Annotated in this window: 49 protein-coding genes and 1 tRNA gene (2 of these 50 cut by a window edge); 23 read left to right on the top strand and 27 right to left on the bottom strand. The window is 64.1% G+C overall.

Features of this window, described 5'->3' with window-relative positions:
- The 5 genes from AC56LN_RS12010 to AC56LN_RS11990 form a co-directional block, all read right to left on the bottom strand.
- Positions 1–648 carry the start of a trifunctional serine/threonine-protein kinase/ATP-binding protein/sensor histidine kinase gene (locus AC56LN_RS12010; protein ID WP_499571948.1) on the bottom strand. 4,008 nt of this gene lie to the left of the window's left edge, so 648 of the gene's 4,656 nt are visible here — the first part of the coding sequence; its start codon is at positions 646–648; its stop codon lies beyond the left edge, outside the window.
- Positions 645–1,049, bottom strand: a complete 405-nt coding sequence (locus AC56LN_RS12005) for a response regulator transcription factor (protein WP_499571946.1) — start codon at positions 1,047–1,049, stop codon at positions 645–647. The genes AC56LN_RS12010 and AC56LN_RS12005 overlap by 4 nt, the downstream gene beginning before the upstream one ends.
- Before the next feature lie 18 nt (positions 1,050–1,067).
- Complete coding sequence (locus tag AC56LN_RS12000; protein ID WP_499571945.1) at positions 1,068–1,364, bottom strand: XapX domain-containing protein; 297 nt, start codon at positions 1,362–1,364, stop codon at positions 1,068–1,070.
- 75 nt (positions 1,365–1,439) lie between these two features.
- On the bottom strand, positions 1,440–2,126 hold the full coding sequence (locus tag AC56LN_RS11995) for a hydrolase (RefSeq protein WP_499571943.1): 687 nt from the start codon (positions 2,124–2,126) through the stop codon (positions 1,440–1,442).
- A gap of 108 nt (positions 2,127–2,234) precedes the next feature.
- On the bottom strand, positions 2,235–2,939 hold the full coding sequence (locus AC56LN_RS11990; protein WP_499571942.1) for a YoaK family protein: 705 nt from the start codon (positions 2,937–2,939) through the stop codon (positions 2,235–2,237).
- 208 nt (positions 2,940–3,147) lie between these two features.
- Between AC56LN_RS11990 and AC56LN_RS11985 the strand changes: the two genes are divergently transcribed.
- The 5 genes from AC56LN_RS11985 (at position 3,148) to AC56LN_RS11965 (ending at position 10,855) form a co-directional block, all read left to right on the top strand.
- Positions 3,148–3,774: a response regulator gene (locus AC56LN_RS11985; protein ID WP_499571940.1), complete on the top strand. Its 627-nt coding sequence runs from the start codon at positions 3,148–3,150 to the stop codon at positions 3,772–3,774.
- Positions 3,775–3,801: 27 nt separating this feature from the next.
- On the top strand, positions 3,802–5,673 hold the full coding sequence (locus AC56LN_RS11980; protein ID WP_499571938.1) for an amidohydrolase: 1,872 nt from the start codon (positions 3,802–3,804) through the stop codon (positions 5,671–5,673).
- Positions 5,674–5,733: 60 nt separating this feature from the next.
- Entirely contained in the window at positions 5,734–6,567 is an 834-nt protein-coding gene (locus AC56LN_RS11975; protein WP_499571936.1) for an alpha/beta fold hydrolase, read from the top strand.
- Between the two features lie 223 nt (positions 6,568–6,790).
- Complete coding sequence (locus tag AC56LN_RS11970) at positions 6,791–9,745, top strand: sensor histidine kinase (RefSeq protein ID WP_499571935.1); 2,955 nt, start codon at positions 6,791–6,793, stop codon at positions 9,743–9,745.
- Between the two features lie 147 nt (positions 9,746–9,892).
- Complete coding sequence (locus tag AC56LN_RS11965) at positions 9,893–10,855, top strand: alpha/beta fold hydrolase (RefSeq protein ID WP_499571934.1); 963 nt, start codon at positions 9,893–9,895, stop codon at positions 10,853–10,855.
- Between the two features lie 103 nt (positions 10,856–10,958).
- On the opposite strand, the gene AC56LN_RS11960 is transcribed toward AC56LN_RS11965, so the two are convergent.
- Entirely contained in the window at positions 10,959–11,546 is a 588-nt protein-coding gene (locus AC56LN_RS11960) for a TMEM175 family protein (protein ID WP_499571932.1), read from the bottom strand.
- A gap of 871 nt (positions 11,547–12,417) precedes the next feature.
- Here AC56LN_RS11960 and AC56LN_RS11955 point away from each other — a divergent pair.
- Complete coding sequence (locus tag AC56LN_RS11955) at positions 12,418–13,428, top strand: tyrosine-type recombinase/integrase (RefSeq protein ID WP_499571931.1); 1,011 nt, start codon at positions 12,418–12,420, stop codon at positions 13,426–13,428.
- A gap of 10 nt (positions 13,429–13,438) precedes the next feature.
- Here AC56LN_RS11955 and AC56LN_RS11950 read toward each other — a convergent pair whose 3' ends face one another.
- Positions 13,439–14,689, bottom strand: a complete 1,251-nt coding sequence (locus tag AC56LN_RS11950; protein ID WP_499571929.1) for an SGNH/GDSL hydrolase family protein — start codon at positions 14,687–14,689, stop codon at positions 13,439–13,441.
- A 97-nt stretch (positions 14,690–14,786) separates the two neighbouring features.
- Between AC56LN_RS11950 and AC56LN_RS11945 the strand changes: the two genes are divergently transcribed.
- On the top strand, positions 14,787–15,731 hold the full coding sequence (locus AC56LN_RS11945; RefSeq protein WP_499571928.1) for a LysR family transcriptional regulator: 945 nt from the start codon (positions 14,787–14,789) through the stop codon (positions 15,729–15,731).
- A 33-nt stretch (positions 15,732–15,764) separates the two neighbouring features.
- Here the strand turns inward: AC56LN_RS11945 and AC56LN_RS11940 are convergent, their stop codons facing one another.
- Positions 15,765–16,178 carry an Rrf2 family transcriptional regulator gene (locus AC56LN_RS11940; RefSeq protein ID WP_499571927.1) on the bottom strand — a complete coding sequence of 138 codons (414 nt, stop codon included), beginning with the start codon at positions 16,176–16,178 and terminating at the stop codon, positions 15,765–15,767.
- Between the two features lie 180 nt (positions 16,179–16,358).
- On the opposite strand from AC56LN_RS11940, the gene AC56LN_RS11935 reads away from it, so the two are divergent.
- Entirely contained in the window at positions 16,359–16,739 is a 381-nt protein-coding gene (locus AC56LN_RS11935) for a translational machinery protein (RefSeq protein ID WP_482898766.1), read from the top strand.
- 112 nt (positions 16,740–16,851) lie between these two features.
- Here AC56LN_RS11935 and AC56LN_RS11930 read toward each other — a convergent pair whose 3' ends face one another.
- Positions 16,852–17,421: a CGNR zinc finger domain-containing protein gene (locus AC56LN_RS11930; protein ID WP_499571925.1), complete on the bottom strand. Its 570-nt coding sequence runs from the start codon at positions 17,419–17,421 to the stop codon at positions 16,852–16,854.
- Between the two features lie 146 nt (positions 17,422–17,567).
- On the opposite strand from AC56LN_RS11930, the gene AC56LN_RS11925 reads away from it, so the two are divergent.
- Entirely contained in the window at positions 17,568–18,473 is a 906-nt protein-coding gene (locus AC56LN_RS11925) for an alpha/beta fold hydrolase (protein ID WP_499571924.1), read from the top strand.
- A gap of 3 nt (positions 18,474–18,476) precedes the next feature.
- Here the strand turns inward: AC56LN_RS11925 and AC56LN_RS11920 are convergent, their stop codons facing one another.
- Positions 18,477–18,935: a DUF2721 domain-containing protein gene (locus AC56LN_RS11920; protein ID WP_499571923.1), complete on the bottom strand. Its 459-nt coding sequence runs from the start codon at positions 18,933–18,935 to the stop codon at positions 18,477–18,479.
- Between the two features lie 185 nt (positions 18,936–19,120).
- Between AC56LN_RS11920 and AC56LN_RS11915 the strand changes: the two genes are divergently transcribed.
- Genes AC56LN_RS11915 through AC56LN_RS11900 form a run of 4 tightly spaced genes read left to right on the top strand, consistent with a single transcriptional unit; the run spans position 19,121 to position 22,215 of the window.
- Positions 19,121–20,146, top strand: coding sequence for an acyl-CoA dehydrogenase family protein (locus AC56LN_RS11915; RefSeq protein ID WP_499571921.1), 1,026 nt, complete (start codon positions 19,121–19,123; stop codon positions 20,144–20,146).
- Entirely contained in the window at positions 20,134–20,907 is a 774-nt protein-coding gene (locus tag AC56LN_RS11910; protein ID WP_499571920.1) for a PIG-L deacetylase family protein, read from the top strand. Before AC56LN_RS11915 ends, AC56LN_RS11910 begins: the two co-directional genes overlap by 13 nt.
- Complete coding sequence (locus tag AC56LN_RS11905) at positions 20,900–21,505, top strand: class I SAM-dependent methyltransferase (RefSeq protein ID WP_499571918.1); 606 nt, start codon at positions 20,900–20,902, stop codon at positions 21,503–21,505. Before AC56LN_RS11910 ends, AC56LN_RS11905 begins: the two co-directional genes overlap by 8 nt.
- Positions 21,502–22,215: a glycosyltransferase family 2 protein gene (locus AC56LN_RS11900; protein ID WP_499571917.1), complete on the top strand. Its 714-nt coding sequence runs from the start codon at positions 21,502–21,504 to the stop codon at positions 22,213–22,215. The genes AC56LN_RS11905 and AC56LN_RS11900 overlap by 4 nt, the downstream gene beginning before the upstream one ends.
- A 35-nt stretch (positions 22,216–22,250) precedes the next feature.
- Here AC56LN_RS11900 and AC56LN_RS11895 read toward each other — a convergent pair whose 3' ends face one another.
- The 3 genes from AC56LN_RS11895 to AC56LN_RS11885 form a co-directional block, all read right to left on the bottom strand.
- Positions 22,251–23,807 carry an alpha,alpha-trehalose-phosphate synthase (UDP-forming) gene (locus tag AC56LN_RS11895; RefSeq protein WP_499571915.1) on the bottom strand — a complete coding sequence of 519 codons (1,557 nt, stop codon included), beginning with the start codon at positions 23,805–23,807 and terminating at the stop codon, positions 22,251–22,253.
- A 95-nt stretch (positions 23,808–23,902) separates the two neighbouring features.
- Positions 23,903–24,865, bottom strand: a complete 963-nt coding sequence (cyoE, locus tag AC56LN_RS11890) for a heme o synthase (protein WP_499571914.1) — start codon at positions 24,863–24,865, stop codon at positions 23,903–23,905.
- A gap of 132 nt (positions 24,866–24,997) precedes the next feature.
- Positions 24,998–25,687, bottom strand: coding sequence for a hypothetical protein (locus tag AC56LN_RS11885; protein ID WP_499571912.1), 690 nt, complete (start codon positions 25,685–25,687; stop codon positions 24,998–25,000).
- A gap of 305 nt (positions 25,688–25,992) precedes the next feature.
- Here AC56LN_RS11885 and AC56LN_RS11880 point away from each other — a divergent pair, with 305 nt between their 5' ends.
- Positions 25,993–29,223 (top strand): di-heme oxidoredictase family protein, encoded by a 3,231-nt coding sequence (locus AC56LN_RS11880; RefSeq protein WP_499571911.1) that lies wholly within the window; start codon positions 25,993–25,995, stop codon positions 29,221–29,223.
- 280 nt (positions 29,224–29,503) lie between these two features.
- Here the strand turns inward: AC56LN_RS11880 and AC56LN_RS11875 are convergent, their stop codons facing one another.
- On the bottom strand, positions 29,504–30,094 hold the full coding sequence (locus AC56LN_RS11875; protein ID WP_499571910.1) for a TetR/AcrR family transcriptional regulator: 591 nt from the start codon (positions 30,092–30,094) through the stop codon (positions 29,504–29,506).
- Between the two features lie 79 nt (positions 30,095–30,173).
- On the opposite strand from AC56LN_RS11875, the gene bdcA reads away from it, so the two are divergent.
- The 3 genes from bdcA (at position 30,174) to map (ending at position 31,995) form a co-directional block, all read left to right on the top strand.
- Complete coding sequence (bdcA, locus tag AC56LN_RS11870) at positions 30,174–30,887, top strand: SDR family oxidoreductase (RefSeq protein ID WP_499571908.1); 714 nt, start codon at positions 30,174–30,176, stop codon at positions 30,885–30,887.
- 119 nt (positions 30,888–31,006) lie between these two features.
- Complete coding sequence (locus AC56LN_RS11865; protein WP_183552352.1) at positions 31,007–31,225, top strand: ParD-like family protein; 219 nt, start codon at positions 31,007–31,009, stop codon at positions 31,223–31,225.
- On the top strand, positions 31,222–31,995 hold the full coding sequence (gene map / locus AC56LN_RS11860; RefSeq protein ID WP_499571906.1) for a type I methionyl aminopeptidase: 774 nt from the start codon (positions 31,222–31,224) through the stop codon (positions 31,993–31,995). Before AC56LN_RS11865 ends, map begins: the two co-directional genes overlap by 4 nt.
- 10 nt (positions 31,996–32,005) lie before the next feature.
- Here the strand turns inward: map and AC56LN_RS11855 are convergent, their stop codons facing one another.
- The 3 genes from AC56LN_RS11855 to AC56LN_RS11845 all read right to left on the bottom strand — a co-directional run bounded on the left by AC56LN_RS11855 (position 32,006) and on the right by AC56LN_RS11845 (position 32,954).
- Positions 32,006–32,392 carry a DsrE family protein gene (locus AC56LN_RS11855; RefSeq protein ID WP_499571904.1) on the bottom strand — a complete coding sequence of 129 codons (387 nt, stop codon included), beginning with the start codon at positions 32,390–32,392 and terminating at the stop codon, positions 32,006–32,008.
- Positions 32,389–32,835: a glycine cleavage system protein H gene (locus AC56LN_RS11850; RefSeq protein WP_499571903.1), complete on the bottom strand. Its 447-nt coding sequence runs from the start codon at positions 32,833–32,835 to the stop codon at positions 32,389–32,391. Before AC56LN_RS11850 ends, AC56LN_RS11855 begins: the two co-directional genes overlap by 4 nt.
- Positions 32,836–32,858: 23 nt before the next feature.
- Positions 32,859–32,954: transfer RNA gene (locus AC56LN_RS11845), tRNA-Sec, on the bottom strand.
- A 454-nt stretch (positions 32,955–33,408) separates the two neighbouring features.
- On the opposite strand from AC56LN_RS11845, the gene AC56LN_RS11840 reads away from it, so the two are divergent.
- On the top strand, positions 33,409–34,980 hold the full coding sequence (locus AC56LN_RS11840) for a nucleotidyltransferase family protein (protein WP_499571901.1): 1,572 nt from the start codon (positions 33,409–33,411) through the stop codon (positions 34,978–34,980).
- A gap of 62 nt (positions 34,981–35,042) precedes the next feature.
- On the opposite strand, the gene selB is transcribed toward AC56LN_RS11840, so the two are convergent.
- The 7 genes from selB to AC56LN_RS11805 all read right to left on the bottom strand — a co-directional run bounded on the left by selB (position 35,043) and on the right by AC56LN_RS11805 (position 44,777).
- The gene (selB, locus tag AC56LN_RS11835) at positions 35,043–36,965 is read right to left on the bottom strand and encodes a selenocysteine-specific translation elongation factor (protein WP_499571900.1); all 1,923 of its coding nucleotides are present in this window, start codon (positions 36,963–36,965) and stop codon (positions 35,043–35,045) included.
- Positions 36,962–38,419, bottom strand: a complete 1,458-nt coding sequence (selA, locus tag AC56LN_RS11830; RefSeq protein ID WP_499571899.1) for an L-seryl-tRNA(Sec) selenium transferase — start codon at positions 38,417–38,419, stop codon at positions 36,962–36,964. The genes selB and selA overlap by 4 nt, the downstream gene beginning before the upstream one ends.
- A gap of 2 nt (positions 38,420–38,421) precedes the next feature.
- On the bottom strand, positions 38,422–39,453 hold the full coding sequence (gene fdhE / locus AC56LN_RS11825) for a formate dehydrogenase accessory protein FdhE (protein ID WP_482898747.1): 1,032 nt from the start codon (positions 39,451–39,453) through the stop codon (positions 38,422–38,424).
- A 181-nt stretch (positions 39,454–39,634) separates the two neighbouring features.
- A complete protein-coding gene (locus tag AC56LN_RS11820) occupies positions 39,635–40,264 on the bottom strand; it encodes a formate dehydrogenase subunit gamma (protein ID WP_499571897.1) in 630 nt (209 codons plus the stop codon).
- Between the two features lie 10 nt (positions 40,265–40,274).
- The gene (gene fdxH / locus AC56LN_RS11815; RefSeq protein WP_499571895.1) at positions 40,275–41,204 is read right to left on the bottom strand and encodes a formate dehydrogenase subunit beta; all 930 of its coding nucleotides are present in this window, start codon (positions 41,202–41,204) and stop codon (positions 40,275–40,277) included.
- Between the two features lie 3 nt (positions 41,205–41,207).
- Positions 41,208–44,282 carry a formate dehydrogenase-N subunit alpha gene (gene fdnG / locus AC56LN_RS11810; RefSeq protein ID WP_499571893.1) on the bottom strand — a complete coding sequence of 1,025 codons (3,075 nt, stop codon included), beginning with the start codon at positions 44,280–44,282 and terminating at the stop codon, positions 41,208–41,210.
- 141 nt (positions 44,283–44,423) lie between these two features.
- Entirely contained in the window at positions 44,424–44,777 is a 354-nt protein-coding gene (locus AC56LN_RS11805; protein WP_499571891.1) for a hypothetical protein, read from the bottom strand.
- Positions 44,778–45,283: 506 nt separating this feature from the next.
- Between AC56LN_RS11805 and AC56LN_RS11800 the strand changes: the two genes are divergently transcribed.
- The 5 genes from AC56LN_RS11800 (at position 45,284) to AC56LN_RS11780 (ending at position 54,323) form a co-directional block, all read left to right on the top strand.
- Entirely contained in the window at positions 45,284–48,280 is a 2,997-nt protein-coding gene (locus AC56LN_RS11800) for a TonB-dependent receptor (protein ID WP_499571889.1), read from the top strand.
- 89 nt (positions 48,281–48,369) lie between these two features.
- Positions 48,370–50,049: a sodium:solute symporter family transporter gene (locus tag AC56LN_RS11795; RefSeq protein ID WP_499571888.1), complete on the top strand. Its 1,680-nt coding sequence runs from the start codon at positions 48,370–48,372 to the stop codon at positions 50,047–50,049.
- Positions 50,050–50,098: 49 nt separating this feature from the next.
- Positions 50,099–52,315 carry a beta-glucosidase family protein gene (locus AC56LN_RS11790; protein ID WP_499571886.1) on the top strand — a complete coding sequence of 739 codons (2,217 nt, stop codon included), beginning with the start codon at positions 50,099–50,101 and terminating at the stop codon, positions 52,313–52,315.
- Positions 52,316–52,356: 41 nt separating this feature from the next.
- Positions 52,357–52,761: a helix-turn-helix domain-containing protein gene (locus AC56LN_RS11785; protein ID WP_499571884.1), complete on the top strand. Its 405-nt coding sequence runs from the start codon at positions 52,357–52,359 to the stop codon at positions 52,759–52,761.
- On the top strand, positions 52,758–54,323 hold the full coding sequence (locus AC56LN_RS11780) for a GH39 family glycosyl hydrolase (protein WP_499571883.1): 1,566 nt from the start codon (positions 52,758–52,760) through the stop codon (positions 54,321–54,323). Before AC56LN_RS11785 ends, AC56LN_RS11780 begins: the two co-directional genes overlap by 4 nt.
- Here AC56LN_RS11780 and AC56LN_RS11775 read toward each other — a convergent pair.
- The 3 genes from AC56LN_RS11775 to AC56LN_RS11765 all read right to left on the bottom strand — a co-directional run.
- Positions 54,320–56,254, bottom strand: coding sequence for an ATP-binding protein (locus AC56LN_RS11775; protein WP_499571882.1), 1,935 nt, complete (start codon positions 56,252–56,254; stop codon positions 54,320–54,322). The two genes, AC56LN_RS11780 and AC56LN_RS11775, sit on opposite strands and share 4 nt — an antisense overlap.
- Positions 56,166–57,200, bottom strand: coding sequence for a PAS domain-containing protein (locus tag AC56LN_RS11770; RefSeq protein ID WP_499571881.1), 1,035 nt, complete (start codon positions 57,198–57,200; stop codon positions 56,166–56,168). Before AC56LN_RS11770 ends, AC56LN_RS11775 begins: the two co-directional genes overlap by 89 nt.
- 358 nt (positions 57,201–57,558) lie before the next feature.
- Positions 57,559–57,671: the final stretch of a 2-hydroxychromene-2-carboxylate isomerase gene (locus AC56LN_RS11765; protein WP_499571880.1), read on the bottom strand. It continues 475 nt past the right edge of the window; only the last 113 of its 588 coding nucleotides appear in the window; the start codon falls outside the window, past its right edge; the stop codon is at positions 57,559–57,561.

Here is a 57,671-nt window from a genome sequence, read left to right as displayed (position 1 = left end):
CTCTCCAGGGGTACTGCCGGCACGCGAGCGGGTCCCGATCAGGAGCATCACCGGCACCCCGGCGGCCAACCCGACCACCTGCTCGAGCAGCGTGGCCGCGGCGGGGTCGAGCCAATGGGCGTTATCGACCACGATGACAAGCGGGCGCTCTGCGCTGGCGAAGGCACGCAACAGCTGGAGGACTGCCGCCGCCAACCGGCCGCCTCCATCCAGGGACGCCTGGGGCGGTTGCCGCGTCGCCGCTTCCAGCAACAGGGCGAGTTCCGGCACCAGCGCAAGCGTCAGCTCGGGATCCGTCACAGCGGCGCCGATGCGGCCACGCCAGTGCGCCACCGCGGCCTCGCTCTGCCCGAGGATGTCCGTTACCAGCGCGCGCATCCCGTCCACCAGTGCCGCATAGGGTGCGTCTCCGCCGTATTGGTCGGCCCGGGCGCTGATCACCGTCGCATCGCACAGGGAGGGGTCGGCCAGGAAACGCGCCAGCAGCGCCGACTTGCCGATGCCCGAGGGGCCGTGCACGACCGACACCCCGAAGGTGCGCTCGCTGCGCACCCGGCGGAAGTCCGCTGCCAGCTGCGCAAGCTGCCACTCCCGGCCATACAATCCGGCCAGGTCGTGCGCGGCAGGCGGATCGGGCGACGCCGTCATCCGGGCCGCTTGCGGGTGCTGAGGGCACATTCGATGTGCTCGAACAGCAGGTCGGGATCGACCGGTTTGCGCAGCAGCGCGATGGCACCAGCGCGGGCCGCGCGCAGTTCCATGTCAAGGTCGCTGTGACCGCTCAGGAACAGCAAGGGAATGGCCAGGCCCAGGGCGGCGAAGCGCTCCTGGGTCGTGAAGCCGTTGATGCCGCGCAGCTTGACGTCGAGCAGGACAAGGTCGATGTCAGGCAAGTGTGGCGATGCGAGGAAGCTTTCGCCGGACTCGAACAGGAGTGTCGCGTAGCCGTCCGCCTGCAGCAGGTTGGCCATGGCCTGGCGTACTGCGGCGTCGTCGTCGACCACGCAGATGCGCGCCGGTGCTGCATCGTCACTCGCTTGCTGGTTCATGCCGTTGCCCGTCCCGCCTCACGCACGTGGCTCGCCTGTCGTCGGCGCATCAGCGCGGCCCGTGGGCGTTCCAGCGTCGGTGGCGCTGGCGGGAATGCCGGTGATCTGGGCCACGCAATGCGTGCGCAGCCAGCTCGCCGTGATCGGTTCCCTGGCGAGCATGCGCTTGACCAGCGGGACCGACTGTTCGCCAACCAGCATGCCGAGCAGGCCGACCAGGGCAACAACCGGCGGCGCTGGTGAGCGCACCTGCAGCAACGCATAAATCAGGCCGACCAGCAGGCCGGCCGCCAACGCCACGACATAGATTTTCATGGGATGCTCCATAAAAGAACGGCAAGGCTGCACGGCGCCGCCGTGCCGGCCCTGCCGGATTGCCGTGCTGACGGATTATTTGGCTGGCACCGGTGCCAGCGTTTCGTGGCTGCCGGTGATGCGCTGCGGCGCCTTGTGCACCATCGTGTAGGCGTAATCCACGCCCATGCCGTAGGCACCGGAATGCTCACGCACGATCGCCATCACGTCATTGTAGGTGTCGCGGTGCGCCCAGTCGCGCTGCCACTCGAGCAGCACCTGCTGCCAGGTGACCGGCACGGCGCCGGCCTGCACCATGCGCAGCATCGCGAAGTCGTGGGCGTCCTTCGAGGTGCCACCCGACGCGTCGGCCACCATGTAGATTTCATACTCGCCTTCCAGCATGGCGCACAGGGCGAACGTGGTGTTGCAGACTTCAGTCCACAAGCCGGCGACGATCACCTTTTTCCGGCCGTTGCTGGCCAGGGCGTCGCGCACCTTCTGGTCGTCCCACGAGTTCATCGATGAGCGTTCGAGGATGTCCTTGCCCGGGAAGATGTCCAGCAGCTCCGGGTAGGTATGGCCGGAGAAGCTCTCGGTCTCCACCGTGGTGATGATGGTCGGGATATTGAAGGCCCTGGCGGCCTTGGCCAGCCCGACCACGTTGTTCTTCAGGACCTGGCGGTCGATCGACTGCACGCCGAAGGCCATCTGCGGCTGGTGATCGATGAAGATCAGCTGGGAGTTTTGCGGGGTCAGGACTTCGAGTTTCGGGTTGGGCATGATGTTCTCCATGTCGTTGCTGGGGCGGCTCATCGTGGTGTGGGCCGCAATGGTGGTAATCGTAAGACGCGGCTTCCCCTGGAACCAGTATCCAAAGGTATACCTGCCTTACGGTGGGGGCGCCCGCTCCCGCACCGGCATTGCCGACGTTTCGGTCGCCATCAGGCCGAGCAGGATCAGGACGGGGAGTACCAGCGCGGCAAAGCCGAACCGGTGGAACGCGAAGGCCGCGACGACGCAGCCGATGGCGAACGCCGCCAGGGGCCAGATAAACTTGGCGCACCTGCCTTTCAAGCCTGGATCGTTGGCCCCGCGGGCGGCGTCTGTCAGGTCGATGACGATCTGGGTAACGTTCCCGGTCATCATGGAAGTCGGTGCCAGATGCGTCAGCAGCAGACGGCTGGTGGCGCTGTGCGCCCCCATCCCTGCGGTGCCCAGCAGGCCCGCCGCCATCGCCAGCCACCCGGCGTGCCCGCCAATCGGGGTGGCCGCGATGCCGCAGGCCATGAAGCTCGACAGCAGCACAACCTGCAGCAGCAAGGCCGGCCGCAGCGCGGCCCCGCCGCGCCGCTCGACCGCGACGATCAGCAGGCGCGCCATGACGACGCCGACGATGAAGGCGGGGAACGCCAGGAACTTCAACAGCACCATCTCGCGGCCAGGGTCGGCCAGCGCGGCGCCGATCATGATGAAATTGCCGGTCACGTGAGCGGTGAACAGGCCAAACAGGGCGAGAAAGCCCAGCGTGTCGACATAGCCGGCCAGGAAGCCGAGCGCCAAACCCTGCGTGCGGTGGTGTGTTGGTTCGCTCATGCGACTCTCCAGGTTGGGTGGTGGATGGACGGCAATCGATCCTTCACCGGCCACCGCTGCCCGACATCGTAGGCAGCCGGGGGACGTCGCGCCCATCCCATTTGGCCAGTTTTACGACCTGCCCCTCCTATCCATTGGTATAGCTAGACCGTCATGCCGGCCACGCCGACAATGCGGCCATCAGACTACGGACAGCGGAGCATCCAGCATGGACAAGTCCCCAATTTCACTGGTCATCGCCGACGACCACCCCCTCATCCTGGCCGGTCTTGCCAGCCTGATCGAATCCGAGCCGGACCTGGCGCTGCTTGGCCAGGGCACCAGCGCGGCCGAGGCGGTTGCGCTGTATGAGCGCCTGCGCCCGGACGTGATGCTGGTCGACCTGAACATGCCGGGCGGCGGCCTCGAGGCCATCATCGCGACCCGCAGGATGCATCCGGACGCGAAGATCGTGATGCTCACCAGTTACGAAGGCGATGAGAACGTGCACCGCGCACTGCAGGCGGGGGCGGCGGGTTACCTGCTCAAGCAGGCCGGCTTCGAGGAAATCGTGCGCTGCGTGCGCCAGGTCGTGGAACAGCGCCGCTACCTGCCAGCCCTGCTGGCGGACAAGCTGGCGCTGCGCATCCACACCAGCCCGCTGTCGCGGCGCGAGCTGGACATCCTGGCTCACTTGAGCGCGGGCAAGAGCAACAAACTGATCGCACGCGACGCGGGGATTGGCGTGGGCACCGTGAAATACCACGTCAACAACATCCTGTCGAAGCTGAACGTCTCGTGCCGCACCGAGGCTGCATCCGTGGCGCAGCAACGCGGCCTGCTGCAAGCCTTCTAGACTATCCAGGAACAGGGACCACCCATCATGAACCAATCCACCAGCACCGCCGCCCAGAGCGCCCCACTGATCCTGTTCAACGGCTGCTTCCACACGGTCGACCGCCAGAATCCCCAGGCCAGCGCAGTGGCGATTCAGGACGGCAGATTCCTGGCCGTCGGCGATACCGACGAGGTGATGCGTCATCGCCAGCCGGACAGCCAGGTGATCGACCTCAATGGCCGCACCGTGATTCCCGGCCTGAACGACTCGCACATCCACCTGATCCGCGGTGGACTGAACTACAACCTGGAGCTGCGCTGGGAAGGCGTGCCCTCGCTTGCCGACGCGCTGCGCATGCTCAAGGCGCAGGCCGAGCGTACCCCGCATCCCCAGTGGGTACGCGTGGTGGGCGGCTGGAACGAGTTCCAGTTTTCCGAGAAGCGCATGCCGACCATCGAAGAGATCAACCGCGCCGCGCCGGACACGCCGGTGTTTGTGTTGCACCTGTACGACCGCGCCCTGCTCAACCGCGCCGCCCTGCGCGCGGTAGGCTACGACAAGGACACGCCGAATCCGCCTGGCGGCGAAATCGTGCGCGACGCGGCCGGCAACCCGACCGGCATGCTGATCGCGCGCCCGAACGCGATGATTCTGTACGCCACCCTGGCCAAGGGCCCGACCCTGCCGCTTGATCAGCAGGTCAATTCGACCCGCCAGTTCATGCGCGAACTGAACCGCCTGGGCGTGACCAGCGTGATCGATGCCGGCGGCGGCTTCCAGAACTACCCCGAAGATTATGCGGTCGTCGATGCGCTGGCCAAAGATGAGCAGCTGACGGTGCGCATCGCCTACAACCTGTTCACCCAGAACAAGGGCCAGGAGCTGGGCGACTTCGAACGCTGGACCACGCTGGTCAAGCCGGGCGACGGCAGCGATTTCTACCGCCACAACGGCGCCGGCGAGATGCTGGTATTTTCGGCCGCGGACTTCGAAGATTTTCTGCAGCCGCGCCCGGACCTGGCCGAAGGCATGGAGGCCGAACTCGAGAAGGTGGTGCGCCACCTGGTGCAGCAGCGCTGGCCGTTCCGCCTGCACGCCACCTACGACGAATCGATCTCGCGCATGCTGGACGTGTTCGAGAAAGTCGACCGCGACATCCCCTTCGCCGGCTTGCCCTGGTTCTTCGACCATGCCGAGACCATCACCCCGCGCAACATCGACCGCGTCAAGGCCCTGGGCGGCGGCATTGCGATCCAACACCGCATGGCCTTCCAGGGAGAATTCTTCGTCGAGCGCTACGGCGCTGACGCGGCCAAGGCCACGCCGCCCATCACCCGCATGCTGGAGGCCGGCGTGCCGGTCGGCGCCGGTACCGACGCCACCCGCGTGGCCAGCTACAACCCGTGGACCGCGCTGTACTGGCTGGTATCAGGCCGCACTGTCGGAGGCCTGCGCCTCTACGACGCGGCGCAGCGCCTGCCGCGCGAGACCGCGCTCGCGCTGTGGACCAGCGGCAGCGCATGGTTCTCGAGCGAGACCGGCAAGAAAGGCTGCCTCCGCGAGGGCATGCTGGCCGACCTCGCGGTACTCTCCAGCGATTTTTTCCGCGTGGAGGAAGAATCGATCAAGGACATCGAGTCGGTGCTGACTGTGGTCGGCGGCAAGATCGTCTACGGCCAGGCTGAATTCAGTTCAATTGCGCCGCCGCCGATTCCCGTGCTGCCCGACTGGTCGCCCGTGAACACCGTGCCGGGCCACCACCGGAAAGCGCAGCCGGTGGCCGGCCTGCCCCACCAGTGCCGCGGTGCCTGCGGCGTGCATGCTCACGCCCACGACCGGGCGCGCAGATCAAACGTGCCGGTGTCGGACTTCGCCGGATTCTGGGGCGCCTTCGGCTGCAGCTGCTTCGCCTTCTGAGTGTTTTTACCGCCAACCCGGCGCCGCCGGCATCGCGCCATCCTCCTGAAAGGAAACATCATGAGCCACACCATCAACACCGTGACCACCCACGACGGCACCATCATCTACTTCACGGACTGGGGCCACGGCACCCCGGTGGTCTTCAGCCACGGCTGGCCGCTGAACGGCGACGCCTGGGAAAACCAGATGATGTTCCTGGCCGAGCACGGCTACCGCGTGATCGCCCACGACCGCCGCGGCCATGGGCGCTCGAGCAAGGCCTGGCACGGCAACGACATGAACACGTACGCCGACGACCTGGCGGCACTGCTCGAAACGCTCGACATCACGGGCGCCACCCTGGTCGGCCACTCCACCGGCGGCGGCGAAGTGGCGCGCTACATCGGACGCCATGGCACCAGCCGTGTCGCCAAGGCGGTGCTGGTGGGCGCGGTCACGCCCCAGATGATCGTCTCGGCTGCCAATCCGGACGGCGTGCCGATGTCGGTGTTCGACGGCATCCGCGACGGCGTCAAGACCGACCGTGCCCAGTACTTCCTTGATCTGGCGGTGCCGTTCTTCGGCTTCAACCGTCCCGGCGCCAAGACCTCCGACGGCCAGCTGCAGACCTTCCTGATCCAGGGACTGCAGTGCAGCCTGAAAAGCGCCTACGCCTGCATCAAGCAGTTCTCCGAGACCGATTTCACGGAAGACCTGAAGAAAATGACGGTGCCGACCCTGGTGGTGCACGGTGACGACGACCAGATCGTGCCGCTGGCCAGCACCGCGCGCCGCGCCGTCGAGCTGCTGCCGCAGGGCCGCCTGTCGGTGTATGAGGGCGCAGGTCATGCGCTGCCGGTGACCCACAAGGACCAGCTGAACGCCGAACTACTGGCGTTCCTGCGCAGCTGATATGCCTGGCGCTCCCGCCTGAGGCGGGAGCGCTGAGCGTCAACCACATCGGGCGTCGACCGCTGCAGTCGTGCGGGCCCTACTCGCCACTGGCTCTTTCGTCTCGCTTGATTTAGTATCCCATTCACTTCAGGTCAGACAATCTCAACGCAAATTGGTTACAAGCGCATTCATTTCACCCGGCGCATGGCTGCGCGCCGTACCCTTCATATTGGCCGTCGCCATGCTTGCGCCGTCCGTTGCGGCGGTCGAGACGCGCTCGCCTGCGCCGAACCTGCGCAACTACCACCACACGCGCTGGACCGCCGAGGAAGGCGCGCCCCAAGCGATCCGCGCAATGGCGCAGACCTCTGATGGCTGGCTCTGGCTCGGCACCATGGACGGTTTGTACCGTTTCGACGGCGTGCAGTTCGCACGCTATCCGCTTCCGCCCGGCCTGGGCCTGAACCGCAACATGATCCGCTATCTGCACGCTGGCAGCCGGGGTGAGTTGTACATTGGCCGGGCCGCCGAAGGCATGTCGGTGCTGCATCCCGATGGCCGTATGCAGGACTTGCCACCAGCGCCCGGGCCGGGCGCCATGATCGACATCCTGTCGGCCGATGCCGATGGCAGCGTGTGGATGGTCAGCAAGGGCGTGTATCGCCTCGAAGGAAATCGCTGGCTGGCCATCCAGTCTGGCGCGGACTGGGACGCACTGGACGTGCGTGGCTTCCTCCTGGATGGGCAAGGCCAGCTCTGGATCAGCAGGGATAACAGTATCTGGCGACTCGACCGGCAGACCCGCCGCTTCGTGCGCGTTCTGGACACAGGCGGCGACCTGCTGCGCGCGCCCGACGGCAGGCTGTGGCTGATGTCCGGCGACGGCGAGATGCGCTCGTTGCCGGCCGGCGCCCCGCCCGGGCGTCGTACTGGCCCGCGCTCCCCGGAGGCGCTCGGCACCGGTCAATTCTCCGACGACGGCGCCCTGTGGGTGCTCGACTGTCCCGGGCCGCCGTGCGTGGTGCCAGGCGCTGCTCGCCATGCCGCTACCGGATACAAGGTGGGGCGGCCAAGCGGCGCGCCCGCCGACGCGACGATCCGGATGTCAGGAAAAACCCTGACCTCGATTTTGGTGGATCGCGAAGGCGCGACCTGGGTCACGTCTGAAGGCGGCATCGACCGGTTTCGCCCGAAGCGGGTGGTTCCCACCGAACTGGAAGGCGAAGGCGTTGTCTACAGCACGGTGGCCGATGGCGCTGGACGGATGTGGGCCGCGAATGCAGTCACGGGCAAGATGTGGCAGCTGCTGCCCGAGCGCGCAGTGCCAGTGGCGCCTCGGCATCCGGTCACGGTACTGGGCCGGGACCCTACCGGGGCCCTGCTGCTGGGCGGAAAACGCAGCATCTGGCGTCATGATGCCGATGGCACGGCGGAGATACCACTGCCCCTGGGGGCAGACGGAAAGCCGATGGACCGGCGGCTGTTCGGTATCCTGGACGACGGCAAGGTGTTGTGGACAGCAGCAGCCGATATCGGATTGATCGGCTGGCAAGATGGGAAATGGCAGCCTGGCAGGAAGTTCAATCTGCCGCCCAAGATTTACCAGTCGGCCCTGGCCGGGCCCGGGCAGATGTGGCTGGCTACCGGAAACGGCGAGCTGTTCCATTACGACCTCGCGACCGATGCCACCCGCCCGCCCATCGATATCCGTGCCATTGGGATGACTGCGGCGATTTTTCCGGAGACGGACCTCGTGCTCAGTGGGGACAACGGCACCGGTGTCGTACAGGGCGGCACCCTGCGCATGCTGGCCGCTGCTGACCCGAGCATCCTGCGCAATGTTTCAGGCTTTGTCGTCACAGCCGACGGCGACCGCTGGCTGAACGGCGCCGCTGGACTGGTCCATGTGACAGCGGCCAACTGGAAGCGCAGCATCGACAATCCCGATCTGCCGCTGAATTATGACGTCTTCGATGCCCTGGACGGCTATCCCGGCCGCGCCGTCATCGAAAGTCGCTGGCGCAGCGCATGGACGGTGGACGGCCGCACGCTCTGGCTGGTGGCGACCGGGGGCGTGATGCGGGTCGACAGCGCGAACCTGAAGCGTAACCACGTTGCGCCGACACCATTGATCTTGTCCCTGTCGAGCGACAAGGCCGTGTTCACCCCCGGATCGCCCGGCTGGAACGCGGCGATCCTGCCAGCGGGTACAGAACGTTTGCGCGTCGACTTCACCGCGCCCTCGCTGCGCATGCCGGAGCGTGTGCGTTTCGCCTATCTGTTGGAAGGGATCGATTCGGGGTGGCAAGATGCCGGCACGCGCCGCACGACGTCGTACACCAATGTGAAGCCGGGGAACTATGTGTTCCGCCTGCACGCCATCAACGAAGACGGCGTGCGCAGCGCGACACAGGCAGTGCTGCGCTTTACGGTTGAACCGACCCTGTGGCAGACAACGTGGTTCAGACTGTTCGGTCTGGCGCTGATCGGTGTCCTGCTGTTTCTGGCCTATCGCTACCGCGTGCGCTATCTGACGCGGCGCGTGGCCGAGCGCATGCACGTGAAGATGGCCGAGCGCGAACGCATTGCACGCACCTTGCACGATACCTTCCTGCAGACGGTCCAGAGCCTGGTGTTCCGTGTGGATGCGATCGCCGCGGGCTTGCCCAAGGACGCGGGGGCGCGCGGCGAGATCGAACAAGTGCTCGGCCATGCCCGGCGGGCGCTCGGCGAGGGGCGCGAACAATTGCAAGAACTGCGTTCAGTCGGCAGCGAACAACCCGAGGACCTGCTGGAGGACAGCATTGCCGCGTTGCGGGAAGCACATCCGGGCATTGCTATCGCCCTGCGCACCAGCGGCCTTCGGCGCCGCCTTGCCGTCGGGACCGGTGCAGAGGTGGCCGCCATCGCCCGGGAAGCGCTGCACAACGCCTGCGTCCATGCCGTCGCGTCCCATGTTGAAGCACGCCTGGAGTACCAGCCCGAGCGTCTGGTACTGACCATCAGCGACGATGGACGGGGCATCGACGCAGCGGTGTTGCACAAGGGCGCCGCCGACGGCCGCTGGGGCCTGGTCGGCATGCGCGAGCGTGCCGATCGCATCGGCGGCATGCTGGAACTCGAATCGGGCAGCGACGCAGGCGCAGGCGCTGTCGTCAGGCTGACCGTTCCCGCCGTGCGGGCCTATGCCGGTTAGCGACCGGCCACCGGGATTGCCCGTATCGTTCGGCCAGTCCCGAGGGCCTGGCCTTCTGGCCGGGTTCAGGCAGGGCACGATTCTTTAGACTGGAAACAGCCCTGGGCTTGCGAGCACAGGCTTCTGTCCAACCTGAAAGGATCCACCATGTCGAACCAAGCTACCCTGTCGCGCCGCAGCCTGCTGGCGGGCGCCGCATCCGGCGCCATCGGCGCCGGCCTCGCGGTGGCCGGCAACGCTGCCGCCGCGACCAAGCCACAACGTCCGTCCACACCGGGCGGGCGCGCCGGCAACTACCTGACCGTCGAAGACGGCACTGTCATCCACTACAAGGACTGGGGCAGCGGCCAGCCAGTCGTGTTCAGCCATGGGTGGCCGCTGCAGGGCGATGCCTGGGAAGACCAGATGTTTTTCCTGGCCGCGCGGGGCTACCGGGTGATCGCGCACGACCGCCGCGGCCACGGTTTGTCCAGCCAGCCGTGGAACGGCAACGACATGGACCACTACGCGGACGACCTGGCGGCACTGATCCGGCACCTCGACCTGAAGAACGCGGTGCTGGTTGGCCATTCGACCGGCGGCGGCGAAGTCGCACACTACATCGGTCGCCATGGCAATCAGCGCGTGGCCAAGGCGGTGCTGGTGGGCGCAGTGCCGCCGCAGATGGTCCGGTCGGCCACGAACCCGGGCGGCCTGCCGATGGATGTGTTCGACGGCATCCGCAAGTCGGTGGTGGAAGACCGCTCGCAGTTCTTCATGGACCTGACGATGCCCTTCTACGGCTATAACCGCCCGGGTGCCAAGGTCTCGCAGGGCGTGCGCGACACGTTCCGTGCGCAGGGCATGCAGTGCGGCCTGAAGAACGCCTACGACTGCATCAAGCAGTTCTCGGAGACCGACTTCACCGCCGACCTGAAGAAGATCGACGTGCCAACCCTGATCGTGCATGGTTCGGACGACCAGATCGTCCCGATCGACGCCTCCGGCAAGGCGGCGGCGAAGCTGGTGAAGAACGCGACCCTGCTGGTCTACGAAGGCGCGCCGCACGGCCTGCCGACCACCCACAAGCACCGCCTCAACGCGGACCTGCTGGCCTTCATCAAGGCCTGACGCGCCTCAGGCCCCCTGCGCCGGCTTCCCGGACGGGGGCCGGTGCGGCCTGGCATGTTCCGAAGAGACCCGGGTTTCCACGTGGTCGAGCATGGCGCTCTCATTATCTGTCTCGGGTCTCTGCCATGTCTCCCGCTTCCGTGGCCCGTGGGCGAACGTCCGGCTTGAGCCAGATAAGTGCGAGCAGCATATGCACCAGCGCACCTGCCAGTGTGGACCACAGCGACAACAGGACAGCCAGTGCATACATCAGCACCGAAAAACGGTTCTTGCGGCTGGCCCAGGCGGTGCCTGCAGCGCCGCTGCCGCGCTGCAGGCACCACGACAACAGCGTGAAGGCCAGCGCGCAGTTCATCAAAATCACGCCGTACAGTGCCACCGGTACCGGATCCATCGGGTGCTCGCCGGCCCACGCCGTCACGTAGGGAATCAGCGACATCCAGAACAGCAGGTGCAGGTTGGCCCACAGGGCCGGCGCATCGATGCGCCGCACCCGGTCCAGCAGCGCATGGTGGTTGACCCAGTAGATACCGACGTAGACAAAGCTGAGCAGGTAGCGCGCCAGGGCCGGCCCGGCATCGGCCATGGCGGCCAGGCTGTTGGATGCAGGCGCATGCAGCTCGAGCACCATGATCGTGATGATGATGGCGATGACGCCGTCGCTGAATGCCTCGGTGCGGTTCTTGTCCATGCCGCCACCTTAGCGCGGAAGAAGGCACGCTTCCCCTATCAAGGGATAGTGGTGCCGGCCGGCGGCCGGCGCGTTCGATCTCGGTCTGGCACGAATACTGCCGTCTTCGTCTCCGTGTGCGTAACCGCGACGCCTCCGGATTGAATCAAGGGAAGGACAACAACAGTTTTCGTAATTGCTGGAGTTCCGGTTTGCAGGCCGTCGTGGAGCGCCTAACCCGGTGAAGAAGTCTGCGACCCTGTGCTGCCAACTACGTCGTACTCAGTCAACAGGAATTGCAGTATGGCCAAGGTAATGATCACACTCGACTCGACGAAGATCCCGACCTCATAGCCTTCTGGCAGCACTGACGACAAGACTGCGCGAAGACACATGTACGCGATCACCAGGTAATTTGTCGCCTTGTGCTTGATGCGCAGTGTCGTCATGCATGTCGGGCACGTAACGGTGCTGTCGAGCGTCGTGAATAACGTCGAGGAAGCGGAGATGGCGTGATCGTGACATTGAGGACATTGATACATACTTCCTCCCGGTTGAATGATCGCGTGCTTCGGTTTGATGGTATCGCAAAAAAATCCCCTCAACCTCACAGAAAGTCACGCGTAGCCAGATATGCCACTGACAGGTCCCTCCTCCTGCATCAGCTTGTCTGAACTGACCTGCCTGTTCCGAAGTGCACAGCGCCAGTCCTGCGGGGTGCTACCTCCCCCAACCGGACAAGGCATGATCAAACCTCCCTTCTGGTGGCTTGTTTTTTAGTTGCTGTCTTTGCCGTAGTCGAACATGTTGATATGGTCGCTTTGATTGAATTATACGTTGGTTAGTTACCTTTTATGATAATCTGATTCCTCGCCATCTAATCTGATCTTCCATGCTCACACCAACTTCATGGGACCGTGATCCCATCCAGGCATTCAGGCAATTTGTCGCCACGACAGCATTCGCCGAAACCGGCCGTCGCCTGCCTGCCGATGGCACGCTGCGCATCCCTTCAGCGGCATCGGCCAAGATCTACAACTTCATGTTCGCCAACGTGGCGGGCTGGATGCTCGAGAATGGCCTCACCTTCTCCACCGTCACCCACACTGACCTGGCCCGTTTCATCGGCCGCACTACCAAGGGAAAGCTCATCCTCAACAGCAAGATCGCCTACCGCTACCTGCGCCTGCTGGAACGCTGCTACGAGCACTTGGACGTCAACCCCAACCCTGCCCAGCTGGCCATCCTCCACATTGATCGTGCCCACATGACGCGCGATGAAGCCGGCCGCACATTGTCCGACGAGCAGTTGGTGCGGTTCTTCGCAGCCTTGCCAGCCGAAGCGCCCAAACGCCGTACCAGCACCCCGTTCGAGGGCTGGAAACGCCGCCGCGACCGTGCCATGCAGGTCGTCATCGCGCTGGCCGGCTTGCGCGTATCGGAAGCGATCGGCTTGCTGATGTCCGAGATCGGCCGCCAGCAGGCGCTCGACGGCTCGATCGTGCTGACGATCACGCCGGACGAAAAGCATGACACCAGCCATGAACACACGATCACCCTCCCCCGCGACGGCGCCGATGAGCTGCTGCCGTGGCTTGCCGAGCGCGAGACGCTGGCCATCCCTGGCCAGTTTGTCTTCCCGGCCAACGCTGCCGGCGCCAGGATGACGAGAAAAACGGTCTACGTGCAGATGCGCGCCACGTTCGAGCGTGCCGGGATGGATCTGGCGCGCTCCGGCGGGCGCACGCTGCGCAATACGTTCGCCAAGCAGCAACTCGACAGTGGGGCGAGTCCCGACGAACTCAAGGATGTGCTCGGCCTGGCGCTCGAGCGCTCCGCGGCCGACTACAAGCTCACGCGCGTCAAGCCGGATCCGGGCGAACACAGCGACGACAAGGGCTGATCCGGCCGGCTCACTCTGTCCGACCCGTCGTAGCGTCACGACCAGCGCCTGGATGGCGCGCCACGATCACGCCAATATCGACGGCTTCGGCCATCCGCCGATATCCTGCATCGCCCGGATGCAGATGGTCGCCCGAATCGAAGGCGGCCCGCAGGCGCTGCGGCCGATCCGGATCGCGCAGCGCCGCGTCGAAGTCGACCACCGCATCGAAGACGCCAGCGCGCCGGATCCAGTCATTCAACCGTTCGCGCAGCGCCTCTTTCTGCGGGCTGTAATGCCCGGCAAACGGCGTACCCTCGAGCGCGCCTTCGAACGGTGGCAGCGTGCCCACCGTGATCCGGATTCCCCTGGCGCGCGCGCTGAGCGCAAGCTGGCGAAAGCCCGCCGTCAACGCGTCCAGCGTCACCATCGCGTCATCCGGCGCGAAGGGGCTGCCGGGCCAGCCGATGTCATTGATACCCAGCAGGACAACCACGTCCGCCACCCCGGGCTGACTGAGCACATCCTGGTCAAACCGGGACAGGGCGCTGTCACCCATGCCGTCTTTCAGCAGCCGCGCACCGGAAATGCCGGCGTTGGCCACCGCGATGCCGTGTGGCGCCAGCCGGCGTGCCAGGAAATCAGGCCAGCGCCGATCCGCATCCGGTGTCGATCCATTGCCATCGGTGATGGAGTCGCCCAGCGCCACCACCGTGCGGCCGTCCGGCAAGGCGTCAACCTGCACGGCACTGAGAAACAGGCGCCCTTCCACCCGCACCGCGTTCGAGAAACCGGCCGCCTGCGTGGCGTTGCCGGCAGCGACGCTGATGCTCTGCGACCCGCCCCAGTGAAAACCGGTTACTGCGGTCGTCTTCGGCAGGTACGTCGTGACCTGCAGCAGCGACAACGGCGCGACGCGCAGCGCAATCGGGTCGCTCGTGGCCGTCGCGCCGGGCGCGATGGTCACCTGCCGCGCGCCTGCAAACGTCACCTCGCGCGTCATCACGCTGGTCGCGCCGATCTCGAGCGGGGCTTTGCCATAGCGGTTCGAGAACACCAGCTTGATGCGCTCGCCGCCGGCACTGATCCGGACGTTCTCACGCACGGTCTGGTCACCCAGGATGGCGGGAACATTCATCGGCAGGACGAATGTGCGATCCCAGCCGGGCTGCGGCGCTGCGTACCAGGACGTGACCCAGTGCGTTCGTGCGTCCCCTGCCAGTGCGTTGCCTGCGAAGAACATCGCGGCCCAGACCGCTGCGGGGTAGATGTAGTGGCCCATGGGGATTCTCAGTGATAAAGAACCCACGATAGGTCATTCGAAACTGCGCTGGAAGGTGCTAAAGTCGAACATCACTCATTCCATTCGAGAATAATAGATGGATACCCTCCGGGCAATGCGCACCTTCGTACGAACACTGGAGCTGCGCAGCCTGTCGGCGGCAGCGCGCGAGCTTGGGACCACGCAGCCGACGGTCAGCAAGCTGCTGGCCCAGCTCGAGCAGGATCTTGGCGTGCGGCTGTTCCAGCGCAGTGCCAGGGGCTTGTCACCAACCGAACAGGGCCGGCAGTTCTACCTGGACGCCAAACTGGTACTCGACGGGTTCGACGCTGCCGTCGGCACCGTCCAGGGGATGGGCGGCCAGGTGTCGGGTCTGCTGCGCATCAATGCGCCGGTCGGCCTGGGGCAACTCACGATCAACGCGATCGTCGCGCGCTTTCTGGCGGCGCATCCGGCCGTGGACATCGAACTGATACTGGACGATCGCTACATCGATATGGTCGCGGAGGGCGTGGATATCGCGTTTCGGCTTGGCGGCCCGCTGCCGGCGGATGTCACCGGACGCCACCTGGCCACGATCCCGCGCTGTCTCGCCGCCTCGCCCGCGTATCTGCACCAGCGTGGCGTGCCAGAGCAGCCGGCCGATCTGGCCAGCCATGACTTCGTGCGCTTTGCCCTGACACCCGGCACGACAATCGATCTGCAGCGTGGCGGTGACACAATCCGGGTGCCGGTGCGCAGCCGGTATCGCGTCAACAATGCGCTGGCGATCCGTGAAGCGCTCGTGCTGGGGAGCGGCATTGCCATCTGCCCCGACTGGCTGATCCACGATTTACTAGCCAGCGGAGAACTGGTGCAGGTGCTGGAAGGCTGGGCCGCCCGCCACCAGGACCTGTACGTGCTGACACCGTCGCGTCGCTACCAGCCGCTGCGCGTGAAAACGTTCATCGATTTCACGGTGGAACAATTCAGGCAGCTGGGCGGTTTTCAGGTCGCGGCGCCGGCGGCAGGCAATCACACGCTTCCATCAACGACTTGTTGACGGCAGGTCAAACTTCACCGACATGGGCGCCGCTTACGTCGCCGCAGGCGTGATGAACGCCGACAGGCGCACCTGCCCGAATTCGCGCAGCAGCGTGCCGGCCGCCTGCGCCATCGCCACTTCAAGTGCGCCGTTGATTGCCTGTTCCTGCGGACAGCCCGGATGATCGACATTCGCGCCGATCGCAAAGATCACGGGCTCTTCCAGCGCCTGATACACATCGAGTACCGTGATCTCTTCAGGATTGACGGCCAGCACCCAGCCGCCATTGCGCCCCGAGGTCGACGTCACATACCCGGCCGCGCGCAGACCGCCCATCATCCGGCGCACGAGCACGGGATTCGTATTGAGCATGACCGCGAGCTCCTCGGAGCTCGTGGTGTTGGTGCGACCGTGAATGTGGCTCAGGACGTGCAGCATGCGCGCCAGCCTGAAATCTGCTCTCATCGTTGAAATCCTCCTGCCGCCATGATACCGAAACTTCAGGAGTATCGATATCCTCGAGCGTTGAACGCAATTCGTCGAGTTTCAGTTTGAAGCCTTGTGATTGGACGTGCGTGTGGTAGCGCACCCTGCCATCACGGCACATGCGCTATGCTCGGATCACACTCTATTACGAAAGCAACCATGTCCCTGAATAACGCCGTCGTCTGGCTCGACCACACCAAAGCCCAAGTCATCCACTTCGACAAGAATGCGTCGGAATCGGAATCGATGAAAACGCACTCGACCCACCCGCACCCGCACCAGAAGCATGGTGACAACCACGTCAACGGCGACGACAATACGCTGTTCTACAAAGACATCGCCGCTGCGCTGACCGACAGCGAGCAGATCCTGGTCGTCGGCCCGGCCGAAGAAAAGACCGCGTTCGTTTCCTACCTGACGAGCAAGATGCCGGCCATCGCCGACAAGATCAAGTCTGTCGAAACCGTGGATCATCCATCGGAAGGCCAGCTGCTTGCCTACGCACGCGAGCATTTCGTCAGCAGCGGCGGCATGAAGTAAGTCGCTGCCAGGCATTCAGCGCCAGCGCGATGAACCCGCTTGCCATCACGGCATAGCGGGTTTTTTAACGTCTTCCCATAAACCGCAACTTCAGCAGTATCAATTGCAGCGCTTACGCTGCCGGCCGGTTTCGCGCGCGAAACTGCGCGGCCTTGTGCCGATTGCCACACAGCGCCATGCTGCACCAGCGCCGCCGGTGCGACTTCGTGCGGTCATAGAACCACAGCACGCAATCCGGATGCTCGCACTGCCGGACCAGCGCGAAATCGCCGTCGGCCAGCAAGGTCGCCACGGCTTCTGCCAGCGCCCCCAACGCGCGCGCCGGTGATGGCGCTGCGCCCTGCCGTACGAGCAGCGGTTGCGCCTCATCCCAGACCAGGACGGGCGTCGACGCCATCGCCGCCAGATACTGGTTGAGTCGCGCAGGATCACCGCGCTCCCCCTGCAAACGGCGCGTGATCAGGTCGCGCGCCGCAGCGCGCAAGGCCCTGGCATCGCGCAGCAGGGTATCCGCAACGGGTCCCGCAACCGCTCCCGCATCGATACCGGAACGTTCCAGCCAGTCCAGCACGGCAGCATTGCTATGCCAGAAATCCTGCCGCGCGTCGCCCGTGCCCGCTTCGGTATTGAGCATGTCCAGCGCCATATGATCGGCGATCAGCGGCGCTGCTTCAAGCTCCATGTTCGATGGTCCTGCCATTCTGCCCCCAGATGAATAACCACCAAGATTATACTTGAAGGGTTACTCCAACCGTGCAACAATGCATCCATAACCTGTAAACGAATTTTTATAGGTTATTGAAATCAAGTTCACCAAGGAGACACCTCATGCCGCACTCACCTTCCCCGGCCGGCGTCACGCCGGTCATCCGTTATGCCACGATCGACATCGATGGCACCGATGTGTTCTACCGCGAAGCCGGCCCGGCCAATGCACCTGCCGTTTTGCTGCTGCACGGGTTCGGCGCGTCGTCACACATGTTCCGCGACCTGATCCCGGCGCTGGCCACCAGCTATCGCGTCATCGCGCCCGATCTGCCGGGCTTCGGCATGACGCGCACCGACCCGGACTTCACCTTCACGTTCGCGCATCTTGCGGACGTCATCGACGCATTTACCACCGCCGTGGGCCTGGACACCTATGCGATGTATGTCTTCGACTACGGCGCCCCGGTCGGCTGGCGTCTGGCGGTGCGCCATCCGGAGCGCATCACGGCGCTCGTGAGCCAGAACGGCAATGGCTATGAAGAAGGCCTGAGCCCGGGCTGGGCGCCGATGCGCGCCGCGTGGGCCGATCCGAGCCCGGCGAATCGTGAAGCGCTGCGAACATTCAATTCATTCGAGATGACAAAGTGGCAGTACACGGAAGGTGTCACGGATGTGTCGCGCGTCGCACCCGATGGCTACGCGCTGGCGTTCGCCGCCACCGAACGGATCGGGGTCGACGCACAACTGGACTTGCTGGTCGATTACGGACAGAACATCGCGCAGTACGCACAGCTGCACGCGTACTTCCGCCAGCACCAGCCCCCGTTACTGGCGATCTGGGGCAAGAACGATCCGTTCTTCCTGCCGGCGGGCGCACATGCGTTCGCACGCGATCTGCCGCATGCAGAGGTGCGCTTCCTCGATACCGGTCACTTTGCGCTGGAAACCCACGTGTCCGAGATCGCCGATGCAATGCACGGCTTCCTCGACCGGCATGTCACGGGCAGGCGCGACAACAAGGCGTAACGGTCAGGCCACGTGCTCCGCGCACCTGGCCATCGCCATCAGCTGCTGCTGACGCATCAGGCGGTACGACAGCGACACCTCGCGCATCAGGCAGATGAAGCTGGCCGTCAGGGCCAGCATCGCGCCAATGAAACTGCCAGCGATCAGATGGACCAGCGGCAGGCCGGTGGCGTCGCCAAGAAACAGCATCGCGATCACCAGGCAGATCAGCAGGCCGCACAGGGTGCTGGTGGCAATCGCGATATTGATCAGAAAAGAGCGGCGGTGCAGATGGCTCAGCGCAGCCACACACTCGACATCCACGCACTTGACGGCGCGATCCTCGAGCAGGCGCATCTGGTCGATGATGCGCCCCAGGCGGTTGGTCAGCACGATCAGCAGGATGCTGACGCCGGCAAGCAGGAACACGGGCGCGATCGCCAGCTGGATGACCTGACCAATATCGCCGAGCTGGATGTTCATTGCAACGCTGTCCGTGGAGAGGAAGATGGCGGCAGTGTATCAGTATCAATCTGCCACTGCACGAGTGGCAGATTGGCGACGCAACACCTGGAACACATAGTGCCAGACTGTGTGACATGGCGAACAGGCAGAATGCTGCCTCGCCTGCTAGCATCAGACCGTTGCCATATAAACACGTCGATGCCATGCAGATTCCCGCTTCACCTTCCCCTGCACTGACCACGCTGCGCGGCAGCCTGGCCAGCCTCGCTGGCATGCCCCCGCCAGATGCGCTGGCCGCACTCGTTCAGGACGGCCACGCTCGTCTTCCCCTGCCCGGCCATGGCGCGACGCTGGCCCGCTGGCAGGCACTGGCCGCTGTTGGCGCGCATGACCTGCCCCTGGCCAAGGTGTTCGAAGGTCACACTGATGCCGTCGCCATCCTGCATGAAGCAAACGAGCACGTCCTTGCGGACCTGGTCAAAGCCACTTGGGGAACCTGGTGCGCGGAGCCGCCGGATGCGCGCCTGGCACTGCTGCCGTCTGTTGACGGCCCTATCCTGCGCGGCCGCAAGGCCTGGTGCTCGGGCGCCCATGGCGTCACGCATGCGGTGGTGAGTTGCTGGGATGCCGATGGCGCCCCGATGCTGGCTGCAGTCGACCTGCGCCAGCGCGGCGTGCGTGTGACCGACGACGGCTGGCATGCTGTGGGCATGCGTGCCACGGCCAGCGTCGATGTCTGGTTCGACGATGTCGTGGCCACGCCACTGGGTGGCCCGGGCTTTTATGTCGAGCGTGCCGGTTTCTGGCAAGGTGGTGCGGGGGTGGCCGCATGCTGGTTCGGCGCGGCCACCCGCCTGGCCGACGTGCTGCGTGAACGACTGGCCGAACGCAGCGACCCGCATCGCCTGGCCCAGCTGGGCGAGGTCACGGTGGCACTGCAAGGCTGCGCCGCGCTGATCCGCGAAGCGGCGGCCGCGATCGACAGCGCGCCCGGCGCGAACGCGATGCGCACCGCGATGACCGTGCGCCTGAGCGTCGAAGCCGCCGCCAATAGTGTGTTGCACGCCGTCGGGCGCGCACTGGGCGCCGGCCCGCTGTGCAAGGATCCCGCACTCGCCCGGTTGTACGCCGACCTGCCGGTGTTCATGCGCCAGAGCCACGCGGAGCGCGACCTGGAAGCCGTCGGCAAGCTGGTCGCCGCCCTGGAGAGCGCGCCATGGACCTTGTAAACCGCTCGCGGCATATCGGCGGCACCGGCCCGGCAGCAGCCGACTGGGCACGCGACGCCGCGCTGGCCGCAGTCCAGCCGGTTACCCTCGACGACCTGATTCCACCCGGTGCGCGCGTAGTCGTGGTCGCGCCCCATCCCGACGATGAAATCCTGACCTGCGGCGCCTTGCTGCATCTGGTTGCGGCGCGGGGTGATGCGCCGCTGATCGTGGCCGTCACCGATGGTGAAGCCAGCCATCCCGGTTCGCCCATCTGGCCTCCGGAACGCCTGCGCCAGGCGCGGACGGACGAAACCAACGCGGCCCTGGCCCACCTGGGCATCGACGCCAGCCGCGTGCAGCGCCTGCACATCCCCGACGGCGGCGTCACGGCTGGCGCGCCCGAACTCGAGCGCCAGCTGGCTGCCATCATCGCGCCGGGCGATGTCGTGATCACGACCTGGCGCTTCGATGGCCATCCGGACCACGAATCGACGGCGCTGGCCTGCAGCGCTGTCGCGCGCCAGACCGGCGCACGCGTGTTGCAGGCGCCCGTCTGGGGCTGGCACTGGAGTGCCCCGGGCGATGACGCGATGCCACTGGCGCTGGCGCGCAAATTGGCCGTGCCGGGCGACGCGCTGGCACGCAAGCGCGCCGCCCTTGGGTGCTTCCACAGCCAGATCGAGGGCGACGCCAGCAATGGCGCGGCGCCCATCCTGCCCGCGTTTGCCATGGAACGCGTCCTGCATCCCTTTGAGATCTACTTCCCCGACCATGCGTGACGCCCAAGCCCTGGCCCATTTCGAAACCCTGTATACCCGATCGGACGACCCGTGGGACGTGCGCGGCGCCTGGTATGAACAGCGCAAGCGCGCGATCCTGCTCGCCAGCCTCGGCAAACCGCGCTACCGCAGCGCATTCGAGCCCGGCTGCGGCAACGGTGAGATGAGCCTCGCGCTGGCCGATCGCTGCGAGCGCCTGCTGGCCTGCGACGGCGCCGCCAGTGCCCTGGAGGCGGCACGGCGCCGCGTCCCCGACGCTGCCACGCGCGGCATCCGCTTCGAGGCGCGTCGCCTGCCGACCGACTGGCCGCGTGATGACACCTTCGACCTGGTCGTGCTTAGTGAGCTGGCGTATTACTTCGATGAAGACGCGATCACGGCGATGCTGACGGGCGCCGCAGCGAACTTGGCGACGGACGGCGAACTGGTGCTGTGCCACTACCTGCACGACTTCGACGACCGCGTGACATCAACAGCGACCGTGCACGGGATTGCCGACGCGTTGCCCGGCCTGCGCCGTTCGCTGCACCACCGTGACGAGGCGTTCGTGCTCGATATCTGGCGCCCGACTGCGTCGACGCAGGGAGAACGCGCATGATCGGCGTCGCGATCCCCGCCCATAACGAAGAAGCCTGCCTGGGCGCCTGCCTGCAGGCCGTCCTGCACGCGGCGACGCATCCGCAGCTGGCGGGCGAGCCGGTGCTGGTGTGCGTCGTGCTCGACGCCTGCGACGATGGCACGGCCGCCGTCGTGCGCGGGTGGCAGGCGGCGTTCACGCTGGCCGGCTGCCGGCTCGATGCACTGGAAATCTCGGCGCGCCAGGTGGGCAGCGCGCGCGCGGCCGGCGCGCTGCACCTGATTGCCGCCGAAGCGCGCTGGCTGGCGTTCACCGATGCCGATACCCGCGTCTCGCCGCAATGGCTGGCCGTGCAAGTGGCACTGGGCGCAGACGTCGTGTGCGGCTCGGTGGCGGTCGACGACTGGTCGCCCCACGCTGACAAGGCGCAGCTGCTGCGCGAGCATTTTGCGCGGACCTACCATGACCGCGAAGATCACCGCCATATCCACGGCGCCAACCTGGGTGTGTGTGCGCTGGCGTATCAGGCGGCCGGCGGGTTTGCCGCCGTCGCTTGCCACGAGGACGTGCTGCTGGTGCGGGCGCTGGAACTGTCGGGCGCCCGTTTTGCCTGGAGCGCGCTGCCGCGCGTGTTCACCAGCGCCAGGCTGGATGCGCGGGCACGCGGCGGCTTCGGCGACACCTTGCTGGCCGTGACGTGCGAGATGGAAGCGCCCCTGACGACGACCTGAGCGTCGTCAGGAGTGACCAGCGACGCGCCGCCCGCTTACGTCACGTGAACCTGGCTGCGAACCATCCGGCGCGCCGCAGCGATGCGCATGCCATCCACCAGCAGCTGCGCCGCCCAGCGAAACACCGTGTATTGACTGACGACGCCGCGCATCGCGCGCAGGCGCCGGGTCTGCTCGTCCGGCGGCATGTCCAGTGCACGTTCGATGGCGCGCGCCATGCCGGCGATGTCGCGCGGATCGACGATCAGGGCCTGGTGCAGTTCGGCGGCAGCGCCGGCCTGGCTGCTCAGCACCAGCGCGCCGCGCAGGTCGGTGCGGGCCGCCACGAATTCCTTCGCCACCAGGTTCATCCCGTCATGCAGGCTCGTGACCAGGCACACGTCGGCCGCGCGGTAGCAGGCGGTGACGGTGGCCGCATCCGCGCTGTGCGCATGCAGCACCACCGGTTCCCATCCATCGCTGCCAAAGCGCGCATTGATGCGCTGCGTCAGTGCGACGACGTCACGCGTGATGGTCTGGTACGCGGCCAGCGCCGAGCGGCATGGCGCGCCGATCTGCAACAGCGTCACCTGTCCGCGCAAGTCGGGCCGGCGCTCGAGCAGCAGCTCGAAGGCTTGCAGGCGCTCGCTCAGGCCTTTCGTGTAATCCATGCGATCGACACCGACCAGCAGCCGCACACCGGGCGCGATGCCGAACCGGCTGCCCACGACGTCACGTACGCCGGGCGGGGCCACATCATTCCTCGCGGGCCACGCGATCGAGATCGGATAGGCGCCGGCGTGCGCCGCGCCGCGGCCCTGGATGGCGGGGATGGCGGCGCGCGCCAGGCTGAAGTTGGCCAGGTCGGCCGGTGTCTGCAGGCCCATCACGGTGCTGGCCAGCAGCCCTGCCATCAGTTGCGGCGCCCATGGGAACGTGGCCAGGGTCTGCGGCGTCGGGAACGGTATATGCCAGAACAGGATGATGACGGCGTCCGGCAACTGTTCGCGCACCATCTGCGGGACCAGCGCCAGGTGATAATCCTGGACCAGTACCACGGGCCGCTCACTTGCCGCCTCGGCGATCACGGCGTCGGCAAAGCGGCGGTTGACGGCCACGTAATGCGTCCAGTCGTCAAGGCGGAAGGTCGGCGCGACGCCGGTGCGGTGGCACAGTGGCCACAGCGCCTCATTGGCCAGGCCGTCGTAGTAGCCGGCCACTTCGGCATCGCTGAGCCACAGGCGGCGCAGCCGGTACGGCGCATCGAGATGCTCCCGCAGCACGTGGTCATTGGCGTCGACCGTCGCGCGGTCGGCCGTGCCGCTGCCATGGGCGATCCAGCAGCCGCCTTCTTTGGACAGCACGGCTTCGAGCGCGGTCACCAGGCCGCCGGCGGGTCGTTGGGCATGGATGCCGTCAGCGGTCTGCGTATGCACGCACGGCGCGCGGTTGGACACGACAATCAGGTCGTCGCCACAGCCGAGCTGTTCGATCAGCCGGCCAAGGTCGGCGCTGTCGCGCACGTCCTCGGGCAGCAAGGCTGCAGGGCGCGCTACCTGGCGGCGCTCGCCGGGAAAGGTTGGAAGGGGCAGATGCGCTGGATTGCTGCGCATCCTCGTCGTGGGGGCGGAGTGGTATCGAGCTGTCATGGGAACAGCTTAAGATGTTAGCGTTCTCCGCTTCTGTTCGATGACGTACCCAGGGCGGCTCAAACCGCCAATAGCAGGGTCAGGTAATGGTCGGCCAACAGTGCCCCGAACAGCAGCGCCAGGTACATGATCGACCAGGCGAATGCCTTGCGGGCAATCGCGTCGCTGTAGTGCTTGTGGACCAGCCAGCCATGGCGCAGGAACACGGCGTTCAGCACACATGCGCAAGCAAGGTAGAACAGCCCGCTCATGCCGACCGCCCATGGCAGCGCGGTGCCGATTGCCAGCGCCACGCTGTAACGCCATACCTGCTGGCCGGTGTGGGCCATACCGTGCGTGATGGGCAGCATCGGCAGGCCGGAGCGCGCATAGTCATCGCGGCGCGCCATTGCCAGCGCCCAGAAATGCGGCGGCGTCCACAGGAAGATGATCAGCACCAGCAGCCAGGCCTCGAGCGGCACGCCATTGGCGACTGCGGCCCAGCCCAGCGCCGGCGGCATGGCACCGGCAAACCCGCCGATCACGATATTCTGTGGCGTGGCGGGTTTCAGCAGCAAGGTATAGATGAAGGCATAGCCGACGAAGGTCGCCAGTGTCAGCCACATCGTCAGCGGATTGACCTGCGTGTACAACAAGGCCGCGCCGGCGCCGCCCAGCACCAGCGAAAACACCACCGTCTGGGCCGGACCCAGGTCGCCGCGCGCGGTGGCGCGACGCGCCGTGCGGGTCATCCGTGCATCGACCTGCGCTTCCAGCAGGCAATTAACGGCAAAGGCGGCGCCGGCCAGCAGCCAGATGCCGGCGGCGCTGTACAGCAACACGGACCAGTCGGGCGCGCCGTCGGTGGCCAGCAGGCTGCCAATCACGGCGCAGAATACGGTCAACAGCGTCACGCGCGGTTTGGTCAGCGCCCAGTACTGGCCGGCACGTTGTGCCAGGCCACCGCAAGGGGACGCACCGGCAACGACATCAGGAATGGCCAGGGCGGCCGGCGGGACTTCGACAACTTTTGAATTCGACATGATCGGGCGACCGCTGCAGGCAGGTGGTCAGTTCACAGAACCCGTCATGCTAGAGGAAAATGGCGACGCGACCAACGGGCAATTTGTCCTACTTGCCAAGCAGGCCATGTGCGCGCCGCCAGCGGCAAGACCTCAGCGCACTTCCTTCGCCCGCGCATCGGCCGGATGGTCGTGGCGTGGGCGCAAGGCCGGCACCCGGTGCCGCAGGACGACCGCTTGCAGGCTGCACAGCGCCACGTAGGCCAGCAGTTCGACCAGCTCTTCGAAGACCTGTGCGCGCGACGCGACCAGATCGAGATGGCACGACATATGCCCCTCGGCGCAGGTAGAGCCCACCGCAGCACCCAGCGCCACGAACAGCAGCAGCCACGGCGCGCTGCGCACGAACGCCAGGCGCACCACTTCATCAATGCGGTGATGCCAGGCGCTGTAGGCAAGCCAGCCGATCAGCAGAACGGCGCCGGGCCAGACCAGCGGCTGGAACCACAGCGGTTCGGGCGGCAGCGCCCTGCCCGCCGCATCGAACCCGGGCACGGCGCGCCAGGCGCGGCCCCAGCTCAGCTCGCGGCCCGCCAGCAGCAGCCAGACGGGCGCGGCCCACAGCGCCAGCATTGCCGTTCGTTCCGGCCGCAGACGCACGAACACCACTACCGACCACACGAAGCCGCTCAGCAACACCAGTACCTGCAGGTTTTCCAGCACACCCGCCTCACGGCCCCATGCCAGTGGCAGCACCAGGCTCACTGGGTAACAGGCCACGAGTGCCGCCAGCAGCGCCCACTGCCCCGGGCGCGTCTTCGCCCACAAAAATAATCGCCCCATCGTCATTCCGTTCGCAAAATTGTTGCCCATCTGAACGGGCTAATTCGCAATTGTACGAATTGGCATGTCGCGCACGATTGGTTTTCGGAGAAATCCTGCGTGCCTGCACTGTATTTATCGGGTGCACACACTAACGAACTGTCACATCCGTGCAGATTCCTTGACACGTCTTGAACGGTTCGGTTACCTTACGGTTAATAATTGCCATAGAGCAATTGTAGCGATCCTGGTCACTGCGTATGACCGGGCGTGCGGATCAGCCCTTTGCAGTCCAACCCTCGACGTTCATACCAAGGAGTTTCACCATGGATCCACTGCCTCGCGGGCAGTCGTCACGCCGCATCCGCATGCCCGGCCTGCCGCTTGCACCCACCTTGCTGCTACCACTGCTATTGGCCGGTTGCGGCGGCGGCAATGCCGAATCGCCTGTTGCCGTCATGCAGAACGCCAGCGCCAGCCTGTTCAGGACCGTGGCCGGTGTTTTCGCCGGCACCGAGACAGCGCTGACCCCGGTCAAGGCCCAGGCCACGTCGGCCGAGCGGCCCGATCTCGATGGCCCGGCGGCGATCGACCATGATGCCGGCACGCGCTGGGGCAGCCGCTTCACCGATGATGAATCGCTGACGCTTGACTACGGAGCGACGCAGACCATCACGCGCGTGCGGATTGACTGGGAAGCGGCCCACGCCAGCGCCTACCTGCTGCAGGTATCCGAGGACGGCGGCAGCTGGACCACGATCAAGACCGTCACCGACAGCGTTGGCGGCACGGAAGATTTCACGGGCCTGAACGGCCAGGGTCGCTACCTGCGCGTGAAAGGCGTCAAGCGCGCCGGCCAGTATGGCTATTCGATCCTAGAGATCCAGGCGTTTACCGGCACCCCGGCTGCGCCCAGCCCCAGCCCGGAGCAACCAGCGCCACAGTTACCGGTCGACCTCACCCGCCCCGGCGTGGCGGTCAAGCCCGTCGCTGCGACGTCGTCGACGCCCGAGAACGGCGGCATGGCGGCCGGCATGGCCATCGACGGCAAGCCCGGCACGCGCTGGTCGAGCCGGGCGGAAGACGGCGCCTGGATCCAGGTCGATTTCGGCGCGCCCACCGCCATCGGCTACATGAAGCTGACCTGGGAACAATCGTACGGCAAGGTCTACACGGTGCTCACGTCGAACGACGGCGTGGCCTGGACGCAGCTGCGCCATGTCGGCACCGGCAAGGGCGGCGTCGAGGAATTCTTCAACCTGGGCTTCCAGGCCCGCTACCTTCGCCTGCAGGGCGTGGCGCGCGCCACGCAGTACGGCTATTCGCTGTTCGAAGTCGAATTCAAGTCGCCGGGCAGCGACAACACGCTGCCCGATGCACCGACGTCGGCCGTGGCATTCCCGGCCAATGGTGGCGCGCTGAGCCCGCTGCCGGGGACGGCGGAGCCGATCGAATCGCTGCAATTCACACTGGCGGACGGCACGCTGGTCACGCGCTTCGGCGCCCGCGGCCTGGCGCGCCATGGCCGCGAGCGGGGCGAAGACTGGAACGAGATCGGCTACGGCCCCAATGACACCGTCGACCCGGCCACCGGCCTGCCGCTCGACAAGGGCCCGGGCAACTACCTGACGTTCGTGCCGCAGTACCACAAGAACCGCACCTGGGGCGTGGAGATCATCGACAACAGCCGCGTCGCGGGCGTCAAGCAACCGATGCTGGTCGTGAACCAGTACACGACGGTCGACTTCCTCAAGGGCGGCGTTGCCTTCTTCCGCCAGTTCGACGAGCCAAACTCCACCGGCTATGGCTGGATGCGGCCGGGTGAACTGGTCGACAACGACATCCCGATCTGCAAGCCGACGCCCTACCCGCAGAACAACCGGCTGGCCAGCGCCAATGGCATCAATGGCGGTTGCACCTTGCTGGTCAAGGATTACCCGGGCCACAGCGAACTCAATAGTGACGGCTTCCGGACGGGCCGCAGCGTGCCGGGGCGGCCCCTCGTCAAGGGCGACATCATCGAAGTCTCGCCGTCGTACTTCACCACGCGCGAGGCCTTGGGCGCGCTGGGCGACACGGGCGGCATCCGCTACTACTCGCAGGAGTGGAGCTACGTGGTTGGCCAGGGCCTGCGCCCGTGGTACGGCGTGCAGCCACGCCTGAACTCGGTGCCGCTGCCGGACGAGGTGCTGTCCGGTGGCATCGGTTCAGTGTCGTACAACTACAGCGACAACGGCCTGTTCATGTTCCAGCAGCCGCACAACAACGTCGGCATGCAGAACATGCAGCGCTTCGTCGAAGGCCGCCGCCTGCTGCACACCAACTTCACCACCGGCGAGCACAATGAAGCGGGCAACGACCGGTATGCCGCGGCAGTGGGCCTGCAGGGCAGCCGCTTCAACCAGTCGGCCTGTATCGCCTGCCACGTCGGCAATGGCCGCAGCCCGGCGCCGGCGGCGATCAACCAGCGCCTCGATGGCATGGCGGTGCGCGTGGCGCGCGTCGGCCCGCAAGGCCAGCAACTACCGCACCCGACCTATGGCACCACGGTGCAGATGAATGCAATCTCCAGCAACGGCACGCCGCAGAACTGGGGCACCGGGGTGCGCGTGACGGGCTTCGACACCCGCGTGGTCCAGCTGGCGGACGGCACGAACGTCGAGCTGCGCAAGCCGACCATCGCATTCGATGGCCCGGTGCCGGAGACCGTCTCGCTGCGCGCGGCCCAGCCGATGATCGGTACCGGCCTGCTCGAGGCCATTCCCGAAGCCGACATCCTGGCGCGCGTGCGCTCGAACCCGGACGGCGACGGTGTGCGCGGCACGGCCAACTTCGTGTTCGATCCGGAAAGCGGCGCCGTGCGCCTGGGCCGCTTCGGCTGGAAAGCGTCGAAGGCCACGCTGCGCCACCAGGCCGCATCGGCGCTGCTGGCCGACATGGCCGTGACCTCGCCCGTCTACCCGAGCCTCTCGTGCGATGCCAACCCGGCCGCCTGCACCACCGCGCCGCGCCAGCGCGGGATCTCGGAAGCGGAGCTGCAGTCGATCTCCAACTACCTGGCGCTGCTGGCCGTACCGGCCCAGCGCAGCCTGGCCAGCGGCTTCCCGAAAGGCGTCGCGCCACTTGACGAGCACCGGGTCGATACGCGCCAGGTCGCCACGGGCCAGAAGCTGTTCGAGACGATGCGCTGCGTGGCCTGCCACACGGCGTCGATGAAGACCGGTGCGAATCACCAGTTTGCCGAACTGCGTGACCAGACCATCCGGCCGTACACCGACCTGCTGCTGCACGACATGGGCCCGGGCCTGGCGGACAACTACGTCGAAGGCCAGGCCACCGGCAACATGTGGCGCACCGCCCCGCTGTGGGGCATCGGCTACAGCGACAAGGTGATGGGCAAGGACGGCAAGGTCGGCTACCTGCATGACGGCCGCGCACGCACCCTGAGCGAAGCCATCCTGTGGCACGACGGCGAAGCCGCCGCCGCGCGCAAGCGCTTCGAGAAGCTGGCGACAACCGAACGCGAGGCGCTGCTGGCCTTCCTGCGCTCGCTGTAATGTCACATCCGCTGTGACGACGGCGCCGGGTTCGCAGCCCGGCGCTTTTTTTCGCCTCGCCCATTCTGCACTGCAAAAGCCGGGGTCAGGTCTGACATTTGGACACGGTCTCGACCATAAAGCCGCATAAAGCCGGGGTCAGGTCTGACATTTGGACACGGTCTCGACAATTGGGTAGTTGAAACCAGCTGGACCGGGCCATGCTCATGCTGGTCAAGACACCATTAACCGTGGCTCAGGCTGAGGCCGTGTCCGAATGTCAGACCTGACCCCGGCTGTACTATTCAGGCAGCGCTTGCTCCAGCGCCAAGCCGGCAAGGCGGGCGGTTGCCAGCAGGCGCTCCACGCTGTGGCCGTTGCGGGACTGCGCGGACAGCCCCGTCATTGTCGCGCTGACGAAGTCCGCCAGATATTCGGCCTGGTCCGGATAGCGCTGCGCGATATAGCTGCGTATGACGCCCTCCGCTGCGCTGTGCACGCGCCGGGCCGCGCAGAAGGCTTGCGCGTCCTTGGTGTGAATCCCTTCGAGCACCAGGCAGCCGGCAGCCTCCGGATCGGCGCCATACCGGCGCGCCGCTTCCTCCAGCACCGCTTTGAGGCAGGCTGCGACGGGGCGATCCGCTACCAGCAGCGTCTCCAGTGGAATCGTACCGGTGCTGCCATAGCGCACGAGGATGCGTTCATACAGCTCGGCTTTACTACCGAATGCGGCGTAGAAACTGGGCGGATTGATGCCCAGCGCCTGCGTGATGTCGCTGATGCCGACCGCATCGTAGCCGCGCGCATGAAACAGCTGCTGGGCACTGGCGACCGCCTGGTCGATGTCGAAGTTACGGGGACGTCCCCGCGGCTTAACTATATCTGTAGTCATTCTTACATAATCCTTGACGAACAATTTTAGGCGGCTATATTATGTAACTCATCTTACATTAATCAACAGGGAGTGTCTCATGTCGTCGTTTCAGGGAAAGTCGGTATTGGTTCTGGGTGGCAGCCGGGGCATCGGTGCGGCGATCGTCCGCCGCTTCGCTGCCGAAGGTGCGCTGGTCACGTTCACCTACGGTCAGTCCGCGCCAGCAGCGCACGAGCTGGCGGCTGCCACGGGCAGCAAGGCGGTCATGACGGACAGTGCCGACCGCGATGCCGTCATCGCGCAGGTACGCGCGAGCGGGCCGCTGGACATCCTGGTCGTGAACGCCGGCATCGCACTCTTCGGCGATGCGCTCGACCAGGACCCGGACGCCATTGACCGGCTGTTCCGGATCAATGTGCATGCGCCCTATCACGCTGCGGTGGAAGCGGCGCGGCAGATGCCGGAAGGCGGCCGCATCATCGTGATCGGGTCGGTCAATGGCGACCGGATGCCGGTGGCGGGCATGGCTTCCTACGCACTGAGCAAGTCCGCCCTCCAGGGAATGGCACGCGGGCTCGCGCGGGACTTCGGCCCGCGCGGTATCACGATCAACGTTGTCCAGCCTGGGCCGATCGATACCGATGCAAACCCGGCCGATGGCCCGATGAAAGACCTCATGCACAGCTTCATGGCCATCAAGCGCTTCGGGCGGGCCGACGAGGTTGCGGGCATGGTCGCCTGGCTGGCCGGACCGGAGGCTGGATTCGTCACCGGGTCCATGCACACCATCGACGGCGCATTCGGCGCCTGATTTCTGACACCGGCAGGCAGCGTCTGGAATCAGGCCTTCCGGGATGCCACCGGTTTCTCTTGGTTCCGCCGCCGATTGAATATATACTTCGTATACGATTCATATAACGGAGTATGTCCATGGGCATTGTCAATATCGACGGCGACCTGCACGACCAGGTCCGGCTGGCCACCAAGGTGTCGTGCCGCTCCATCAACGCGCAGGCCGCATTCTGGCTCAAGGTCGGCATGCTGGCCGAGACCAATCCATCGCTCAGCTTCAACGAGATCATGGCGCGCGAACTGGCTGCCGCCGGCGTGGCGGTGCCGCCGCTCGTCACGGGGTTGCGCGTCGCATGACCAAGCAACCGCATGAACTGGCGCTGATGGCCGAATCGGGACGCCTGCTGGCGTCGGTATTCGGCATGCTCGATGGCCTGCCGCTCGCGGGCATGACCACGCTCGACGTCGATACGCTGGTCGAGCGCTTCATCGTCGACGAGCTGCACGCGCGCCCGGCCAGCAAGGGCCAGTACGATTACGGGTTCGTGTTGAACGCCTCGATCAACCACGTGGTCTGCCACGGCGTGCCCAACACGCGCGATGTACTCAGGGACGGCGACATCGTCAACTTCGACATCACGCTCGAAAAAGACGGCTTCATTGCCGACTCCAGCAAGACGTATCTGGTCGGCGATGTCGATCTGGCGGCAAAGCGCCTCGTGCAGACGACCTACGAGGCACTGTGGAAAGGCATCCGCGCCGTGCGGCCAGGCGCGCACCTGGGCGACATCGGCGCGGCGATCGAGCGCCATGCGAAGCGCAATGGGTGTTCGGTCGTGCGCGAATACTGCGGCCATGGCATCGGGCGCGAGATGCACGAAGAACCGCAGGTGCTGCACTTCGGCGCCAGGGGCACGGGGCTGATACTGGTCGAAGGCATGGTGTTTACGATCGAACCGATGCTCAATCGTGGCGGGCGCAGCGTGCGCACCGAAGACGATGGCTGGACCGTGGTGACGCGCGACGGTTCACTGTCGGCGCAGTTCGAACACACAGTGGCGGTGACAAAGACCGGGGTGGCGGTGTTGACGCTGCGGCCTGAAGAAGCCGCAATGATTCTGGCCTGAACGCGCAGGCTTAAAACACCAGCATGCGCCAGCCGGGCGCGCTGCCCTGCTCGACGAACGTGACCATGCCTTCAACGCCGGCGCATTGCGGCATCAGCGCAGCGAGGTCTGCACCCAGGGCGCTCAATGCCTGACTGCAGGCGCGGATTTCGACACCCAGATCAACCGTCGCATCCAGGTGCCGCGCGACCGTCCAGCGGTCTGCACCAAAGCCGGTCAGGCGCGCGCTGTGCTCACGCAGCAGCCACGCGACCGACTGATTCGTAAACAACATCTTGACGGGCATGTCGAGCGCCGCTGCCGCCTGCGCCGTCATGAACGGCGTCGTCAATGCCTCGGGCCGGGTCAGGTCGCACGACCAGACCATGATCGCCAGACCCGCCGGCGCTGAATTCACGGCTTGATCCAGTCATCGACCGGCTCGAGCCGCATGCGCCGCTCGGCCTGTTCAAAGAGATCGGCGCCATGCGCCAGCTGCGCGCGGTCGCGCTCCCAGTCGCTGGCCTGGATCACGGAAATCCAGCCGGCACCGTACGGGTCCTGGTGAATCAGTTCGGGCGTTTCTTCCAGCGCTGTATTGATCTCGACAATCGTGCCGGCCACCGGCGTCTTGATCGTCACGACCGTCTTGCTCAGCTCCACGACACCCACCGTCTTGCCCTGCTCGACCTCGTTCCCTACGGGTTTTGGGCGGCACATGTAGAAATGGTTGCCGCTGATCTGGACACCGAACGCACTCACGCCCACCTGCATGCGGCCGTCACCCAGCGGACGGCACCACATATCATTGTCGAGGTCGAAATAGCAGTCGTCCGGATAGTCGAAGCCGAGGATGATCATAGGAATGTGTCAAACAGATAGGATGGCGGAAGGATGCGGGAGTCGAACCCACCCGGCGACGCATGGCGCCACCAACTGGGTTTGAAGCCCAGCCGCCCCACCAGGGACGATTTCCTTCCGTTGGTACAGTATTTTACCTTGAATCAGAAGTTCCAGCCATCTCGAGCGAATGATCCAAGTACGAGGGGTCATTGAAGTAAGTTATCCAGTTGGATCATTAAAAAGAGCCGAGTCACCTAGACACAATGACTCCCTTGGTACACCTATACTAAGCAAAGTGCAATAGAAATTGGGTATCATCATGCTCAAGGGCATAACTTAATCTACAAAATTATCTCTTTTGGGCCTATAGCCGTGAACTACCGGACTACCGGACTACCGGCCATATACGTTCCGAAATATCCGAGCAACATATTTCAACACCAGTCCTGCTGCGCATATCCACATGCCAGTGCGGAGCTAGGGCAAACACACCGACAGGGAATTAACTACCAACTCGTATTTGTAGCTTGCGTCGTCACGTAAGTATCGCTATTGTAGCGATTATTTCAAAAAAGAATTTAGGGCAACACCATGATAACATCTCAAACAATTACAGAGTATCTAGATAACTACCGTAACAAAGCAACTGTGGTTCGAGAAATTCATTCGAGCATTGCCGAAAAAAAGAGGCGGTCAGATTTGCGGCACACGCTTATGACGATTATCTTAGGCGCAACATTTACGTTCGCAGGATTCATGGGCGCGGATCGCATCTTTGATTCACTAGTCACTTCCGATTCTAAAAAAATATCCTCACAGAACACCACGTACAACAACGGCCGAGAGCAAATTGATCTAATTCAGATGCCTGGCCAACCAACTAGAGATAATTTTGCATCAAGCGGCACTACTCAAAACTCTTCATTAAATGCGATTGAGCCAACGATTGCAAACCGCGAAATTAAGTCAGATGATCAAGATGTCGAAATCAACGGTCATTCAAAGAACGGCTTCATTCTACTTTTTAGTGTAGCAGCCTTAGCGCTGTTCATAGTTTCGACGTTGAATCTCATTTACAGATGGAAAGAAGACCATCTTTCTCATTTCCAAGGTGTAGTGAAGCTGACAGCGTACATAAATTGGATTGACGAACTTAAATTTATCGGGATTGATCAAAACGACGTCTACACTCTCAAGCGCATTAGAGATCGTTATCAGTCAATTGTAGAAGCTTTACCGCCAAACAACGTGAAAGATTACATTCGAGCAAAGTCTTCTTTGTTAAGTAAAAAAAAGGTTGCGCAGAGCTTAGACACTAAGATTACGAGAAATTCGAGTGCGGCTGTGGGTGCGTGTGCGTGTGCGTGTGCGTGTGCGTGTGCGTGCATGTACACCTGCGATTGCAAATGTACGCGTGTAGGTGCAAGTGCATGCACGGGTGCGGGTGAGTGCAAGTGCAAGTGCAAGTGCAAGTGCAAGTGCAAATGTACGTGTGTAGGTGCGAGTGCGTGTACGGATATGGGTGCGGGTGCGGGTGCGGGTGTTGGTACGGGTGTTGGTGTTGGTACGGGTGTTGGTGTTGGTGCACGTGCGAACGTAAATGTCGATGCAAATTTCGACGATGACTTTAAATTTGTCAATAACCTTATAAAAGAATCCTCGCTGATCATTACGGTTCTTACTCATCTTAGAGAAATAGATGGACGACTCTGGCTAGGAGGGGGCTCCATTCGCAATCATATCTGGGATCAACTCACTGGACGCATAACCCCTCTGGATGACTTTGACATAGTTTATTTTGATGCTGATAAGCTAGATCCAGCCTACGATAGAGAACTAGAACGTATCTTGACTCGAAAAATTCCGGCCAAAATAAAAATTTCAGTCAAAAACCAGGCAAGAATGCATTTACTAAATGATGAGCCGGCGACTCAATCGCTGCAGGCAGCGATTTCACAATGGCCTGAAACCGCTACCGCAATCGCCATTCAACTTAATGAAAAAAATGAAATTTTTGCGATCGCCCCTTATGGATTCCGAGATTTACTTCAGATGGTGGTTTCCCCAACGCCTTACCATGATGCTCATCGAACATCTTATGAGGCGAGAAAGAATTCTAAAAAATGGAACTCTATCTGGCCGGAGCTGTCGATAAAATCATAAGAGGATTTAAGTTCTTTACGAAATAGCAAGTAAAAAGTAGCAATAGGGGCATCCACAAGGTGCTAGAGCGGACGCATATCGTTAAACAATGCAGTTCCCGGTCGAAGCAGGTGCGCGTCACCCACCCGCCGCAGCAGTCCGATGCGATCAAAGAACTCCAGGATCTGGATCGCGCGCTTGCGTCCCAGGCCCGTCAGGTCGCGGAACCGCGCGGCCGTGACCTGGCCACCCGCCTCCTCCGCCGCCAGTTTTCGGGCCAGCGCCGCCAGCTCGTGCATCACAGCCGGATGATAGAACAGGTCCTTGACCACCTGGTACACGTCGCCGCCGCGCGCCATGCGGCCCAGCACCTGGCGCACCTGCGCTTCAGGCAACCGGGCTTGCAGCGCGATATCGCGCACCCACGGCGGATCGAAGCGCCCTTCGCGCAGCATCGGCAGCGCGTGCTCGGCCACGATCTGTTCGGCCGCGCGCAAGGCGACGCCATGTTCGGGCAAATGCAGGAAGCCATTGCGGCGGGCGAGCACGCCGGCCGCGATCATGTGGCTTGTGAGCTGCAGCCACAGCGCCTCGGGCATGCGCGGCGCGGCCAGGCGGCGGGCGCGCTGGACGTCGGGGCCGATTTCGTCCGGATACGTGTCGTGGAAGTCGCGCAAGGCGGCCAGCAGGCCGGCCTGCGCCTCGTCCAGACGCGCGCGGGCGATCAGCCACTCGCCGCCGGCACCGACGACGATGTCCGGCACCGTCGTCAGGTCGAACGGCCAGCGCGCCAGGCCGCTGCTGCGCAGCCAGGTCGCGCCATTCACGCCGTACTGCGCCTGCGCCAGCGCGCCCAGCAAGCGGGTTAGCGGCTGATCGGCGCGCTGCGTGTCCAGATACGCCAGGCGCTCGGGCGTCTGCCGGTAACGGATCGGGCCCAGCGGATCGAGCACTTGGCCACCGGCCACCGTGCGCACCGCCGACGCATCGCGCAGGATGAAACGGTCGCCATGCCAGACATTGGCCGGCTTGTGCAGCACCAGCTGGGCCGGTGCGCCGGCACCCGGCGCGATCGATGGCTGGCCCAGCACGGCCACCGTCGCCAGGCAATCCTGCGTCGCTGCGTGCAGGTGCACGAGCGTGCCGGAACGCAGCGCCTTGTCTTCGGTGGCGGCGACCTGCAGCCAGACATCGATCCGCTGCGTGCTCAAGGCGATGGCCGGATCGCACAGCACCTGGCCGCGCAGTTCGTCCGTGCGTTCCATGCCCGCCAGGCCAACGGCGCAGCGCTGGCCCGCCTGGGCCACCTGCGCCACGCGGCTGTGCACCTGCAGGCTGCGAACGCGGTAGGTGTCGTCCGGCGAGGCTGCCAGCGACAACGCGTCGCCAATCGTCACGCCGCCTGCCGAGACGCTACCGGCCACCACGGTGCCGACGCCATCGAGCGTGAATGCGCGGTCCAGGCCCATGCGGAAACCCGCTCCTTCCACGCCGTCGCCCGGCGCGTGCGCCAGTGCGTCGACGAGATCGGCGCGCAAGGCGTCGATACCATCGCCGCGCACGCTCGAGACGTGCAGCACCGGGTAATCATCCAGCCCGCTGCTGGCCAGCAGCGCGCGTACGCGTGCTTCGGTCTCGGCAACGCGCGCCGGCTCCACGCGGTCGATCTTGGTGATCACGGCCGCGCCACGCCGTACGCCCAGCAGCGACAGGATCGTCGCGTGTTCGATCGTCTGCGGCATCGGGCCGTCGTCCGCTGCAATGAGCAGCAAGCCGAAGTCGATGCCGCTGGCACCGGCCACCATCGTGCGCACGAGCTTTTCGTGGCCCGGCACGTCGACAAAGCCGATGCGGCGGCCGTCTTCCAGTGGCATCCAGGCGTAGCCCAGCTCGATGGTGATGCCGCGCCGTTTTTCTTCCGGCAGCCGGTCAGCGTCGATACCTGTCAGTGCGCGCACCAGCGCCGTCTTGCCGTGGTCGATATGGCCTGCAGTACCGACGATCATGCAGCGTCTCCGATGATGGCCAGGCGGAGCCCGGCCAATTGATTGATGACCTCGTTCGGATCGTCGACGCAGCGGCAGTCGAGCAGCACACGGTCTTCGGCAATGCGGCCGATGACCGGTGCCGGCAGGCCGCGCAGCGCGTCCGACAGCGCGTCGAGCGCCGTGCCCATGCCACGCTTGCCGGACAGGACCGGAGCGATCGCCAGCCCGCACGACGGCAGGCGATCGATCGGGAGCGAACCCGAGCCGATCTGGCTCAGCATCGGTTCGAGCGTCACCGTATAGCGCGGCGCCAGCGCAGCGCGCAGCGGTTCCAGGATCGCGTTTGCGGCCACCGCCACCTGCTCCTCTGTGCGGGTCAGCCAGCGCAGCGTCGGCAATTCATGCACCAGCAGTTCCGGCTGCAGGTACAGCTGCAGGGTTGCTTCCAGCGCCGCCAGCGGCAGCTTGGACAGGCGCAGCGCGCGCTTCATCGGGAATTTGCGGATGCGCCCGATGTGTTCGCGCGTGCCGACGATCAGGCCGGCCTGCGGGCCACCCAGCAGTTTGTCGCCGGAGAACATGACCACGTCGCAGCCATCCGCCAGCATCTGCTGCGGCGTCGGCTCCTGCGGCAAGCCGTATTTGCCCATGTCGATCAGCGAACCGCTGCCCAGGTCCGACACCAGCGCCACGCCGCGGGCACGGGCCAATGGCGCCAGTTCGGCCTCAGGCACCGCACTGGTAAAGCCCTGCACCATGTAATTGCTGGTGTGGACCTTGATCAGCATCGCCGTGCGCTCGGTGATCGCGCGCTCGTAGTCCGCCAGATGGGTGCGGTTGGTGGTGCCCACTTCGACCATGGTCGCGCCGGCACTGTCCATCACGTCCGGCATGCGGAAGGCGCCGCCGATTTCGACCAGTTCGCCGCGCGAGATGATCGCTTCACGCCCGCCGCTCAGTGCAGCCAGCGACAGCAATACCGCCGCAGCATTGTTGTTGACGACCGTCGCCGCTTCGGCGCCGGTGATTTCGCACAGCAGGCCTTCGACGATGCTGTCGCGATCGCCCCGTGAGCCAGTGTCGAGGTTGTATTCGAGATTGTTCGGGCCAGCCATCATGGCCGTCAGGTGGCGGATCGCCACGTCCGGCAGCACCGAACGGCCCAGGTTCGTGTGAATGACCGTGCCGGTCAGGTTGATCACGCGGCGCATGCGCGGCGCCATCCGCGCAGCGACGCGCTCGGCCAGCGCCTGGCCCAGTGCCTCGGGCGCCAGGGCGCTTTGCGCCAGCACGCCGGCCAGCGCCTGCGCGCGCAGGTCGTCGACCAGCGCGCGCGCCTGCCCGGCGACCAGCGTGTGGCCGTGGGCGGACAGCTGCACCTGCACCGATGGCAGACGCAGCAGTTTATCGATCGAAGGCAACTCCTTGACTGTCGCCTTCGAGCCGTGGACCACGGACTCGCTGAGCGACATGATCAATTACTCCGGTTCGATGGTGGTGCACTGATCGATTCGACCGGTGCTTCCTCGCCACCCGACAGCAGCAGCAGGTTGACGCCATGCGCCTCGTAGCCCGCTTCGGACACCAGGATGTCCAGCGTCAGCGACGCCAGGTCGTCGGCCACCGGATCGACATTGAGCTCACGCTCCATGCGCACGATCTTGATGTAGTGGTGGCACTCGTCGCACGTTTCGGCTTGCACCGATGCCTGCGACGCGTCCTGCACCGCGCCATCGGTCGCCAGCGCCTCGAGTGAGTGGTAGTGGATGCCCTTGGTGCTTTCGCAGTGGCTGCACTTGACCCGCACCATATGCCACTGCGCCGAGCACAGCGAGCAATGCAGATAGCGGAAGTTGCTGCCGGTCTGGTCGACGCGCGTGATCGACGACGTCGGCAGGCTGCCGCAGCATGGGCAGGTCGTCATGTCGAGCGTGCGGCCATACGGCTGCTGGCGCGCCGCGCCATACGCTTCCTGGATCGCCAGGACCATATTCGTCCAGTACACCTGCAGACCGGCCGCCACCAGCGGTGCGGCGCTCATGTCCAGGCCCGCCGCGCCTTGCAGCAGCAGTTCGGCCTGGCCTTCGAGATGGTCGTCGCCTAGAGCCAGCAGGGCCTGCACGGCCGCTTGCGCCGGGCTGCCCGCCAGGCGCGGGACCAGGAGTTCCAGCATGCGGCGCATCGCGCTGCGCCAGACCGGATCGCGCGGCCACAGCGGCGCCGGGACCGGTGCCTGGGCGGCACGTGCGGCAGCGGCCAGGTCGTCCAGCGTCGGCAGCGTGACGGTGGGGTAATCCTGCAGGACTTCGTGCTGCACCGCGGCCAGCTCGGCGGCAAACAGTAAAAAGTCGTGCATCGCGTGCCCCGGCGCCAGCTGGCGCAGACGGGTGGCACGGGCAGAGAACAACTCGCGGCGCACCGGGAGTTGGATATACGGCATTTGCTCGCCAGCCCGGACAGCGATTTCTTCGGGGCTGAGCAGCTTTGAGGCTTTGGTAATGCTCATGGAAAGGATGCTTCCTATTGAATTCTTGCAACGGCAATACGGTTCAAGCTGCTAAAGAACGTCGTTCCCGCGGAGGCGGGAACCCCAGTGTGCCAGCGAATCGAACCGCATGCACACCGAGGTTCCCACCTGCGCGGGAACGACGGTTTTGAAGCTGACTCAGAAGAGCAACGATACTACGTTAACGCTTGTTGCGCTTGGCGTCCTCTGCCACTTCCTTGTACCACAGCGGATGGTGCGACTTGGCCCAGTCCTCGTGCACGGTGCCACGGGTCATGGCGCGGAACGAGCCCTTGACCCAGATGGCGGCGTACACGTGCATGATCACGCTCAGCACCAGTGCCAGGGCCGCAGCCGCATGCACCAGCATTGCGAAACGACGCAGCGGAATCGGGAAGAAGTCCGCAAACCATGGTTGCCAGAACATGAAACCGGTGATCAGGAGCAGCACCAGGCTCACGGCAAAGATCCAGAACACGGCTTTCTGGCCCGCGTTGTACTTGTGTACAGGCGGCATCGCGTGCTCGTTACCCTTGAGGAGTTCCGGCGCCTTCTTGACCCATTCCGTATCGGTCTTGGTCCAGAAGTTGTCACGCACCACGGCAAAGAACAGGAACACGAAACCCAGCACCATCAGCAAACCGAAGAACGGATGCAGGATACGGGTCCACTGTCCGCCACCAAACAGCGTGGAGAAGAAGTACATCGACGGATGGAACAAGGCCAGGCCAGTCAATCCGGCGCAGATGAACAACAAGGCCACGGCCCAGTGGTTCATGCGCGTCATGTCGCGATAGCGAGTGATAAACATGGTCTTCTCCTTATACCCGTTCGTCGTCGCGCTGGTCGGGACCAGGCGTCGGCTGAACATCGGGTTCGTCGTGGTGCGTCTCGATCGGACCGACCTTCATGTAGTGGAAGAAGCCGGCAACAGCAGCACCGACCATTGCAGCCACACCCAGCGGCTTGGCGATACCCTTCCACAGCGCCACGGTCGGGCTGATGGTCGGGTTCTCGGGCAGGCCGGCATACAGGTTCGGCTTGTCCGCGTGCTGCAGCACGTACATCACGTGCGTGCCGCCCACACCAGCCGGGTTGTACAAACCAGCGTTCTGGTAGCCACGTTCCTTCAGGTCGACCACGCGGTCACCCGCGTACTCGATCATGTCTTCCTTGGTGCCGAAACGGATGGCGCCAGTCGGACAGATCTTCACGCAGGCCGGTTCCATGTTCACTGCAACGCGGTCGGCGCACAGTGAGCATTTGTAGGCCTTCGAGTCCACCTTGCTGATGCGTGGCACATCGAACGGGCAACCGGCGACGCAATAGCCGCAACCGATGCAGTTCTCGCTGATGAAGTCAACGATACCGTTCGTGTACTTGACGATCGCGCCCGGCGCCGGGCAGGCCTTGAGGCAGCCTGGCTCGTCGCAGTGCATGCAGCCGTCCTTGCGGATCAGCCACTCCAGGCGATCGCCCTCTTCCTCGGACTTGGTCACGACTTCCGAGAACTTCATGACGGTCCACGATTGTGGCGTCAGGTCGATCGGGTTGTCGTAGGTACCGTGGTTTTCGCCGATTTCATCGCGCAGATCGTTCCACTGCATACATGCCACCTGGCATGCCTTGCAGCCGATGCAACTGGACACGTCGATCAGCTTGGCGACCTCCGGCTTGTGCGTACGGGCCACCGGCGACTGCGTGGTGGTTGCCGAACGCGCCGCAATATCGAGAGATTGTAATGAAGACATTGTTTAGACCCTTTCGATATTGACCAGGAACGACTTGTATTCCGGGGTCTGGGTATTCGCATCGCCCACGAACGGGGTCAGCGTATTGACCAGGAAGCCCGGCTTGGTCACACCGACAAAGCCCCAGTGGTTCGGCAGACCCACTGTATCGACCTTCATGCCATCGCAGTTCAGTTGCGGAATGCGCTTGGTCACCAGGCACTTGGCCTTGATGAAGCCGCGCATCGACGACACCTTCACCATATCGCCATTCGTGATGCCCTTGGCCTTGGCCAGCTCTTCACCGATTTCCACGAACTGCTGTGGCTGGATAATCGCGTTGGAGACAACGTTCTTGGTCCAGTAGTGGAAGTGCTCGGTCAAGCGGTAGCTGGTCGCAACGTACGGGAAGTCCTTGGCCGTACCGAACGCTTCCATGTCGCCCTTGAACACGCGGGCCGCCGGATTGGCGCGGGCAAGCGGGTTTTTCGGGTGCATCGGATTGACCGGGAACGGCGACTCAAACGGCTCGTAGTGCTCCGGCAACGGACCTTCGGCCATGCCAGTCGGAGCGAACAGACGCGCCACGCCTTCGGACGTCATGATGAACGGTTGCGTACGGTTTTCTTCAGCCGGATCGGCGTCAGGACGGATGTCCGGAATATCCGAACCACTCCACGCCGTACCGTTCCACGAGATCAGGTTCAGCGCAGGGTTCCACGGCTTGCCCGTCTTCGGATCGGCCGAGGCGCCGTTGTACAGCACACGGCGGTTCGCCGGCCAGGCCCAGGCCCAACCCAGCGTCTGGCCGATGTTGTACGGGTCAGCGTTGTCGCGACGTGCCATCTGGTTACCAGCCTGCGTCCAGGCGCCGGCATAGATCCAGCAACCGCTGGCCGTGCTGCCATCGTCGCGCAGCACGCCAAAGCCCGGCACCTGCTCGCCTGCCTTCAGGATCAGCTTGGTCGGATCTTTTGCGTCATAGATATCGGCCAGCGCCTTGCCGTTGAATTCCTTTGCCAGCTCTTCGGGAGACGGGCTGTGCGGAATCTTGTACGGCCATGACAGCTTGGTGATCGGATCCGAGAATGCACCGCCATCTTTCAGATAGAGGTTCTTCATGCGCGAGAACAGGTCAGCGATGATCTCGATGTCCGGCTTGCACTCGTACGGCGCTTCGGCGCCCTTCCAGTGCCACTGCAGCCAGCGGCTCGAGTTCGACAGCGAACCGTCTTCCTCGGCGAAGCATGTGGTCGGCAGGCGGAACACGGTCGTCTGGATCTTGCTTGGATCGACGTCGTTCGACTCGCCGAAGTTCTTCCAGAACTCGGACGTTTCGGTGTTCAGCGGATCCATCGTGACCAGGAACTTCAGCTTCGACAGACCGGCGATGATCTTCTTCTTGTTCGGGAACGATCCGACCGGGTTGAAACCCTGGCAGATGTAACCGTTCAATTTACCTTGACCCATCAGCTCGAACGCCTGCAGCACGTCGTACAGCTTGTCGATTTTCGGCAAGTAGTCGAAGGCCCAGTTGTTTTCTTTGGTCGCGGCATCGCCCCACCAGGCTTTTTGCAGGCTGACAAAGAACTTGGGATAGTTCTGCCAGTAGCTCATCTGGTTCGGACGCAGCGGCTTGAGTGCGCGCGGCTTGTAGTAGGTCTCGAGGTCCTGCTCTTTATCCGTTGCCAGAGACAGATAGCCTGGCAGCGAGTTCGACAGCAGACCCAGGTCGGTCAGACCCTGGATGTTCGAGTGACCGCGCAGTGCATTCAGGCCACCGCCGGCGATACCGACGTTACCCAGCAGCAGCTGCATGATCGCGCCGGTACGGATGATCTGGCTACCCTGGCTGTGCTGGGTCCAGCCCAGTGCGTACAGGATCGTCATCGCACGGCCCGGCTGGGCAGTCGACGCGATGTATTCGCAGACCTTCAGGAACTGCTTGACCGGGGTACCGGTGATCTTGCTGACCTGCTCAGGGGTGTAGCGCGAATAATGGCGCTTCATCACTTGCAGCACGCAACGCGGGTGTTCCATGGTCGGATCGACCTTGGCGTAACCGTCTTCACCCATTTCGTAGCCCCAGCTCTCATTGCTGTAGCGACGCTTGGCTTCGTCGTAGCCCGAGAACAGGCCATCCTGGAAGTCAAAGCCTTCGTTCACGATGAACGGGGCGTTGGTGTAGCTCCGGACGTATTCGGTCTGGATCTTGTTGTTGGTCAGCAGATAATTCAGGACGCCGCCCAGGAAGGCGATGTCCGAGCCAGCGCGGATCGGTGCGTAATAGTCGCTCATGGCGGCCGAACGCGTAAAGCGCGGGTCGACCACGACCAGCTTGGCTTTATTGTGATGCTTTGCTTCAATAACCCATTTAAAACCGCATGGGTGTGCTTCAGCGGCATTGCCGCCCATGATCAGTACAACATCGGCATTCTTGATGTCAACCCAATGGTTGGTCATCGCTCCTCGTCCGAACGTCGGGGCCAGACCGGCCACCGTAGGTCCGTGTCAAACGCGAGCCTGGTTATCGAATACGAGCATGCCCATCGAACGCATCGCTTTGTGCGTGATGTAGCCCGTTTCGTTGCTCGACGCGGACGCGCACAGCATACCCGTGCTCGTCCAGCGGTTGACCAGCTGGCCTTCGGCGTTGGTCGGAATGAAGTTCGCATCGCGGTCAGCCTTCATCAGGCCGGCCAGGCGCGTCATTGCCTCATCCCACGAAACGCGTTTCCATTCGTTGGTGCCAGGTTCACGGATTTCCGGGAACTTGAGACGGTTCGGCGAATGGACGAAGTCGAGCAAGCCGGCGCCTTTCGGGCACAGCGTACCGCGATTGACCGGGTGATCCGGGTCGCCTTCAATGTGGATGATGTCCGAGGTGACGTTCTTTGCGCCGTCGCCCAGACTGTACATCAGCAGGCCGCAGCCCACCGAGCAGTACGGACACGTGTTGCGCGTCTCCTTGGCTTTCGCCAATTTATAGTGCCGCGTCTCTGCCATCGCCGGCAACGGCGAGAAGCCGAGCGCGACGATGGTGGAGGCGGCGAGTCCCGCACCGCTTGCGCGGAGGAACTGCCTTCTGTTCATGCCCATCTAGATTCTCCTGCTAGTAATGGATTGCGCACATCAGAATGGGGTCAGCCAGGGTCGTCGCCCTGGCCTTCTATCCATCCTGACCGTTACCGGTGCCCGTACTGCCAGCGCCGGTGTGCGCGCCGTTGGACACACCGGCAATTATTTTGCCGGCGGGGTCGCTGCCTGCGTGGTGGCGCCATCGCCACCCGTTGGTTCTGAAGCACCGCTGTCGCGGGGTTTGTTCGAGTCTGCATCCTGGCCGGCGACCATGCCGCCGATCGCGGTACCGCCTTCGGCAGGACCGGTTTCAGCCACTGCTGCGGGAGCGGTGGCCGATTCGGATTTCAGGGCTGCATGCGGATCGATGGCTGCGCCATTCGGACCAGCCGAGGCTGGCGTCTGCACCGGGGCAGTTGATTCGGTCTTCTGGCACGCGGCCAGAGCGAACACGGCAGCAGCCAGAATGGCGGCGTTGCGCAGCGTACGCTGGAAAGGTTGGTTTGTATGTTGCATTGCAATATCCATTGGCTTTGAGATATATCAAAGAATATATCGGAAAAGGGTTACCTGCTCAAATACGTATTTTACGCACCACAGGTAATTTCCGCTGAGTTTCCATACATTCTGACCCGCCTCAATGACAAATATGTCGGGTCAAGGGCTGTTGTAAGGACATGCATTGCCATTTTCGCGACGCTCAGGGCACTAAACCTGCTTCCGGCAACCTGATCGCAACGTTGTTCGCGCCCGACAGGGTTGTAAGGGACCACTATTCGCTCCCCATCTGAACGCTATGCCATCTGCATTCCCATCTCAAATACCACCCGCCGCGTCAAGCACTTTGTAGCAAAAAAGGTATTTACCAACAGGCCTCAACAAAAAATGGTTGCGCATAACATTTGGTGTTATATTATTTTACAGCTTGCACAGACGCCGCCCCTGCGCCCCTGGCGAGCATGGTCGTACCAAGACAAGAGCCCCGTAGACGGGCTCTTCACAACAAAGACGGAGACAACAGAATGAAACAGTTGAATCGATCGGCGATTGCCGTGGGCGTGGCACACCTGTGCTGGTTGTCCGCAGCGTTTGCCCAGGAAGCCGCCCCGGCCCCTGCCGGCGCACAGGTCGTGACCATCACCGGCCAGCGCGCAGCACTCAACAGCGCGCAACAACTCAAGAAGAATTCGGACGAGGTCGTCGATTCGATCGTCGCCGACGACATCGGCAAGCTGCCTGACAAGTCGATCACCGAAGTCCTGCAACGCATCCCTGGCGTCACCATCGACCGCACGATGTCGCGTTCCGACCCGGAACACTTCTCGGTCGAAGGCTCGGGCGTGTCGATCCGCGGCCTGACCTGGGTGCGCTCGGAACTCAATGGCCGCGATTCGTTCTCGTCCAATGGCGGCCGTGCACTGAGTTTCGAGGATGTCCCGCCAGAGCTGATGGCCGGCGTCGACGTCTACAAGAACCCGTCCGCCGAACAGATCGAAGGCGGCATCTCGGGCCTCGTGAACCTGCGCACCGCCCTGCCGTTCGACATCAAGGGCCAGCGCGTCTCGGCCAGCGTCGAAGGCACCTACACCGAACTGAACAAGAAGAAGGACCCGGCCGGTTCGTTCATGTACTCGAACCGCTGGAAAACCGACATGGGCGAATTCGGCGTGCTGGTCAACTACGCCAATTCCGAGAGCAATACCCGCACCGACGCCTTCCAGGTCGAGCCGTATTACCCGGTCGCCAATGCCGAGCCAGGCCGCACCGTATGGATCCCGAAAGGCGCGCAGTGGCGCACGCTGGACTTCGAACGCAAGCGCCAGGGCGCCTACGCCGCGCTGCAATGGAAGCTGGACAACACGCTGCGCAGCCACCTGACTTACTTCAAGTCGAAGTACAAGATGCAGTGGGACGAAAACGCGCTGTTCTCGGCCGAAGGCAACCCGACCAACCTGCGCGTGACCAACGGCGTGTACGATGCCAACGGCGCGTTCATGAGCGGCATCCTGTCGAACCCGACCAATAACGGCATCGAATTCGGCAACAACACCCGCACCTCGAACCGCGATTCGTCGACCACCGACGTCGCCTGGAACGTCGAATGGAAGCCTGCGACCAACTGGACGCTGACGTCGGACATCCAGCACGTCAAAGCCGAATCCGAAGGACTCGACTCGACCGTGGCGCTGGGCACGATCATGCAGCAGCAGAACCTGGACCTGACCGGCAGCTATCCGAAGCTGATGTTCGATGCGGCCCAGACTGCCGGGCTGAGCGACCCGAACAATTATTTCTGGGCCTTCACCCAGGAACACCGCGACCGCAGCGTCACCGAACAGACCGCCTGGAAAGGCGACGTCAAGTATGACTTTGACCACCCGGTCCTGCGCGACATCCGCGTCGGCGTACGCTTCACCGACCGCGATGCCAAGACCATCAACTCGAACCCGAACTACAACTGGTCGGCAGTATCGCAGCGCTGGATGATGCCCTGGCAAATTAACCAGCTGGCAACGCTGAGCGACCCGCGCTTCAATGCACCGACGACGGTCAACCAGTTCAAGAACTTCTTCAACGGTGACGCCAGCGTCCCGGCCGTCGTGTTCCCGGCGCAGTCGCTGGTGGCCGGCTACCCGGGCACCTACGCCCAGCTGCACAGCTACCACGACATCCTGTGCGCGCAGGCCGGCAACACCTGCGATCCATGGAAAGCGGCCGCCTTCGGCGAAGCCAACCCATCGGGCGACAACGAGCAGTCCGAGAAAACCAAGGCGCTCTACACGCAGTTGCGCTTCGCGTTTGACGACCTGAAGATGCCGATCGACGGTAACATCGGCGTGCGCTACGTGAAGACCGACAACAAGTCGTTCGGCTACACCGTGTACAACTCGACCTTCATCATCCCGCCAGGCGGCACCACGGGCCTGGCCGTGCCGAGCATCGCGCCGTTTGCCGGTCGCCAGGATTACGAGAACGCCTACCACAACTGGCTGCCGAGCCTGAACCTGCGCATGAAAGCCAGCGACCAGCTGCAGTTCCGCTTCGCACTGGGCAAGGGCATGTCGCGGCCTGACTTCGGCCAGCTGCAGGCGTACACGACGCTGGGCCAGAGTGTCCAGAGCACGACCAGCGGCACCGGCGCCGCCCAGGTCACGAATGTGACCTCGGTCGCGCACACCGGCGAAGCGGTCGGCAATCCACTTCTGCGCCCGGTCACCTCGCGCAATATGGACCTGACCGCGGAATGGTACTTCGCCCAGGCCGGTTCGCTGACCTTCGCCGTGTTCGACAAGCGCCTGAAGGACATCATCGTCAAGCAGAATTCGTCCTACCAGCTGCCCGATTCGGCCGGCCGTGTAATCGATTTCAATGTGGCGACCCCGGTCAATGGCGCCCGTGGTTCGGCGCGTGGTATCGAGATGGCCTACCAGCAGTACTTCGACAAGCTGCCAGGCTGGATGTCGGGCTTTGGCGTGCAGGCGAACTACACCCACGTCAAGAGCAAACGCGACCTGTACAGCCCGGTGTTCTCGCAGTACTGCTCGAACGTGAGCGGCGCAGCCAACCTGAACCTGAACCTGAACGGTTGCGATACCGACGGCCGTACGTTCGGCGACCTGCCGCTGGAATACCTGTCGCGCAACTCGTACAACCTGGCGCTGCTGTACGACAAGGGTCCATGGTCGGCGCGTCTGGCCTACAGCTGGCGCTCGAAGAGCCTGCTGGGCAACAACAACAACGGCACCAACGGCACCAACGGCGTCGACACCAATCCGGACAGCCCGACCTTCGGCCAGAACGTGATTGCGTGGGGCTTGCCGATCTGGGCGGATGACTACGGCCAGCTCGATGGCGGCGTCAGCTACAAGTTCAACGAGAACTTCCGCCTCGACTTCCAGGGTACCAACCTGACCGATGCGAAGTACAAGCAGATCATGACGCACCACATCGGCGACAAGGGCCGTGCCTGGTTCGTCAGCGGTCCCCGCTACAGCGTGCGTCTGGGCGTGACGTTCTAAGTCGATGCCGATGTAATCCCGACGCCCGCTGACCTGCCGCCCCGCGCGGCAGGTCAGCGGGCTTTTTGTTTTCCAGGAAAACCCGACCCATGCAAAGCTCGACTTTCTCGTCGCTGGACACGTTCGTCTTTTTTGTCTACTTCATCATCGTGGCCGGTTACGGCTTCTGGGTCTACAAGCGCAAGCAGCGCTCGGCATCGGCCTCGCACGACTACTTTCTGGCCGAAGGCTCGCTGACCTGGTGGGCGATCGGCGCCTCGATGATCGCGTCGAACATCTCGGCCGAGCAGTTCATCGGCATGAGCGGCTCGGGTTTCAAGATGGGCATGGCGATTGCCGTCTACGAGCTGATGGGCGCGTTCACGCTGATCCTGGTGGCGGTGTTCTTCATGCCGATCTATCGCCGCAACCGCATCTACACGATGCCCCAGTTTCTCGAGCAGCGTTACGGCAGCACCGTCGCCACCGTCATGGCGCTGTTCTGGCTGTCGCTGTACGTCATCGTCAACCTGACCTCGATCCTGTACCTGGGCGCGCTGGCCATTGGCGCCATCGCCGGCATCGACGTCTGGACCTGCATGGTGTTCCTCGCCGTCTTCGCCGTCATCATCACGCTGGGCGGCATGAAGGTCATCGGCTACACCGACGTGATCCAGGTCCTGTGCCTGGTGCTCGGCGGCCTGGTGACCACCTGGCTGGCGCTCGACCTGGTCGCGCAGAACAATGGCGGTGGCGGCGTGATGGCCGGCTTCCACCACCTGCTGGGCGTGGCGCCGGACCACTTCGACATGGTGCTCACGCGCGACAACCCCAACTACCTCGACCTGCCCGGCGTGTCGATCCTGATTGGCGGCATGCTGATCGTGAACCTGAATTACTGGGGCTGCAACCAGTACATCATCCAGCGCGCACTGGGCGCCGACCTGCACACGGCGCGCAAGGGCATCCTGTTCGCTGCGGGCCTGAAGCTGCTGATGCCGGTGATCGTGGTCCTGCCGGGCATTGCCGCGTTCGTGCTGCACCAGCAGGGCGTGCTGGGCGCATCGATGGGCGTGGGCGCGGACGTCAACCCGGACCGCGCCTACCCGGTGCTGCTCACGCTGCTGCCGACGGGCCTGAAAGGCATCGCCTTTGCCGCGCTGACGGCCGCGGTCGTGGCCTCGCTGGCCGGCAAGGCCAACAGCATCGCCACCATCTACACCTTCGACATCCACAAGAAAGCCTTCAACCAGGGCATCTCCGAACAGCGCATGGTCTGGATCGGCCGCGTCACCGTGGTCGTGGCGATGCTGCTGGCGGTGCTGATCGCGCCGTTCATGGGCATCGACAAGAAAGGCGGCTTCCAGTACATCCAGGAATACACGGGCTTCGTCTCGCCCGGCATCCTGGCCATGTTCCTGATGGGCTTTTTCTGGCGCCCGGCCACGGCCAGCGCGGCGATGTTTGCCACCGTCGGCGGCTTCATCGGCTCGATCATCCTCAAGTTCCTGCCTGGCCTGGTGGATCTGGCGTTCCTGGCGCCGATCGGTTTCGCCGTGCCGAACAGCGCCGGCGTCTACGAGATCCCGTTCGTCGACCGGATGGCGATCGTGTTCATCGCCGTCATCATCGGCATGGTCATCATCAGCAAGCTGTGGCCGAAAGCTGGCCTGGAGCAGAGCAAGGGCGTCGTCGTCGAAGCGTCGATGTTCAGGGTGCAGCCGGGGTTTGCGTTCGGCGCGACCGCCATCTGCATCGCGCTGATCGCGATCTATAGCGCGTGGTGGTAAGGTCGCTGCGCTGCCAACATCATTATAAAAAATTCAAGGAGACACACACATGCATCCAGCTTTGCCCTTCGGCCGTTCGGCCATCGCCCTCGCTGCCGCCCTTGCCTTCGGTGCGGCGCATGCGGCGCCGGCCAACGCGCCAACGGCTGCACCGGATGCGGCGCAACAGCGCGCCGCCAAACTGGTCAGCCAGATGACGCTCGATGAAAAGATCGGCATGGTATTCGGCTATTTCGGCACCGAATTCAAGGGCCAGAAAGCGCCCGCAGGTGCCCTGCCCCAGTCGGCCGGCTTCATCAAGGGTATCGAGCGCCTGGGCATCACGCCGCAGTGGCTGACCGACGCCGGCATCGGCGTGGCTTCGCAGCCGGGCAAGGACGCGCGCGAGCGCACGTCGTTACCGTCCGGCATCGCAACCGCCGCCACCTGGAATCCGCAACTGGCGTTCGAAGGTGCAGCAATGATCGGCAAGGAAGCACGCCTGTCGGGCTTCAACGTGATGCTGGGCGGGAGCGTCAACCTGGCGCGCGAGCCGCGCAATGGCCGCAACTTCGAGTACACGGGCGAAGACCCGCTGCTGGCCGGGATCATGGCCGGCGAACAGATTCGCGGCGTGCAGTCCAACCACGTCGTCTCCACGCTCAAGCACTACGCGTACAACGACCAGGAGACTGGCCGCAACCACCTCAATGTCAAGATCAACGATGCCGCGGGCCGCATGTCCGACCTGCTGGCATTCCAGATCGCGATCGAACGCGGTGACCCGGGTTCGGTCATGTGCTCGTACAACCGCATCAACGGTGCGTATGGCTGCGAGAACGACCACCTGCTCAACAAGGTGCTCAAGGGCGACTGGGGCTACAAGGGTTACGTGATGTCCGACTGGGGCGCCGCTCACTCGACGATCCCGGCGGCGCTGGCGGGCCTGGACCAGCAATCAGGCTACCCGTTCGACAAGTCGCCCTACTTCGATGGCGCGCTGAAGGAAGCCGTCGAAAACGGCCACGTCCCGCAGGCGCGCCTGGACGACATGGTGGCCCGCATCCTGTGGGCACTGGGCGCGCACGGCGCGCTGGATCATCCGGTCAAGGTCCAGGCCAAAGAGATCGATTACACGGCGCACGCCAAGATTTCGCAGCTTGATGCCGAAGAAGCCATCGTCCTGCTCAAGAACACGGGCAACGTGCTGCCGCTGGCAAAGAACGTGCAGCGCATCGCCATCATCGGCGGGCACGCCAACAAGGGCGTGCTGTCCGGCGGCGGCTCGGCGCAGGTCTACCCGCGCGGCGGGATGGCCGTGCCGAACGAAGGCCCGGCTGCCTGGCCAGGTCCGATGGTCTACCTGCCAGGCTCGCCGATGAAGGCGCTGGCGGCGCGCACCAAAGCCAGGATCACCTGGCACGATGGCAAGGATGCCGCTGCAGCCGCGAAAGTCGCTGCCGCTGCCGACGTGGTGCTGGTGTTCGCGACGCAGTGGACGTCCGAAGCGGCAGACGTGCCGACGCTTTCGCTGCCGAACAACCAGGACGCGCTGATCGCGGCGGTGGCCAAGGCCAATGCACGCACCGTCGTCGTGCTGCAAACGGGCACGCCAGTCACGATGCCGTGGGTGAGCGACGTGGCCGGCGTGGTCGAAGCCTGGTACCCGGGCACGAACGGCGCCGAAGCCATCGCGCGCGTGCTGACGGGCGAAGTCGATGCGTCGGGCCGCCTGCCGCAAACCTTTCCGCTGGCCGAGAACCAGCTCCCGCGCCCCAGGATCGACGGCATCGACCTGCCGAAGGACACGCGCTTTGACGTCGATTACGACATCGAAGGCGCTGCCGTCGGCTACAAGTGGTTCGACCTGAAAGGCCACAAGCCCCTGTTCGCATTTGGCCACGGCCTGTCGTACACGAGCTTCACCTACACCAACCTGAAGGCCGAGGCGACGGACGGCAGCATCCGCGTGCGTTTCAACGTGGCCAACAGCGGCGCGCGCGCCGGCAAGGCGGTGCCACAGGTGTACGTGTCGAAAGTGGGCGCCGGCTGGGAAGCGCCGAAACGTCTCGGTGGCTGGGACAAACTGGCACTGGACGCCGGCGCAAACCGCACCAGCGACCTGACGATCGATCCGCGCACGCTGGCGGTGTTCGACAGCGCCAGCAACCGCTGGAAGATCGCGGCCGGCGAATACCGCGTGATCCTGTCGACGGCGGCCGATGCGCCGGTAGCGGCGGTGACAGTGCGCCTGCCGGCGCGCGAATTCGCCGCTGGCGCGCGCTGATTGCGGACCGGGACGATCATCGACTGAAAGACGGACCGCCCGTGCCCTGCCAGCAGCACTACCCCGAACCACAGCGCGATCGCGAGAAATCCGCGATCCTGCACGCGATCGCCAGCCGTTTCGCGGATGCAGAACTCGAACTGGGGGCTGTTGCGCATGGCGCTGGCGTAAACCGCAACAAAGTCAACGACGTGCTCAAGGCCGAACTGGGTTGCACGTTCACCGGTTACCTGAACCGGTTGCGCCTGACCGAGGCAGCCCGCCTGCTGGCCGAACGCGATTCGGCCAGCATCACCGACATCGCCTACACAGTGGGCTACAACCACGTTTCGTACTTCAACAAGCTGTTCAAGCTCGATTATGGCTGCACGCCGAAAGCATTTCGTGCGCAAGCGCATCGCACGCCCATCTGCCCCTCGCCCACATCCGGAGACAAGAACCCATGAAGCACACAATGACCACCATGACGCTGGCGACACTGCTTGCCCTGCCAGCGTTGGCCCATGCACAGCAACGCGTCATCGACGTCGACGTCACCCAGGTCAAGGGACAGCTCGATCGCATGTTCAACCTGTCGGTCGGCGCCGGCCGCGCCAACGAGGGCTTGCGCGCCGACTGGCAGCAGCAGCTGGCCGAACTGCGCAAGGACACGGGCTTTCGCTACATCCGCATGCATGGCCTGCTGAGCGACGACATGGGCGTCTTCCGGATCGACGCGCAGGGCAAGGAGCAGTACAGCTTCCAGTACATCGACGCCCTGTTCGACTATCTGCTCAGTGTCGGCATCAAGCCGTTCGTGGAACTGGGCTTCATGCCGTCCGCAATGGCCAGCGGCACCAAGACCATCTTCTGGTGGCGCGGTAACGTCACGCCGCCGCGCGACTACGCGCAATGGGAACGCCTGATCAAGGCACTGACCGTGCACTGGACCGAACGCTATGGCAAGGCCGAAGTGGCGAGCTGGTACTTCGAAGTCTGGAACGAGCCGAACCTGGACGGCTTCTGGGCCGGCTCGCAGGACGAGTACTTCAAGCTGTACGCGCACGCCGCGCGCGCCGTCAAGAGCGTCGACGCGTCGTATCGCGTGGGCGGACCGGGCACCGCCGGCGCGGCCTGGATTCCCGAGATGATCGGGTACGCCAGCAAGAACCGCGTGCCGCTCGATTTCGTCTCCACCCACTCGTACGGCGTGAACCAGGGCTTCCTTGACGAATTCGGCACCACCGGCACAGTCCTGAGCCCCGACCCCATGGCCGTCACCAACGACGTGCTCAAGAACCGCAAGGAAATCGCGGCTTCCAGCATGCCGAAGCTCGAGCTGCACTACACCGAATGGAGCTCGTCGTACACGCCGTCCGACCCGACCCACGACAGCTACCACCAGCCGGCCTACATCCTGAAAAAGCTCAAGCAGAGCACCGGCGCCGTGCAGTCGATGTCGTACTGGGTATTTACCGACATTTTCGAGGAAGCCGGTCCGCGCTTCGAAGCCTTCCATGGCGGGTTCGGCTTGATGAACACGCAGGGCGTCAAGAAACCGGCCTATTTTGCCTACCAGTTCCTCAACCAGCTGGGCGATCGCGAACTGAAGAACGCCGACCAGGATTCGACGGCGACGCTCGACGCCAGGGGCAATGCCCAGGTGCTGCTGTGGGACTACACGCACACGCTGCCGGAGGGGATCAACAACCAGCAGTACTTCATCAAGGACCTGCCGCCAAAAGAGAAAGGCCAGGTCAAGGTGGCGATGCGGGGCCTGAAGCCAGGCGCCTACACGATGACGGTCTCGCAGGTGGGCTACAAGCAGAACGATGCGTTCACCGCGTATATCGGCATGGGCTCGCCCAAGCAGCTGACGCGGCCGCAGGTCGCTGCCTTGAAGGCAACGGCGACCGGAAAGCCGTTGAAAAAGCAGTCAGTGACGATCGGGCGCGATGGCGTGTTTGCCACCGCCTTGCCGCTGCGCGAGAACGATGTCTACCTGCTGCAACTCGACGCGGCGCGTTAAGGCTCGCTGTCGCGTGGCGCCCCCAGGTTCAGCTCCACGCGCCGGGCTTCGAGACGCTCGATGACGCGCGCCGCGAGCAGGCGCAGCGCGTCAAGCTGATGAACCGTCAGCTTGCGCGGTTCGGTATCGATGACGCACAGCGTGCCCAGTGCCTGACCGGTTGACGTCACCAGCGGTGCGCCGGCGTAAAAGCGGATGCCGGGATCGCCCGTCACCAGGGGATTGCCGACGAAGCGCGCATCAAGCGTCGCGTCGACGACCTGCATGATCTGCTCCGGTTGCTCGATCGCGTGGGTGCAGAACGCGTGTTCGCGCGGCGTTTCACGGGCCTGCAGTCCCACCCGTGCCTTGAACCATTGACGCTCGTCGTCGACCAGCGAGACCAGCGCGATCGGCGTCTGGCAGAACGCGCTGGCCAGGTGGGTCAGCTCGTCATATGCCGCTTCTTCTTCGGTATCCATGATGTGCAGGGCCGCCAGCTCCGCCAGCCGTACGCGCTCGACCCCTTCGTCTGGCGCGCGCGCCGGCTGGCCAAAGACGGTTTCGACGAGGGCCATGGCATGTGTCGTACTGACCTTGGCGGCGCTTGCAGCGCGATCGCGCCGGAGCACGGCCTCGTGGAGAAGCCGCGCGAGATCGTCCAGGGCGTACGGCTTGGGCAGCAGCAGGAATCCGTGGTCCGATTCCTGCGCCAGCACGTGGCTGTAACCACTGGTGAGCACGACGGGGATGTCGATCTGCAGACGTGCCAGTGCGCGCCCCAGGTCGATTCCGGTCATGCCCGGCAGGACAACATCGGAAAACACGGCCGCATACGGTTCGGGATCATCGCGCAGCAATGCCAGCGCCTGCTCCGCACTGGTCACGATGGTCGTTGCGTAGCCAAGTTCATGCAGTGAGCTCTCGACCATCGCGCGCAATTCGGAATTATCCTCGACCGCCAGGATGCGCAGGCCCCCGCCGGCGGGCAGCGTGTGCTGGACGCCCGGCGTGCTGCCGCCAGCAGCCGGTTGCGCTGCACACGGCAGGTACAGCGTGAAGGTCGTACCTGCGCCTGGCGTACTCACGACCCGCACATCGCCGCCCGACTGGCGCGCAAAGCCGAACACCTGTGACAGCCCCAGGCCGGTGCCGTGGCCGACGCCCTTGGTCGTGAAAAACGGCTCGAAAATCTTGTCCAGGTGGTCCGGCGCGATGCCAGCGCCGGTGTCTTGCAACGACACGGCCACGAACGTGCCGCTGATCGCCGGCTGCAGGCCGTGCTGCGGCAAGCCGTCGACCGATTCGACCTTGACCGACAGCGTTCCACGCGACTGCATCGCATCGCGTGCATTGACTGCGAGATTGACCAGCGCGGTATCGAACTGGCTCTGGTCCGCATTGACGAAACAGGCATCGTCAGGCAAGTCGAGCACCACCTCGACGCCAACGCCGGTCAGACTGCCGATCATTTCCCCAATCGAACGCGTGCTGTTGCCGACGTCGAACACGGCCGGCTGCAGGGCCTGCCGGCGTGCAAAGGCAAGCAGCTGACCGGTCAGACGGGCGCCGCGCGTGACCGCGCTGGAAATCGAGTCCATGAAGCGCTGGCGGCGCTCGTCGCCAAGCTGTACCCGGCGCAGCAGTTCGATGCTCGACTTGATCACCGCCAGGACGTTGTTGAAGTCGTGCGCCACACCGCCAGTGAGCTGACCGATCGCTTCGAGCTTCTGGGATTGCCGCAGCGCCTCCTGGGTTTCCACCAGCGCTTGCTGCTGCACATGCCACTCGGTCACGTCCAGTGCCGTCATGAAGGCGCCGATCTGCTTGCCGTCGTGGTCACGCAGGATCTCGAAACGCATTTCACTGGTGCGCTGTTCGGGCGGGGCCTGGCCGAACGTCTGCTGCAGCGAGAACGCCTCGCCGCCCAGCGCGCGGTCCCACAGCGCCAAGGCTGCCTGTAGTTGCTCTGGCCGGTCGGCCAGCACGTCGGTCTAGGCGATCGCCAACCGCGACACGGCGCTGGAACAGGCGCCAGTAGTCATCGATGCTGGCCTGATTGATCGCCAGGAAGCGGTACTCGGCGTCGATCACCTGCAACAGCAGATTGGTGGCCTGGAAGACTGCGGCAAGCACGTCACGTTCGCGCGTGCGGAGAATCAACGCTTCGCGCTGCAGTTTTTCGTCGGTGACGTCGCGCGCGGCGCAGTACACCTTGCCGTCCTCCGGCACGGCCACCCACGACAGCCAGCGCCAGACCCCGCCACTCGTGCGGTAACGGTTCTCGAAACGCACGACCGCCTGCCCCTGCTCACTCGCCTTGATCCAGGCCGCCTCCGTCGCTGCTAGGTCATCGCGGTGCACGAACGCCGTGAATGGCTGGCTGCACATCTCGGCTTCGGTCCAGCCGAGCACCGTCTGCCACGCCGGATTGGCCAGCTCGACATAGCCATCGGCATCGATGATGCACAGCGGCTCCAGGCTCACGGCCCATGCGCGGTCCGGCGCCAGCGCGCGCGGGGCGCAGCGCTGCTCAAGTGTTGCGACTCGTTCGCGCAAGGCGTTGCCAGCGCGCGCCTGGCCAATGCGTGTTAGGGCCGCGCCCATGGCGACGCAGACGTGGTGCAGCAGTTCGCGTTCGTGCGGCGTGAATGCGCGCGTGTTCGTGGTAGCGCCGGTGCACAGGGCCTGCTCGATCTGCTGCACAGATGGCGCGTCCTGGTCAGGCTGGACCAGCCTGTGAACGACCAAGGACAGAGCGGATGGGTCGAGCGGCAGAATCCCGGGAAGGCGGCTCAGCAACAGGTGCACCACATCGTCGACATGGTCGAGGCCCGCCAGGGCGGATACGACGTCGAGGACCTGGAGCAGGCGCTCTTGCGTGACGGTGGCGTCCACCCGGTTACAGCCGGACCGGCGGACGGACGCGCCCTTCGGGCTGCCCCGCCACACCTGGAGCCACTGCATACTGCGATTCGGGAGCCTTGACGTTTGCCATTCCACAACCATGTAAAGAGGTACGGGATGGGACGCACATGCCTACCCGCATCCCATTAAACGTGGTCATATTAGCATGTTGCGCTGGCCGCTACGGCACGCTTGAACCGCTGTGCGCAGTCTTATTCCATCCGATCCTGTAGCACCAGCGGGGTCAGGTCTGACATTCGGACACGAGCTCACCAAGAAGTCTGTTGACGGATGCCTTGTCCAACGTACCAGGGAAGAGTCCGTGTCCAAATGTCAGACCTGACCCCGGCTATTTCCCATAAGCGATCGCATCCTCGAGACGGTCATTCCCCCAGAACATCTCGTCGCCAACGAAAAACATGGGCGCGCCGAAGATGCCGCGGGCCTGGGCATCGGCTGTGC

The organism is Telluria sp. ZT3P26, from assembly GCF_059686035.1.
The sequence above is the reverse complement of the archived record's forward strand: the minus strand, read 5'-3'. Positions and strand labels throughout refer to the sequence as shown.

Excerpts from the sequence above, each read along its gene's own strand:
- AC56LN_RS12005 (WP_499571946.1), bottom strand. The coding sequence starts at position 1,049 with ATGAACCAGCAAGCGAGTGACGATGCAGCACCGGCGCGCATCTGCGTG.
- AC56LN_RS12000 (WP_499571945.1), bottom strand. The coding sequence starts at position 1,364 with ATGAAAATCTATGTCGTGGCGTTGGCGGCCGGCCTGCTGGTCGGCCTG.
- AC56LN_RS11995 (WP_499571943.1), bottom strand. The coding sequence starts at position 2,126 with ATGCCCAACCCGAAACTCGAAGTCCTGACCCCGCAAAACTCCCAGCTG.
- AC56LN_RS11990 (WP_499571942.1), bottom strand. The coding sequence starts at position 2,939 with ATGAGCGAACCAACACACCACCGCACGCAGGGTTTGGCGCTCGGCTTC.
- AC56LN_RS11985 (WP_499571940.1), top strand. The coding sequence starts at position 3,148 with ATGGACAAGTCCCCAATTTCACTGGTCATCGCCGACGACCACCCCCTC.
- AC56LN_RS11980 (WP_499571938.1), top strand. The coding sequence starts at position 3,802 with ATGAACCAATCCACCAGCACCGCCGCCCAGAGCGCCCCACTGATCCTG.
- AC56LN_RS11975 (WP_499571936.1), top strand. The coding sequence starts at position 5,734 with ATGAGCCACACCATCAACACCGTGACCACCCACGACGGCACCATCATC.
- AC56LN_RS11970 (WP_499571935.1), top strand. The coding sequence starts at position 6,791 with ATGCTTGCGCCGTCCGTTGCGGCGGTCGAGACGCGCTCGCCTGCGCCG.
- AC56LN_RS11965 (WP_499571934.1), top strand. The coding sequence starts at position 9,893 with ATGTCGAACCAAGCTACCCTGTCGCGCCGCAGCCTGCTGGCGGGCGCC.
- AC56LN_RS11960 (WP_499571932.1), bottom strand. The coding sequence starts at position 11,546 with ATGGACAAGAACCGCACCGAGGCATTCAGCGACGGCGTCATCGCCATC.
- AC56LN_RS11955 (WP_499571931.1), top strand. The coding sequence starts at position 12,418 with ATGCTCACACCAACTTCATGGGACCGTGATCCCATCCAGGCATTCAGG.
- AC56LN_RS11950 (WP_499571929.1), bottom strand. The coding sequence starts at position 14,689 with ATGGGCCACTACATCTACCCCGCAGCGGTCTGGGCCGCGATGTTCTTC.
- AC56LN_RS11945 (WP_499571928.1), top strand. The coding sequence starts at position 14,787 with ATGGATACCCTCCGGGCAATGCGCACCTTCGTACGAACACTGGAGCTG.
- AC56LN_RS11940 (WP_499571927.1), bottom strand. The coding sequence starts at position 16,178 with ATGAGAGCAGATTTCAGGCTGGCGCGCATGCTGCACGTCCTGAGCCAC.
- AC56LN_RS11935 (WP_482898766.1), top strand. The coding sequence starts at position 16,359 with ATGTCCCTGAATAACGCCGTCGTCTGGCTCGACCACACCAAAGCCCAA.
- AC56LN_RS11930 (WP_499571925.1), bottom strand. The coding sequence starts at position 17,421 with ATGGAGCTTGAAGCAGCGCCGCTGATCGCCGATCATATGGCGCTGGAC.
- AC56LN_RS11925 (WP_499571924.1), top strand. The coding sequence starts at position 17,568 with ATGCCGCACTCACCTTCCCCGGCCGGCGTCACGCCGGTCATCCGTTAT.
- AC56LN_RS11920 (WP_499571923.1), bottom strand. The coding sequence starts at position 18,935 with ATGAACATCCAGCTCGGCGATATTGGTCAGGTCATCCAGCTGGCGATC.
- AC56LN_RS11915 (WP_499571921.1), top strand. The coding sequence starts at position 19,121 with ATGCAGATTCCCGCTTCACCTTCCCCTGCACTGACCACGCTGCGCGGC.
- AC56LN_RS11910 (WP_499571920.1), top strand. The coding sequence starts at position 20,134 with ATGGACCTTGTAAACCGCTCGCGGCATATCGGCGGCACCGGCCCGGCA.
- AC56LN_RS11905 (WP_499571918.1), top strand. The coding sequence starts at position 20,900 with ATGCGTGACGCCCAAGCCCTGGCCCATTTCGAAACCCTGTATACCCGA.
- AC56LN_RS11900 (WP_499571917.1), top strand. The coding sequence starts at position 21,502 with ATGATCGGCGTCGCGATCCCCGCCCATAACGAAGAAGCCTGCCTGGGC.
- AC56LN_RS11895 (WP_499571915.1), bottom strand. The coding sequence starts at position 23,807 with ATGCGCAGCAATCCAGCGCATCTGCCCCTTCCAACCTTTCCCGGCGAG.
- cyoE (WP_499571914.1), bottom strand. The coding sequence starts at position 24,865 with ATGTCGAATTCAAAAGTTGTCGAAGTCCCGCCGGCCGCCCTGGCCATT.
- AC56LN_RS11885 (WP_499571912.1), bottom strand. The coding sequence starts at position 25,687 with ATGGGGCGATTATTTTTGTGGGCGAAGACGCGCCCGGGGCAGTGGGCG.
- AC56LN_RS11880 (WP_499571911.1), top strand. The coding sequence starts at position 25,993 with ATGGATCCACTGCCTCGCGGGCAGTCGTCACGCCGCATCCGCATGCCC.
- AC56LN_RS11875 (WP_499571910.1), bottom strand. The coding sequence starts at position 30,094 with ATGACTACAGATATAGTTAAGCCGCGGGGACGTCCCCGTAACTTCGAC.
- bdcA (WP_499571908.1), top strand. The coding sequence starts at position 30,174 with ATGTCGTCGTTTCAGGGAAAGTCGGTATTGGTTCTGGGTGGCAGCCGG.
- AC56LN_RS11865 (WP_183552352.1), top strand. The coding sequence starts at position 31,007 with ATGGGCATTGTCAATATCGACGGCGACCTGCACGACCAGGTCCGGCTG.
- map (WP_499571906.1), top strand. The coding sequence starts at position 31,222 with ATGACCAAGCAACCGCATGAACTGGCGCTGATGGCCGAATCGGGACGC.
- AC56LN_RS11850 (WP_499571903.1), bottom strand. The coding sequence starts at position 32,835 with ATGATCATCCTCGGCTTCGACTATCCGGACGACTGCTATTTCGACCTC.
- AC56LN_RS11840 (WP_499571901.1), top strand. The coding sequence starts at position 33,409 with ATGATAACATCTCAAACAATTACAGAGTATCTAGATAACTACCGTAAC.
- selB (WP_499571900.1), bottom strand. The coding sequence starts at position 36,965 with ATGATCGTCGGTACTGCAGGCCATATCGACCACGGCAAGACGGCGCTG.
- selA (WP_499571899.1), bottom strand. The coding sequence starts at position 38,419 with ATGTCGCTCAGCGAGTCCGTGGTCCACGGCTCGAAGGCGACAGTCAAG.
- fdhE (WP_482898747.1), bottom strand. The coding sequence starts at position 39,453 with ATGAGCATTACCAAAGCCTCAAAGCTGCTCAGCCCCGAAGAAATCGCT.
- AC56LN_RS11820 (WP_499571897.1), bottom strand. The coding sequence starts at position 40,264 with ATGTTTATCACTCGCTATCGCGACATGACGCGCATGAACCACTGGGCC.
- fdxH (WP_499571895.1), bottom strand. The coding sequence starts at position 41,204 with ATGTCTTCATTACAATCTCTCGATATTGCGGCGCGTTCGGCAACCACC.
- AC56LN_RS11805 (WP_499571891.1), bottom strand. The coding sequence starts at position 44,777 with ATGCAACATACAAACCAACCTTTCCAGCGTACGCTGCGCAACGCCGCC.
- AC56LN_RS11800 (WP_499571889.1), top strand. The coding sequence starts at position 45,284 with ATGAAACAGTTGAATCGATCGGCGATTGCCGTGGGCGTGGCACACCTG.
- AC56LN_RS11795 (WP_499571888.1), top strand. The coding sequence starts at position 48,370 with ATGCAAAGCTCGACTTTCTCGTCGCTGGACACGTTCGTCTTTTTTGTC.
- AC56LN_RS11790 (WP_499571886.1), top strand. The coding sequence starts at position 50,099 with ATGCATCCAGCTTTGCCCTTCGGCCGTTCGGCCATCGCCCTCGCTGCC.
- AC56LN_RS11780 (WP_499571883.1), top strand. The coding sequence starts at position 52,758 with ATGAAGCACACAATGACCACCATGACGCTGGCGACACTGCTTGCCCTG.